Here is a 54,762-nt window from a genome sequence, read left to right as displayed (position 1 = left end):
CACCAGGCCAGAGCCCAGGGAGTAGCCCACGAAGGTCCCGAAGTCGAGCCAGCTGCCCAGGAAGCCGCGGCGCTGGTCGGGGGCGTACTCGGCGATGTAGGTGGTGGCACCGGCGTACTCGCCGCCCGTGGAGAAGCCCTGGACCAGTCGGCACACGAGCAGCAGCAGCGGGGCCGCGAAGCCGATCGAGGCGTATGAGGGCAGCAGGCCGACGGCGAACGTGCTCGCGGCCATCATGATCATTGTGGCTGCGAGCACCTTCTGCCGGCCGATCCGGTCACCCAACGGCCCGAATACGAGACCGCCCAAAGGGCGTACGAGAAAGGCGGCGGCGAAGGTGGCGAAGGTGGCGACGACCTGCGCCCCGGGCGAACTCGACGGAAAGAAGACTTTGCCGATCGTGCCCGCCAAATAGGCGTAGACGCCGAAGTCGAACCACTCCATGGTGTTGCCGAGTGCGGCAGCCGTCACCGCGCGCCGTACTTTCGGGCGATCCGAGACCATGACGTCCTCGGCGCTGAGCGCCTTCTTGCGGCGACGCAGCAGCGTACGCGCCATACGGTCGGTCGCCGACCGCGATGTGCGTGTCGATTCCGTCTCAGGCCCCCGGGGTCCAGGGGGCCTTCTGTGCGGAAGGCCTTTCACCATGGAGCTTTTCTCCTCTTGCCTGAGAAAAAGCTGTGTCGCCGCAAAATTAGGCTGATCAAGAGAGACCGGCAAATTGTCCGCCTGCCGGTTCGGCGGGAATCAGGCCGAGGTGGCGGCCTTGGCCTGGAGGGCCTCGCCCATGTTCTCCTCGCGCCAGCGGCGCAGAAGTTCGTGGAAGGCGACGGCTCCGTGCGGATAGGCCGTCGGACCGTTCGGGCGGCCGCGGCCCTCGCCGTTGTAGTAGCCGGGGGTGCATTCGGCGTGGAACCACGCGTGGTCGGGGGCACCCTGCCCGCAGACATCGACCCAGGCGTCCTCGGCCTCGGGGGTGGGCTCCACGACGGCGCCCTTCTCCTCCGCGGCGGCGACCAGGGCGGCGGCGTGCACGGCCTGCTCGTCCAGGATGTGCGTGTAGTTCACGCTGCTGGCGTTCTGCAGTGAGCCCATCCGGATCAGATTCGGGAATCCGTTGCTGGTGAAGCCGTGCAGGGTGCGCGGACCCCGTTGCCTCAGCGTGTCCAGGAGCTGGATGCCGTCGCGGCCGGTCACGGGCAGCTTCCCGGAGGTGATGCCCGAGAGGCCCACGGAGAATCCGGTGGCGAACACCAGGCAGTCGACCTCGTACTCCACCCCGCCCACGACGACGCCGCGCTCGGTCATGCGCTCGATGCCATGGGTGTCGGCCGTGTCCACCAGGGTGACGTTGTCGCGATTGAACGCGGGCAGGTACTTGTCGGAGAACGTGGGGCGCTTGCACGCGTACCGGTACCAGGGTCTGAGGGCGGCGGCGGTGGCCCGGTCGGTGACTTCGGCGGCCACGCGGGCGCGGATCGTGTTCATCGTCGCGTGGTCGGCGGCCTCGTAGGCGGTCTCGAAGTCCGGCTCGCCGTGGCGGCGGAAGCTGGGCAGGAGCTTCTCAAGGAGGCCGGCCGACTCGGTCCAGCGATCCGCGACCAGATCCTGCTCGGCGTACTCGCCGGAGCAGATCCGCAGGAAGTTCTCGCGGCGCTCGGCGGCCCAGCCCGGCCGGTCCGCCCCGACCTGCTGCGCCGTCATGCGCTGCTGGCCCCGCACGTCCACGGCCGAGGGCGTTCGCTGGAAGACGTACAGATGGCCGGCGTCCTCGGCCAGCATCGGGATGACCTGCACACCGGTGGCGCCGGTGCCGACGACGCCGACCCGCTTGCCCGCCAGGCCCTTCATGCCGCCCTCGGGGCTGCCGCCGGTGTAGTCGTAGTCCCAGCGCGAGGTGTGGAAGGTGTGGCCCCGGTAGTCCTCGATGCCGGGGATGCCGGGCAGTTTGGGCTCGGAGAGCGTGCCGGTGGCGGTGATGACGTAGGTGGCCCGGAACTCGTCGCCCCTGTCAGTGCTGACCAGCCACTGCTCGGCCGTCCGGTCCCAGGTCAGGGAGGTGGCGGCAGTGGAGAACAGGGCGTGCTCGTACAGGCCGAACTGCTCGGCGATGCGCACCGCGTGCCTGCGGATCTCCTCGCCCGGGGCGTACTTCCACTCGGGCACGTATCCGGTCTCGTCGAGCAGCGGCAGATAGACGTGCGACTCGATGTCGCAGTGGATGCCGGGGTAGCGGTTCCAGTACCACGTGCCGCCGAAGTCACCGCCCTTCTCGATGACACGCACCTTCGTGACTCCCTGGCCGCGCAGACGCGCGCCCGCCAGGATCCCGCCGAACCCGCCACCGACGATCGCGACGTCCACCACGTCGTGCAGCGGCTCGCGCTCCGCCGTCCCGCCGGAGTACGGGTCGGCGGCGAAGTAGCCGAACTCCGCCTCGGTGGACCGGTACTGGCCCGCGCCTTCGGGGCGCACACGGCGTTCCCGCTCGATGCGGTAGCGCTCGCGCAGGGCGACGATCTCCTGAGGGGTGGGCTGGGCGGAGTGCTGCGGCAGGGGCATGGTGCGAGGCCTCTCGTGGGGGAGTGGTTCGGGCACGTGGGGGAGGCGCGTCGGGTTCCGAACAGGCTTGGTCAGTGCCCTCGTTGGAGCGTCCCGCGCGGCCACAGGTACCGTAACCCAGGAACCGGACAGTGTTGTCCGGTTGGGGTCGGTCACCCCGCGTCCCGCCCGAGCGCCACGACATGAAAGGCCCTGCGATGCCGAACGTCACCCCCGCCTCCCCACTGCGCGACTGGCTGGCGGAACCCACCGCCGGACAGGTGCTGCGTGGCCTGCTTGCCTCCCAGGGGCAGAGCGAGGAGGCCCTTGCCCCTGCCCTCGGCCTGCCGCTCGAGCAGCTCGTGAAGATGTCCGGCGGGAAGTTCCCGCCGGAGCTCGTCGACGTGCTGGTCACCGCGGCCGAGACCGGGCAGATCCTCGACGGCGTGCCGACCGCGGCACCGGGCCCGTCACCGACCGGTGCCGCTGTCCCTGCCGTGGTGCCTGATCCGGGCGTCGAGATCGGCACCCCCGAGCCGTGGACCGAGCAGGTCACGCCCGGCCGCTTCGATGGCCGCAGCGTCGTCGTCACCGGCGCCGCCTCCGGCATCGGCAGGGCTGTCGCGTCCCGCATCGTGCGCGAGGGCGGACGCGTCATCGCCGTCGACATCTCCGCCGCCGGCCTCGCGGCCCTGGCCGCCGACCTGGGCGAGGAACTCGTGCCCGTCACCGCGGACATCACCGCTCCCGCCTCCGCCGACGCGGTCCTGGCCGCCGCGGGCGGGCGCGTGGACGCCCTGGCCAATGTCGCGGGCGTGATGGACGACCACGCCGCCGTGCACGAAGTCGACGACACGATCTGGGAGCGCGTCATGCGCATCAACGTCGACGGCCCGATGCGTCTGATGCGCGCCGTCGTGCCCGGCATGCTCGCCGCGGGCGGCGGCCGGATCGTCAACGTCGTCTCCGAGGCCGCCCTGCGCGGCTCGGCGGCAGGCGCCGCCTACACGACCTCCAAGCACGCCCTGGTCGGCCTGACACTGTCGTCGGCCTACCAGTACGCGGGAACAGGCGTGCAGATCAACGCCGTTGCCCCCGGCGCGGTCGCCACCGGCATCCCGATGCCGGCCGCCGCTCCCTACGGCTCGGCCCGTACGGCCAAGATGCGCGTGGCGATCCCGAGCCTGGCCATGGCCGAGGAACTGGCCGCCTCGATCACCTTCCTGCTCAGCAGGGACGCGGTGAACATCAACGGCGCGATCCTGCCCTCCGACGGCGGCTGGTCGGCCGCCTGACACCTGTCCGGCCGGGGCCTCGCCCCCCCCACGCATCGGCGCCGCAGCCGGCCGCACGCCTCCTGCACACCACCACGTCCGGCCCGCCCGGACGCGCGGAAGGAGCACCTCCACCACATGACAGCCCACCGCACACCCCACCCCCACATCCACCCCCACATCCACCCCCACATCCATCCCCGCCCCCGTCCCCACCTCCGCGCAGCCCTGGCGGTCCTGGCCGCAGGCGGCCTGCTGGCCCTGACCGGATGCGGCACCCAGACCGCCACCACCGCCGCATCGGCCTCGCGCCCCGAGCCGTCCGGCGAAGGCCGCACGATCCGCGCCACCCAGATCGCGCACGTGACCGACCCTCACGAGGCCACCGGCAGAACTCTGCTGGAGGGCCCGGTCCTGGACGAGGACGGCGACCTGTACGTCGTGGACGTCACCGCACCCGCCGGTGAGCCCAAGGTCCTCTCCGTCGACCTGGCCACCGGAAAGAGCGAGGGCGTCTACACCGACAAGACAGGCGCCTACACCTCCGCGCAGATCAGCCCGCACGACGGCCGCCTCTACCTCACCGACTACACCGGGTCGATCGTCAGCATCGAGCCGGACGGCTCGGACCCGCGTACGTTCTTCTCCGGCGAGGTCGACGGCTCCGCCACGAACCTCGACGACATCGCCTTCGACGACGAGGGCAACCTCTACGTCAGCGACCTGCACGGCATGAAGCCCGGCGAGGCCACGGGCCGCATCGTGCGCATCGACCGCGACGGCGAGAGGGCCACCGTCCTGGCCGACGGCCTCGCCCACCCCAACGGCGTCATGTTCGACCCGAAGCTGCACGGCTTGTGGATCAGCGAACTCGCCGAGAACACCGTCTCCTACCTCCTGCTCGACGCCGACAAAACCGCCGTGACCTCCCAGCACGAGGCCATCCACGTCGATGCCGGGGTGGCCCAGACCGACTCCATCGCGGTGGACGCCGACGGCAACCTCTACCAGGCACTGCACGGCCGGCCTGCCATGGCCGTCTACAGCCCGAACGGAGAACGGCTGGCCACCGTCGAGATCCCGGCCAAGGCCGCCAAGGGCCTGGAGTCGGCCACCAACGTCGCCATCACGCAGGGCGGCAAGAAGGCGTACATGACCGTCAGCGGTCCCGACGGCGGGTACGTCTTCCGGTTCACCGCGCTCGCCGGGGGCATCCGCCAGTCCAACGGCGGCTGACGGTCACTCGTCGACGGCGGTCTCGACGGGCCGCAGCGGTCCCACCTCGACGCCGAGCAGGCCCCAGGCGGCCAGAGCGCGACGTTCCCGTTCCTCCGGGGTGGGGCCGGTGACAGCCCCGGAGACCATCGCGACGGCGAGCATGACGTCGTCGGCGGTCAGCCGATGGCCGGCGGGCAGGCACCGGGACAGGACGCCGTGGACGCGCCCGGCCAGCGCCCGGGCCTGCTCGCCGTCGCCCCGCGCACCCCGTATGCGCAACAGGTCGACGAACGCCGTCGAGCGGGTCAGATGCCAGGTGACCACGCCAAGGACGCTCGCGAGGTCGGCTTCGGGTTCGGCGGCAGCCAGCTCGATCTGCTGGACGTTCTCGTCCAGGACGGCGGAGGCCAGCGCGATCCGGTCGGCGAAGTGCCGGTAGAGGCTGCCCTGCCCCACCCCTGCACGCCGGGCGACGGCCGAGAGGGGCGCGTCCAGCCCCTGCTCGGCGAACACCTCACGGGCGGCCGCGATGAGCGCGGCACGGTTGCGGGCCGCGACCCGCGGCCCTTGATTGGCCGGCCGCGGGCCCTGGCGCTCGGGGGGTTTTGTCACGCTGGAAGGGTAGTACGCCCACTCTGCGCGGTGATCGCCCAGCGCTCGTGGTCCCTCCACTCGCCGTTGATGAACTGGAAGGCGGTGGAGAATCCCTCGCGCTGGAACCCCAGGCGTTCGACGAGGCTGAGCGAGGCGGTGTTGTCCGGCTGGATGTTCGCTTCCAACCGGTGCAGTTCCAGCCGTTCGAAGGCGAACTCGACGACGATCCCAAGGCCTTCCGTCATGTAGCCGCGGCCGGTGGTGGAGGCGTAGGAGGTATACCCGAGGGCTCCGCTCTGGAGGCTGCCCCCGACGATGTTGTTGATGTTGACGCCTCCCACGATCGCGCCGGTGTCGTGACGGCAGATCACGAAGCCCTCGTGCGTGGGCTGCTCGAACCGCTCAAGGGACAGTTCGAATGCCTCGGCCGTCAGCTCGCCGACGCCCAGCCAGCGGTGGAGCATCTCGGCGCTCTCCCGGCGCAGCGCGGAGAGCTCCTCGTAGTCCTGACGGCGGATGCGGCGTATGGCCACGCGCGGGCCCTGCCTGAGGTATCTGGTGGCTGCCATCCGGAGAGGGTAGAGCCGGGTGTCCGGATCAGCCGACACACGGCCGTAGTCCCCCTGTCGTAATCCGCCTGCATGGTTGATCGTTGGGCCGTCGGAATCAGCCGTACGCCGAACAGGGGGACGATCAATGACCATCAGCCGCAGAGGACTGCTCGGGGCGAGCGCGGCGTTGGGGCTGCTGAGCGCATGTGGTTCCAACACGGGGCGGGACGACGGTGGTTCGGGGGGCGGGCCGAAGCTTTCGCAGTGGTACCACCAGTACGGCGAGCAGGGCACCGAGCAGGCCGTGAAGAAGTACGCCGCCGATTACAAGAAGGCGAATGTCACCGTCCAGTGGCGGCCGGGCAACTACGACGAACAGACCGCGGCCGCGCTCCTCACCGAATCCGGCCCCGACGTCTTCGAGGCCAACGGACCCACCCTCGACCAGATCCAGGGCAAGCAGGTCGCCGACCTCACCGAGCTGTTCGACGGCGTCAAGGACGACTTCAATCCGGCCGTCCTCGCCCCGAAGACGTACGACGGCAGGATCTGGGGCATCCCGCAGGTCATCGACATGCAGATGCTCTACTACCGCAAGAGCCTGCTCGCCGACGCCGGTGTCCAGCCGCCCCAGACACTGGACGAGCTCGTGGACGCCGCGAAGAAGCTCACCACGAAGAAGACGAAGGGCCTGTTCCTGGGCAACGACGGCGGCGCCGGCGTCCTGGGCGGCACGCCCCTGCACGCGGCCGGCCTCGAACTCGTCACCGCCGAAGGAAAGGTCGGCTTCGACGACCCGGCGGCCGCCCGCGCCCTCGGCAAGATCCACCAGTTGTACGCCGACAAGTCACTGCTCCTGGGGGCGCCCGCCGACTGGTCGGACCCGTCGGCGTTCGTCCAGGGGCTGACCGCCATGCAGTGGTCGGGCCTGTGGGCGCTGCCCACCGTGCAGAAGGAACTCGGCGACGACTTCGGTGTCCTGCCGTTCCCGAAGGACGGCAGCGCGGGCAAGCCCTCGGTGCCGGTCGGGGCGTATGCCGCCGCGGTCAGCACCCGCAGCAGGCACCAGCAGGCCGGCAAGGACTTCCTCAAGTGGCTGTGGATCGACAGCACCGAACACCAGGAGGACTTCGCCCTCGCGTACGGGTTCCACATCCCTGCCCGCATCTCCCTGGCGAAGAAGGCCGACAAGCTCAGGAAGGGCGCGGCTGCCGACGCCGTCCGCTACACCACGGAGTACGGCCACGCCGAACCCCTCCTGTGGACCCCGGCCAGCAGAAGCGCCTACCAGGACGCCCTGAGCCGCATCATCAAGGACGGCGCGAGCCCCGACGACGAGCTCAAGAAGGTCGTGCGCAAGGTGTCCGCCGAGCTCGGCCGGGTGAAGAAGACGTCGTGACGACAGCAGCCCGTGGCGACCAACAGGCAACCGGGCGAAGGAAGGTGTGGGGGCACCAGAACCGCACCCTCTGGTTCTGGGTGTTCGTCGGTCCCTTCCTGCTCGGCCTGGGCATCTTCACGTACATCCCGCTCGGCTGGAGCGTCTACCTCAGCTTCTTCGACGCCCACAACACCGTCACCCCGAGCGACTTCGTCGGCTTCGGCAATTACACGGCGATGCTGCAGAACGAGGCGTTCACCGACAGCCTGTGGACCTTCCTCGTCTTCTCGCTCTTCATCGTGCCCGCGACCTATGCGCTCTCCCTCGCGCTCGCCCTCATGGTCCACCGCCAGCGCCGCGCCCAGGCGTTCTTCCGCTCGGTCTTCTTCCTGCCCGCGGCCTGCTCCTACGTGGTGGCCGCGCTGATCTGGAAGATGTCCATCTTCAACGGGGTGCGGTTCGGGCTCGCCAACACCGTCCTCGGCTGGTTCGGCGGCGACCAGATCGCCTGGCTTTCGACGACCGACCCGCCCTGGTACTGGGCGGTCATCGTCACCGTGCGGCTCTGGCTCCAGGCGGGCTTCTACATGGTGCTCTTCCTCGCCGGACTCCAGCGCATCAGCCCCACCCTCTACGAGGCTGCGGCCGTGGACGGGGCACGGCCCGGCTGGCAGGTCTTCCGGCACATCACCTTCCCGCAGCTGAGGGCCACATCCGTGGCGGTGGTGCTGCTCCTGGTCATCAACGCGTTCCAGGCGTTCGACGAGTTCTACAACCTGCTCTCGGACTCCCGCGGCTATCCGCCCTACGCCAGGCCCCCGCTCGTCTACCTCTACTACACGGCGCTCGGCCAGGGACAGAACCTCGGCCTCGGCAGCGCGGGCGCCGTCCTGCTCGCCCTGATCATCGCGGTGGTGACGGTGGGACAGGCGAAGTGGTTCGGCCTCGGCAGGAAGGAGGCGGAGTGAGAGACGACTCAAGGGTCAGGGCGGGCCGCGCGCTGCGGCTCTCGCTGCTGATCGCGCTCGCGCTGCTGTTCCTGATCCCCTTCTACCTCCTTGTACGCAACGGGCTCTCGGCCGAGAGCGACATCACCTCGCCCGAGTGGACCTTCTTCCCCTCCTCGCTGCGCTGGGGGAACGTCAAGGAACTCTTCGACGACACCTCCGTGCCGTTCGCGCGCTCCCTGCTCAACTCCTCCCTGATCGCGGTCGCGACGACGCTCGGCACGCTGCTGCTCGCCTCACTCGCGGGCTACGGCCTGGCCCGCATCCCCTACCGCCACGCGAACAAGGTGTTCTACGCGATCCTCGGCACGCTGATGGTCCCCGCCTCGGTCACCTTCGTGCCGTCCTTCGTCCTGGTCTCGTCGCTCGGCTGGGTGTCGACGCTGCGCGGCCTGATCGTCCCGACCCTGTTCTCCGCCTTCGCGTGCTTCGTCTTCCGGCAGTACTTCCTCGGATTTCCAAAGGAGTTGGAGGACGCGGCGCGCGTGGACGGGCTCGGATACTGGCGCACGTACTGGCGGGTGGTGGTGCCCAATTCCCGGCCGGTCTTCGCGGCGGTGGGCACGATCGTCTTCATCGGGGCGTGGAACTCGTTCCTGTGGCCACTGGTCATCGGCCAGGACAGAAACGCGTGGACGGTACAGGTGGCCCTGTCGTCGTTCACCACGTCACAGGTGATCAGACTGCACGAGCTCTTCATCGCGGCCGCCGTGTCGATCGTGCCGCTGCTCGTGGTGTTCCTGTTCTTCCAGCGGTGGATCGTGGCGGGGGTGGAGCGGTCGGGCATCGACGACTGATGGCGCCGCGTGTACGCCGGGCGCGCCGTCGTCCCGCGGGGTCTACGGGGTGGTGTGTTTGCGGGCGCGGTAGGCGGCGGCCTTGACGCGGTTGCCGCAGGCCTGCATGCCGCACCAGGTGCGGCGCGTGCCCCGGGAGCGGTCGAGGTAGAGGCGGGTGCAGGTGGGGCGGCCGCATTCCTTCAGGCAGGTGTGGGGGTCGGCGAGCAGGGTGATCGCGCGGCGGGCGATGTGGGTGAGCGCGGAGCGGAGATCTCCCGTCAGGTGGGTGCCTGCGTCGCTGAGGCGCAGGGCGGGGAGAGGCCCGGCGGCGGCGTCGTTGAGGGTGTCCAGGCTGTCCGGCGTGTAGGGGCGGCTCTGCATGAGGTCGAGGGCGAGCTGGTGGATCGCCTCGCGGAGCTGCAGTGCGCGGGGGAGGGCCGCGGGGTCGGCGGGCACGTGGTCGGGGAGTTCGTCGCAGGCCATGACCCACTGTTCGAGGTCGGCGGGGGTGGCAAGGAGGTCGCGGGGCTGGTCGCGGCGGGATTCCACGGTGGCGACGAGGTCCAGGGCGGGGTTGCCGCTGACGAAGGCGAAGTGCACGTCACCATCTTGACCGGTGACGCGCGATCGGGCAACACTTGTCACCTGTTGAACCGGTGACGCAGTGACAGCAGGGGCAGTAGTGGACGGGACTGGGAGAGCGGATGCCCGAGGCGCGCGATATCGAGGTCGTCGTCTTCGACGTCCTGGGAACGATGGTGGACGAGTCCGGTGGGCTTGGTGCGGCCATCGCCGAGGCGGTCGCCGCGTCTGGCGACGCGTCAGGAGAGACATCGGCCGAGCACTTGCTCACGGTGTGGCACGAGCATGTCGAGCGTGCGCAGCGGCGCATCGGAGAGGGGGACCGGGCCTATGCCAACAGCGAGGTCATCGACCGCGAGGCGGCTCAGCGGGTGGCTCAGTGTGCCGGGCTCACCGACCCGGTGGCCATCGGGCGGCTGGCCGCCGCATCGCAGCGGCTCGGCCCCTGGGAGGACTCCGTCGCCGGGCTCGCACGCCTTTCGCGGCACTTTCCCGTACTGGGACTCTCGAATGCCACTCCCGGCGCTCTGCTCCGTCTGAACGCGCATGCGGGGCTGCGCTGGCATCAGGTGTTGTCCGCCGAGGACGCCCGCGCCTACAAGCCCGCTCCAGAGGTCTACGAGCTCGCGGTCGAGGCGGCGGGCTGCCCGCCCGAGCGCGTGTTGATGGTTGCCGCGCATGCCTGGGATCTGCGTGGAGCCCAGGCACTTGGCATGCGAACCGCCTACGTTCGGCGGCCGGCCGGGGATCCACCCAGGACGACCGACTCCTTCGACTGGCGGGCGCAGAGCCTGGATGAGCTGGTTGCTGCTCTGACCGCGACGTAGCGGCACAACAGAAAGCCCCGGACGCTGAAGAATCGTCCGGGGCTTTCTTCTGTGAGCGCTGGGCAGGCCTTGCACCTGCATTTCCCCGCAGGAAGCGGGGCGTCTTTCCTTGGACGACCAACGCCGGGCCCGCTGCCGGGGTTTCACCGGCTGCGGGCTCAAGATCAACCATAGCGTACGGAGCCGGTTCCTCGCGCCACACCCACGCTGACCGGGTGAGTGGCCTCGCCGTGGCCGTGGGGAGGCCACGGCGAGGTTCGAGGGCGGTGACCCGCAGGCGGCCACCGCCCTTCATCCTGGATGGGCGACTCGTCAGGCGGCGGTCCCGTCGCCCACCACACCGGAGAAGCCGAGCTTGTCGACTGCCTGGTAGTAGGTCCAGGCGGTCCCGTCGCACGTGGTCTTGGTCGCGCCGCTGTATCTCGCGCACACTCTCTTCAGGTCCTCGTAGAAGGCGCTGTCGATGCGGGCTTTGTTGGCGTTGAAGGTGCCCGCTTCCTTGTAGTTGCGGTACCCGAAGTCGTGCCGGGCGCAGGCCGTCTTGAAGGGGAAGCCGAGGGGGTTGTCGGGCGAGCTGGAGCAGTAGTCCGTGGACCAGTTGAACTGGTAGGCGCTCCAGGCCCCTTGGTTCCCGTTGGCCGACACCCAGGCGTTGTAACTGCCCGCGCTGGTCTGGGTCCACTGGCTGAGTACCTGCGCCTTGTCGGCGGGCACGGCGTGCGCGGGGGCGGCGGCTACTCCTAATCCGAGAGTGAGGGAAGCACTGCTCAGGGCGAGAGCGGTCAGTCGACGGCGCATGGGGCCTCCTGTGGGGGATGACACTTACGTCTCAACAAGCGCTTTCATGCCCACAGTTGGGGCTTCAATAAACGAGACGTTCGCGTGAACTCCCGCTGACCGGGCGGGGGTTGAGGCGGTGCCGCCGCCGGGTGCTCGGTTCTGCCGGTGGGTGGAGGGCATGGTCATCCTGTGGCGCTGAGGGAGCGCGCCGCGCCCCGGCCGCGTGTCAACGCCGGGCCCCGGGGCCGGGCGGCCGCCCGGCGACAAATCACCCCCTGTTACACACCTGTGTCGAATCGCCCTACAACGAACCTCGGGGCCACGTCGTCTAGCAGGTGGGATCCGACCCACGGACGAATGACGAACGAGGAGCAGGCAGCAATGGGGGATATACGCAGATCAGGAGCCATGGCCCTGGGGATCACCATGTTGGTGGCCCCGCTCACGGTGGCGCTCGGCACGGGCAGTGCTCAGGCCGCGTCGTGCTCGACACAGACCGGGCCCTACCAGAAGCAGGTCGAGAAGTTCCTCGGCCGCCCGGTGGACGGCAAACAGTCGGCAGCCGACTGCAAGGTCATCAAGGCTTTCCAGACCAAGCACAAGATCAGCCCGAACGCCGGGTACGCGGGCAGCGTCACTTGGGGCGTCATGAACCTCATGAACAAGCAGAAAGCGGTGGGCAACAACCCCAACAAGGCGGGTAAGTGCCCGACCAACAAGGGGCGCATCGCCTGTGTCGACCTGACGCTCCAGCTCAGCTGGATCCAGGACGGCCGAAACCTCAAGTACGGCCCGATCCCGGTGCGCACCGGCCGCAACGGCCACGAGACCCGCACGGGCCTGAAGAAGGTCTACTGGCGCAACATCGACCACGTGTCGAGCATCTACCACGTGCCGATGCCGTACAGCCAGTTCTTCGACGGCGGCCAGGCGTTCCACTCGGTCGGCATCAGCGTCTGGTCCCCGCCGGGCTCCCACGGCTGCGTCAACATGACGAAGAAGGACGCCGTGCAGTACTGGAACATGCTGCGCAAGGGCGACGACGTCTTCGTCTACGGCCGCAAGCCGGGCACCTGATCCGCCGTTCTCGCGGATCCGACGGCGAGAACCTCTATAAGGCTTCAGACGTCAGGGTGGCGAGAGGGCTGGTCCCCTCTCGCCACCCTGACGTCTGAAGTGGTGGGTCTATGCGGCAGAAGTCAGATACGTCCATGTGTCAGCCGAGTCAGCGGTCCGGCCTGGATCTTCGCTGACCGGCGTCCGGCGGTGAAAGAAGCTCCGACCACGCCGACCAGGCCGGCGGCAGCTCCTGCGGCAATGGCCTTGCGGTTCTTCACCAGGGTCCAGCCGGCGACTGCCGTGGAAGCGACCTTGCCGGAGGCCGATACCACTGTCTTGCCGCCGCTCTCGATACCGGCGGCTGCCGCCTGCTTCGCGCGCTGTGTCGCGAGACCGAACGTGTGGGCACCAGAAGCGGCGGCGTCGGCCGCCTCGCCGGCGGAATCCTTCGCCTTTTCGGCAGCCTGAGTCGATTCCTGCTTGGCCTTCTGTGCAGTGGTGTTCACCTTGTGCGCTCCTGTACTTGCGGCCGACCGCCCCTTGGCGGCTGTTGCCTTCGTGCTGTGCCGAGTGTTTCCGGCGCTGTCATCGGAGGTTCTTCTCTCTTCAGCCATGCAGTCCGTGTTGCCAGTCAACGCCCTGTGAAACTCGGTGCGTCTGAAGGTTCCTTGCCGAAAGGCGGCAAGGAACCCAGCGGACCCGGGCTCAGATGCAGGTCACGAGCGCGGACAGCCGCTGACACCGGTCGACCGGGACGGGTTGAATCGGATCTTTGCCAGAGCCTCGTCTGCGCCTCGCGCGGGTCGGTGCTGTTACCAGCGCATCGCGGTGAAGTCGACCGGGCGGGGCCGGAGTTCTTGAGTACGCGTTGTCAGGTGCCGCAGCCGTAGTGCCATGTCGTCGCCGGGGAGACGTCGGCGGTCGCCGTGGCCCGGTAGCAGCCACTCGAAGCGCAGCCGGTGGGCGGTGCGGGCCAGGGAGGCGGCCAGCTCCTCGATGGAGTACCAGGTGACACTGTCGGCCACCTCGATGTCCCCTGTCGTGCGTGACCAGTAGAAGCTGTCGCCGCTGAAGCAGTACCGCTGGTCGGCGAGGTAGAGCACGCTGCCCCGCGTGTGTCCTGGAAGGGGGAAGGCGACGACCCCGCCTGCGATCTCCGTCGGGTCGGTGCCGCGGAGCACACGGTCGGCGTCCGGGGCGGCATCGAGGTCGCCCTCGTGGATCCACAACCGGGCGCCGAAACGATCGGCGTAGCGACGGCCGTGCGCGGCGTGGTCGCGGTGGGTGAGCAGGACGTCGGTGACGGGCCCCAGTGCCTCGTGGCGCGCGGCCAGCGAAGTGCTCCAGCGCGGCGTGTCCACCATCATCACGGTGCCGTCGGCGCGGCGTAACAGGTAGGAGTTGGCCCCTGCGGTGTGCGGGGAGTTGTGTCCGCACAGGTACACGGAGTCGTCCAGTGCCAGCGGGAAGGGGTCCAGCGACGGATCAAGGCGCCCGGTCGGGGGACGAACCGAGCGGGTGGGACAGGCGTGCGCGGCGGCGTGGAACTGCCGTATCTCGTTCTGGCCGTGCGGCTGGTGCAGGACGACCGCGCGGCCGTCGGCCTCACCGATGAGGCCGGGGGCGAGCTGCCGGGCAACGTCGCAATTCATGCAGCGCTCGTCCACGTGCCAGCCGCCCGCTAACCGTTCATCGCCCATGGTCCACTCCCTCGCGTACTGCGCCCGCTGACCGGCCGCTCGTTCTCAGGGGTATCGCGCGTCGTGCGGGGAGAGGAAGAGGGTACGGATCTTGTGCTTGGACCGCTGTCCTGTTCTGGGGGTGGTTTTAAGTGCGTTTATCCATATTTTCCGGCGTCCCTGAGCTCCTCCGTCCGGGCTCAGCCGCCCATCCACCGCAAAAAACCGTTGGGCGGACGAGGGCGACCACTGCTACGTTTCCGGAGGCCGTGCGAGAGATCCAGGAGGTGGTACCCGTGAACGCAGTATCGACATGGGTGCTCCCCTCTGGGGCCACGGTCGGGCGATAGGCAGGTCGTCCGGGAGCGCCGTTCCAGTGCACTCCCGAAAGGCACGACCATGCATTTCACTTCCGAGCAACGCCTCGACGACGGCGTCCTCGAACGCGAGTTCACCCTCGGTGAGATCCCCGGCATCCTGTGGACACCCGCGTCCGCCCCCGCATCCGCACCGGCGCCACTGATCCTGCTCGGCCATCCTCCCCTGGGGCTGCGCAAGATGTACCCCCGGCTGGTGGCCCGAGCCCAGCACGCTGCGGCGGATGGCTTCGCCGCGGCCACCATCGAGCTCCCTGGAAGCGGCGACCGGCCCCGCCTGCCCGCGGCCGAGCAGGCACGGGCCGATCTGCGGCGGGAGATGGAGGCCGGTGAACCGGTCAGCGACGGGATCGTCGACGCCCTCATCCTCCCGCTGGTCGACCAGGCCGTCCCGGAATGGCAGGCCGCCCTGGACGCCCTCCTTGCGCTGCCCGAGATCGGTGGCCCGGTCGGGTACTCGGGGGGAGTGATCTCCATCGGCATCCGTCTTGCGGTGGTCGAGCCGCGTATCTCGGCGGGTGTCCTGTTCGCCGGAAGTTTCGTGCCTCGCGCCATGTTCGAGGAGGCCCGGCAGGTCACCATTCCGCTGCACGTCCTGCTGCAGTGGGACGACGAAGGCAACGACCGGCAGGCGGCCCTGGATCTGTTCGATGCCTTCAGATCCAAGGAGAAGTCCCTGCACGCCCATCTCGGCGGGCACACCGGCGTCCCGCCGTTCGCGGGGGACGCCGCTGCCCAGTTCTTCACCCGACACCTGAAGTGAGGCCGGTCCGTCCGGTCGGCAGCAGCCGGTAGCTGACGTCGACCGGCATGCCGCTCACCGAGGACAGGTACCGGCCCCTCGGCAGCTCTTTCACCGTGGGCCTCTGCTGAACGTTCGGCGGGGGCCCACGGGCAGGCGGCGCCTGGCGCCTGGGCCTGGCTCCAGGAAGGTGGAGGCAGCCGACCGTGCGTGACTGGCTGAGGAACATCTCCCCGCTCCGGGAGGAGCGGGGAGGGCAGGTGGGTTCAGATGACGCCCTGGGCAAGCATCGCGTCCGCCACCCGTTCGAAGCCTGCGATGTTCGCCCCCGTCACGTAGTTTCCGGGCGCACCGTAGCGTTCGGCCCTCTCGTGGCAGGTGGTGTGGATGTCGTTCATGATGTGCGTCAGTTCCTCCTCGACCCGTGCTGCCGACCACGAGGTGCGGGCGTGGTTCTGGGCCATCTCCAGGGCGCTGACCGCCACGCCGCCTGCGTTGGCCGCCTTGCCGGGCCCGAACGCGACACCCGCCTGCTGGAACAGATGCACCGCCTCGGGGGTCGTCGGCATATTGGCGCCCTCCGAAACGGCCTTCACGCCGTTACGGATCAGAGCGGCGGCGTCGTCGCCGTTGAGCTCGTTCTGTGTGGCCGACGGCAACGCGATGTCGGCCGGGACCTCCCAGACCCTTCCGCCCGGCACGAAGTGGGCCGATGCGCCCCGTCGTTGGGCATAAGTGTCGACACGGCCGCGCTCCACTTCCTTGACCTGCCTGAGGAGGTCGAGGTCGATGCCCTTCTCGTCGACCACGTAACCGGACGAATCCGAGCAGGTCACTGCGTTGGCGCCGAGGGCGGCCAGCTTCTGGATGGTGTGGATGGCGACGTTGCCGGAGCCGGAGACTACCGCCGTGCGGCCCTCGAGGTCCTCGCCGCGCTCGCGCAGCATGGCCGCCGCGAAGAGGACGTTGCCGTACCCGGTGGCCTCTGGACGGATCAGTGAGCCACCCCAGCCTGGTCCCTTGCCGGTGAGGACACCGGCCTCCCAGCGGTTGGTGATGCGCCGGTACTGGCCGAACAGGTAGCCGATCTCGCGCCCGCCGACGCCGATGTCACCCGCGGGCACGTCCGTGTGCTCACCGATGTGCCGGAACAGCTCCGTCATGAACGACTGGCAAAAACGCATGACCTCCGCGTCGCTGCGGCCGCGCGGGTCGAAGTCGCTGCCACCCTTGCCGCCGCCGATGCCAAGACCGGTCAGCGCGTTCTTGAAGATCTGCTCGAAGCCCAGGAACTTGATGACGCCGAGGTTCACCGACGGGTGGAAGCGCAGGCCGCCCTTGTACGGGCCAAGAGCGCTGTTGAACTCCACCCGGAACCCGCGATTGACGTGGACGCGACCCCGGTCGTCCTGCCACGGCACTCGGAAGATGACCTGCCGCTCCGGCTCGCACAGCCGCTCGATCAGTCCGGGTTCGGCGTACTCGGGGCGAGCCGCGATGACTGGCGTCAGAGTCTCCAGGACCTCCTTGGCGGCCTGGTGGAACTCCGGCTGGGCCGGGTTGCGCTGCTCGATCGCGGTGAGCAACTGCGCGAGCGTGGTCTTCGTCTCGGAACGCGTGGTCAAAGGAGCCCTTTCTGAAACGGCTGACACCGGGGATCCGGCGCGGCGTGCGGCGGACTCCGGTACAGCCGGTCGGGTCGTACGGCGCCATTGCCGTGCGCGGGATGCTCAAGTCTTATGCGCATGGAAACATGCTGCCCAGTGCCCAGGTCCAGAGCGCGACCACGATGCGAGACTGAACTCGCGCCCTGTCGGCAGGTCGGAGGGCGACCGTCGTTGCGGGCGTGTCCGGCGACGGCGGCAGCGATCGGACCGGCTCTCCCGCGTACGCGGGTCGTACGTCGCATCCCTGCGTTCCGACGCGCCGCGCCGTGGCCCCGGGGCTTCACGGATGTTCTGGTCGACGCGGAGAATGCCTACGAGAATGCCAACGCACCAGTTTTCGGGGCCAGTTGGCGTGGCACACTGCTCAGCGCCAGCCACCCGCCCGCCTCCCTGTGACGATGGAGTCCGCTCATGACGGCACCCGCCCCCCGACCTCGCATCGACACCAGCCAGGCGCACCCCGCACGGGTCTACGACTGGCTGCTCGGGGGCAAGGACAACTACCCCGTCGACGAGGCAGTGGGCGAGAAGCTGCCGCCCGAGGTGCGCATCGGCGCCCTGCAGAACCGCGCGTTCATGAAGCGGGCCGCCGCCCATCTCGCGGGACTGGGAGTCGACCAGTTCCTCGACATCGGCGCCGGTATCCCCACCGCGCCCAATCTGCACCAGATCGTGCAGCGCATCGCGCCGTCCGCGAAGATCGTCTACACGGACAACGACCCCGTCGTGCTGCGCCACGCGGAGGCCCTGCTGGTCAGCAGCCCGGAAGGCGCAACCGACTACATCCAGGCTGATGTGCGAGAGCCGGAGGTGATCCTCGAACACGCCCGTACCGTCCTGGACTTCGGCCGTCCGATCGGTCTTTCACTGATCGCGCTGATGCACTTCGTCGCGGACGAGCAGGACCCGTACGGCATCGTCGGCAGGCTGGTCTCGGCCCTGCCGTCCGGCAGCCACCTGGTGCTCTCCCACGCCTCCAACGACATCTTCCCTGAGGTGGCGGAGCAGGTGACCGAGCAGTACGCGAGGAGCGGCATGACGCTCGCGCTCCGCTCCCGCGAGGAGACAGCCCGCTTCATCGAGGGTCTGGAGCCCGTCGAGCCCGGCCTGGTGACGGCCCCCGAGTGGTTCCGCGAGGAGCCCGCGCCGCAGCCCGCACCGAGCGGGATGTACGCGGTGGTGGCACGGGTGCCTTGACCTTACGTGCCTTGACCTCACTTGGATTCGAGTCGTCCCAGCGGGTGTCCGTTGGTGAGAACGTCCCGGGCTCTCTCCCAGTGGCTGTGGTCGGTCCCGGTGACGTGGCGCAGGTAGGCGAGGGTGACCTGTTGGACGAGTGTGACGCGGCCGGGATCTGCGTCGGTGGTCTCCGCCGCCTGGTAGCCGGAGATGCCGCCGAGAAAGTGCTCGCCGCCGTGGACGGTGAGAAGGCTCTTGCCGCCGCGGCTGAGGGTGTAGGGGTCGGTGGTCCAGGCAGGTCCGCGGGTGGAGAGCGGGAGGTCGTCCGCGTCGCCGGCGACGACGAGTCCGGGGGCGGTGATGTGGGAGAAGTCCTGATCGCGCAGCCAGGGAAGGTTCTCGTGGGCGAAAGGAGTCAGTTCATCTCCGCCCTTGCCGGCGGTGGCCAGCTGGATGCTGGCCATGATCCGGGAGTCCGAAAGGTCCTCGGCGGTGCCGGTGTGCGGGTCCTTGACGCGCAGACCTACCAGGATGCCGGCGGTCTGGCCGCCGAAGGAGTGCCCGGCCGCGACGACACGACTGTGGTCGGCCCGGCCGGCCAGGCCCGGCACGGACGCCTCCAGGGTCCCGAGGTCATCCAGGATGCGCTGCATGTCCTGCACCCGGTGGCGCCACAGCCAAGGCCTGCGGGGATCGTCTGCGGCCATGCCGAGCCGTTCGGAGTCCAGATGGGTGGCCCGAACGACCATGAAGCCGCGGGAAGCCCAGTGGTCGACCAACGGCGCGTAGCCGTCCAGGTCCGAGCCGAACCCGTGGGCGAACAACACGACCGGCAGGTCGGTGCCGGTGACCGGGGCGGAGACGCTTACGTGCAGGTCCTCACCGCGCTGCGGTGCGCGCAGCACGAGAGGCTTGACCGTCACGGTCGAGGTGGGCTCGGGGCCAGTGAGACCGGTGTCCTGGGAAGCGGTCATGTGTGTGCCTTCCACGTGTGCAGCGGGGGCAGGCGCATGGAGCACTCCATTCATCAGAGCCAGGGCATATGTGGTCCAGCCGGGAGGAAGCGCCTGTCGGTGGGTACTTCGGCTACGCTAAAACTTGACGTTGACGTCAGAGGCAAGTGAATGTGCCTCACACCACAGGAATCCGGAGCGGGCCATGCGCATTGGGGAACTCGCCCTCCGCACGGGCGTCAGCACCCGGGCCCTGCGGTACTACGAGGAGCAGAACCTGCTCGCCGCCGAACGCAGCGCCAGCGGCCAGCGCCACTACGCGGAAGCCGCTGTCGAACGGATCCGCCTGATCCGGCAGCTGTACGGCGCGGGGCTGTCCAGCAAGACCATCGCTGAGCTCACGCCCTGTGTCATCGACGGCAAGGCCACGCCCGAGCTTCTCCAGCGCCTGACCGTCGAACGCGACCACCTCGACCGGCACATCACGGATCTCACCCACACCAGGGACCGGCTTGACTCCGTCATCGCCGGAGCCTCCGCCAGCATGCACACCGGGGCCCCGTGCCGGCGGGACACGACCGCCTAGTGTCCTGAGCCAGAGAGCCGTGGCATTTCGTCTGCACTGTTCGCAGTTCGGGCGGTCCTCGCCACGTTCCGGCGGGCGGCGCGGCGAGCGACGTCCGTGCGCCGGTGAGTTCGTGGCGGCTGAGCCGACCGGAGCCGATGCGGTGGCCCGGAACATCGCCGTGACGCCATTTTGGCCGCGGCTCGCTCGGGCGTCGCCTTCAGACGTCAGGCGCCGTCAGCCCTGTCGGACACGGTTGCGCTGACCGGTGTGCCCGCCTCGACGGTGCGGCTGACCGTGCAGAGCCGGTCGTGCGAAGTCTTCACGGCCCGGGGCAGGATGGTGCGGGCGCGCTCCCCTGACGGCCCGTCCGGGAACGCGACGGAGAAGGCGACCTCGAGGTCCGACATCCGGTTGCCGCCCTCGTCCTCGACCTTGCTGCCGGTTACGGTGACGGAGAACGTGGTCGGCTCCTCGTGACGACTCGTGGCGACCTCCACGTCGGCCGCGGTACAGCCGCCGATCGCCGCGAGGAACAACTCGACCGGCGTGAAGTCGGCGCCCTCGCCGGTGCCGAAGCTCAGCGTGCCCCCTCGGGTGTTGGTCACGGTGAACCGGCCCGGTCCGGCTCGCTCGATGGTGACAGTACGCAGCGAGTTGTCAGTCATGGCGACGACATTACTGTCACGTCCCGCGGACCGTCCTGATGCCGCGCCTGCCCGTACACCGAGCACCGACAGCCGGGTACCGGATGCGACGGCGGGCGGATGTCGTGCGCGGCCGTCTCGGCGTGGCACCTGGGCCAGTGACTGCTGAGCGATGGCCGAGTCCTGCACGATGGCCTCTTCAGGACCGCAGGGCGGGCTGGAGCGGCGCTTTTGGCCCTACGTGATCCACGGCGGGTCTCATGGCACGCAGACTCCCGCACCGACCCGGCCGAGCCCCGTCAGCCTTCGGCCGGAGGGCGGGTGGTGTGCGGGGTCCGCAGTTCCGCCAAGTGGCCGACGACGACGGCGTACATGGACTCGGGGGTCTCGATGTCCGGCCGCATTGCCGCGTGCACGGCGAGACCGTCCACCAGGGCGTGCAGCCGGGCGGTCTCCTGATTCAGGTCGCGGCCGGGATCGATGAGGCCCGCCACGAGGCCGCGGCAGCCTGCGCGGAGCGTGTCGTACCCCTCGTCGCGCAGCGTTCGCAGCTCGGGGTCGGTCATGGCGCGAGCCGTGAAGGCCAGCCACACCTCGTTCTCCGCCCGCCGCTGGTCGTCCAGCGGCACAGCATGATGAAGGCCGTGCTCACCCTGCGCACCGGCAATGCCTGGGTGCACGTGTGGGCGTACCACGCCCTGGCCCCGCACACCCTGGCCGATACCCGGCACATCGTGCACATCTTCCGCGCCGCGTCTGAGCTCGAAGGGCAAGTCGAACCAGCCGTCCGGGGGATGTGCCGTGCGCATGTCGCGCCGCCCACGGGAGTCCTGTGGACCAGGTCTTTCAACTCTCCGGTAGCGTCACCCCATGAGCCATCCGCACCCCGAGCTGAAGCCTGCCCCGCCGCTGCCCAAGGGAGGCCTGCGGGTTGTCGCCCTGGGCGGCCTGGGCGAGATCGGCCGCAACATGACCGTCTTCGAGTACGCCGGCAAGCTGCTCATCGTCGACTGCGGCGTGCTGTTCCCCGAGGAGAACCAGCCCGGCGTCGACGTCATTCTTCCCGACTTCACCTCGATCCGGGACCGCCTGGACGACGTCGTGGCCGTGGTCCTCACACACGGCCACGAGGACCACATCGGCGGTGTGCCCTACCTGCTGCGTGAACGGTCCGACATCCCCGTCGTCGGGTCGAAGCTGACACTTGCCTTCCTGGAGGCCAAGCTCAAGGAACACAACATCCGGCCGCGCACGGTGCGGGTGCGGGAGGGGGACCGGCGCGGATTCGGGCCCTTCGACTGCGAATTCGTGGCGGTCAACCACTCCATCCCCGACGGGCTCGCCGTCGCCATCCGCACGGGTGCCGGGATGGTGCTCCACACCGGCGACTTCAAGATGGACCAGTTCCCGCTCGACGACCGCATCACCGACCTGCGCGCCTTCGCGCGGCTCGGCGAGGAGGGCGTCGACCTGTTCCTCACGGACTCCACCAACGCCGAGGTGCCGGGCTTCACCACCTCCGAGCGCGAGCTCAACCCCGCGATCGAGCAGGTCCTGCGCACCGCGCCGCGGCGGGTCATCGTCTCCAGCTTCGCCAGCCATGTGCACCGTATCCAGCAGGTGCTCGACGCCGCCCACCAGCACGGCCGCAAGGTCGCGTTCGTGGGCCGCTCGATGGTCCGCAACATGGGCATCGCCCGCGACCTGGGCTATCTGAACGTTCCCTCGGGCCTGGTCGTGAGCATGAAGGAGCTGGAGAAGCTCCCCGACCACCGGATCACCCTGGTGTGCACCGGATCCCAGGGCGAGCCGATGGCCGCGCTGTCGCGGATGGCCAATCGCGACCACGTGATCCGCATCGGAAAGGGAGACACCGTTCTCCTCGCCAGCTCCCTGATTCCCGGCAATGAGACGGCGATCTACCGAGTGATCAACGGGCTGACCCGTTGGGGCGCGAACGTCGTCCACAAGGGCAACGCCAAGGTGCATGTCTCGGGGCACGCCAGCGCGGGTGAGCTCGTCTACTGCTACAACATCGTCAAGCCCCGCAACGTCATGCCCGTACATGGCGAGTGGAAGCACCTGAAGGCCAACGCCGACCTGGCCATCCGCACCGGCGTCGACCCCGACCGGGTCGTCATCGCCGAGGACGGCGTCGTCGTCGACCTCGTCGACGGCCGCGCGTCCATCACCGGCAAGGTGCCCGCGGGCTACGTCTACGTGGACGGGATGACCGTCGGCGGCGTCAACGAAGCCTCGCTGAAGGACCGGCTCACGCTGGCCGAGGAGGGCGTCGTCACCGTGGTCGCCATCGTCGATGCCGACACGGGCGCGCTCGCCGAGGCCCCCGACTTCCTGGCCCGCGGCTTCGTCCACGACGAGACCACCTTCGAGTCCGTCATCCCGATGATCGAGAAGACGCTGGCCACCGCAGCCGAGGAAGGGGTCGGCGACGCCCACCAGCTCGAGCAGCTCATCGCTCGTGCCGTGGCGAACTGGGCGTACCGCACACACCGCCGCAGGCCCCTGATCATCCCGGTCATCATCGACGCCTGAGCGAGACCTGACCTTGGCCGCCGGCACCGGCCACACGAGCGTCATGAGCGGGGAGTTCAATGAGCGGGGACAAGAGCGGGGGCCTGACGGACCGGGCCGCCGTCGAAGAGAGATTCCGGCACGACTGGGGGCTCGAACTGCCAGAATCCATCTTCCGGTTCTGGGAGTTCCTGGGAGCTCTCGGCCCGGACGGAGAGCGGGCGCTCCGGGACCTGGACGTGAGCCCGGTCGGCATCCTGGACCTGTTCGCAGACCCTGGTCTGCGACCGCGGGACGGCATCGACGTCCGGGTGCACGGTCGCTACTACCGCGATCCGCCGGAGTTCCTGACCTTCCTGCACGGCGGCTCCGACGGTCTGCACCACGGCCTGTGGTTCGACGACGGCCGCACCTGCAGCGGTGTCGCCTCCTACTACAACAACGACGGCGGCGGCATCGACACGCGTTCCAAGACCCCGCTCGAAGCGGTGCGGGTGATCCTCGAACGCTGCTGGCGCGACCTCGACGACGACGTGCAGGACGACGAGGAGGGGTCGGCCCGGCGCTCGCGCCTGGGTCTGCTGCGCGATGCGCTGACCGCCGTCGAGACGGGTGAGCGCACCGAGACGGGCCTCGCCTACTCCAGGGCGTACGACATGGCCGTCCCGCCCGTGGACCCTGACCGGATCACCACGCTTGACGGCGCCGGCGCACTCGCGTCGGGCGATTCCGCGCTGGGCCGCCCTGCCCACAACGGGGCCGACGAGTACAAGTTCGCGACGTACATGTACGGCCTGTTCGACGAGGCCGAGGCCCTGGGGGAGTCCCTGGACGAGGCCCGCCGCCGCTGCTCGGCGGGCGACCCGACGGAGGCCCTTCTGCTGGGCCGCGACCTGCACTGGGCGTCCGCGGGTGACCCGGCGCGCGAGGCTCTGGCGAACGAACTCCTCGTGACGGCCTATCGCGCGCTGGGCCGTCCCAGGCTCGCGGAGATAGCGGACGCCCACCATCGGCACCGTTCCTTGCCGCAGGTGGACGTCCTGGAGACGAGCGGGGAGCAGGTCTAGTACGGACCGTTCACGTTGTCGATCGAGCCGTACCGGTCGGCCGCGTAGTTGCAGGCGGCGGTGATGTTGGCGACCGGGTCGAAGCTGTCCAGCGACGTCCCGGGCACGTGGTACGCGGAGAATGTGGGGGCGATGACCTGCAGGAGCCCCTTGGAGGGAGTTCCGGCGGCGGCGTTGGAGTCCCAGTTGTTCGTGGCCAGCGGGTTGCCGGAGGACTCGCGCATGACGTTGCGGTGGATTCCCTCGTAGGAGCCGGGGATGCCGCGCTCGGCCATGATGTCGAGCGACTCCTTGATCCAGCCGTCGAGGTTGTTGGCGTACGACTTCTTCGCCGGGGCGGCGGCGGGCTCAGCGGCGGGCGCGTTCGTGCGCTTGGAGCGGTCCGCCCGCTCGGTGGAGGCCTTGGAAGCGCCCTCCTTGTCGAGGGTGAGCCGGAGACCGGGGCGGATCAGCTTCGGGTCGTCGCCGAGGGCGCTGCGGTTGTCCTCGTACAGCTTCTTCCAGCTGCCGCTCACGGAGTGCTCTCGGGCGATCTTGGAGAGGGTGTCGCCCGCGACGACGACGTAGGTCTTCGGGGCCGCGGCGGGCTTGGCGGCGGTGTCCGCCTGCGCCGCTCCGGCGGTGGTCGCGCCGAGCACCGGGAGGACGAGCACGGCCCCGCCCGTGCCTGCGGCGGCGATACCTCTGGTGAGCGAGCTGGACTTGGGACGGCGGTGCTTTCCCTTTGCAGGCATGACGAATTCCTCTCCGTCGCCTACGAGGTGAGCTGTCGGGTTCGGACGGGAGATGTCCGGTCGCGCTGCAAAGGCGACTTCACCCCGAGCCGTTCCGGAATCCGGATCGGCGGCTTACCTGGGTCCCCCGCTCCTGCCGGGCGTATGTGAGTGGGTGGGAGTGATTCCGGACAGCGGCAGGATTCGGCGTTCCATCCGGATTGACGGTGACGTTAGGCGAGAAAGCCCGGACAGAACAAGGTCAGAATTCAAATAGAAATGTGCGAGGCCCGGCCGCCGACCACCGGAACCCCGTGTCCTCTTTGATCGAAAAGCCCAACTTTCTTTGCGTGGAACGGAAATGTGCTCAGCGGCTCCCGTGGGCGCGGCCTCCTGTGTGACCCGTTTCACTGAATGGGGAAGGGGGCGGAATGCGGTTCGACGGGGCATCGAGGTATGCCATTTAGTTGGACCTCGCCGCAATGCAGGGGGAAATCTGTATATGACTCTAATGATGCAAAGGAGTATCTTTTTGGCTCAAAAATGGACATACTGCGGATGTTGCTCGTCGTGCTAAAACGGGGCGTATCGCCATCAATGGCGGCTTGATCGCCGCACGTGGTGGGGGCTGACGGCGGTTCGTGGGCGGGTGATGAGGGTGATGATCGGCCGCTGCTCCCGCCGTCCCTTTCCGTTTGGCCGCATGCCGTTGGGGCGGACCCCGAGGAGGAGCCGCCCCAACGGCGCGTAATGGCACGGGTGTTAGTGCTTGCCGGACCGCTCGGCTGCCCGCCAGACATCATCACCGCGATCGGATCCCTTCAACCTGCGTGGGAAACAAGCTTCTTGTGTGTTTGCTCGGCAGGAATGGGAGCACATGGTCGTCTGGAGGTTGATAAAAATGGTTCCCCTGATTGTGGTACTTCTTCTGGCCCTGCTCCTCTTCGGTGCGGGATTCGCACTGAAGGCGTTGTGGTGGGTCGCGGTCATCCTGCTGGTCGTCTGGCTGCTCGGCTTCGTGATCAAGCCCGCTGCGAGCGGCGGCCGAAAGGGCCGCTGGTACCGATGGTGACGCGCACTTGACGCGCACCCGAATGCGCACCTGAATGCGACAACACAGAGCGGCGCGGCGCCACGGGCGGTGGCGTGCGTGCCTGAGGGGTGGGCCTGACCTGGGACGGTCAGGCCCACCCCTTCGTCGTTCTCCGGCCGCACCTCGCGCTACGCCGAAGACCGCGCCCCCGGTCGTCCGTTGGCCCTGGCCGCCACGGTGCGCGGCCTGGGGGTCAGGGCCGCGCGCAGAGCCGGTGCGAGGACGTGGCGGGTCTCGGACGGGGTGAGGGCGGCGGGGGTGGGGAGAGGGTTGAGGTAGCGGGTGTAGATCAGGCCGCCGAGGATCGTCGTCACGGCGGTGGCGCGTGCGGTCGCGTCCTGGCCGCCCAGAAATTCAACAAGCCGGGCCAGCAACTCGCGTTCCAGGTATTCACGGATCACCGCGGCGGCCTCGTCGCCCTGGGCGGTGAGCGCCAGGAAATCGGCGTCCTCCCACAGACCCGTCACCGCATCGATCAGACGCTCGGGAAGGGTGGTCGGGTCACCGCCGAGGACATGATCCACCGTCAGCGCATTGGCGCACTGGAACTGCATCACATCCGCGAACAGGCCCTTCTTCGAGCCGAAATGGTAGGCGATCAGCGCCGGATCGACTCCGGCGGCGCCTGCGACCGCGCGCAGAGTGGTGCGCCGGTAGCCGCGCTCCAAGAACAGCGCACGGGCGGCCAGGACGATCGACTCACGGGTCGGCGGATTGCCGCGGGGACGGCCTCGTGTGCGCGCTGGAGCAGGGGCTTCGTTATTCATCAGCGTTGAGCCTGCGCACACGGATCGGCACAGTCAAGGGCGTTCCGGGAGCCACACGTTCAGGGAACCACACGATCCGGCAACCACACGACGGGATGTCCCGACACCATGCGCATCGCAGTCTTCGGCGCCAACGGACCGACCGGCCGCCACCTCACCGACCAAGCCATCGCCGCCGGCCACGAGGTCGTCGCCGTGACCCGCCGCCCCGGCTCACTCGCCCCGCGAACAGCCCTCACCGTGGCCGTCGCAGATGCCACCGACCCGGCAGCCGTCGACGCCGCGATCGGCGGGACGGATGCCGTCCTTTCCGCGCTGGGCGCACGATTCAGCAAGGAGGCCGTCACCACGTACTCGGCGAGTGCCAGGGTCATCACCGAGGTCATGGCGGGTCACGGCATCAAGCGGCTGCTCGCCGTCAGCTCCAGCATCGCCGACCCGCACTGGCGCCCCACCGGCGCGCACTTCTTCAACCATGTGCTCGACCCGCTGGTGAACCGACGGCTCGGCCGCACCCTCCACGAGGACATGCGCCGTATGGAGGCCGTGATCCGGGAGACGGACCTCGACTGGACCCTCGTCCGGCCATCGGGCCTCTTCGAGCACTCCGTCGTCACGGACTACCACACAGCCGAGACCAGCGCCGACGGCGTCTTCACCGCCCGTGCCGACCTCGCCGCGAGCATGCTGCGCGAGCTGGCGGAGCGGGAGTACGTCCACCGGGCCATGGGCGTGATCACCACGGCCGTGAAGCCGAACATCGCCAAGCTGATCTGGAACGAAGGCGTGAAGAAGAAGTGAGCCGGGCCGCCGAACTCCCGGACACCGCAAGGGCGTTCCTCGCTCGCCCCCACACGGCCACCCTCACCACCCTGCGCCCCGACGGCACGCCGCACGTGACCCCTGTCCGCTTCACCTTCGACGCTGCCGCCGGCCTGGCTCGGGTGACCACGCGGGCAGGGGCCCGCAAAGCCCGCAACGTGACGGCGGGCGGCCCGATGTCACGTGTCGCGCTCTGCCAGGCGGACGGTTTCCGGTGGATCACCCTCGAAGGCCGGGCCGTAGTGACCGACGATCCCGTGCGCCTGGCCGAAGCGGTCCGCCGCTACACCGTCCGCTACCACGCGGCCCCGCCCGCCCCGCCGGACCTGGCCGTCATCGAGATCACCCTCGAACGCGCCCTGAGCCTCAACCTCTGACCCCCCACGTCTGACGCCCAGCCTCAGGCTCCCTGCGGCTGACTCCCTACCTCTGACTCCCCACCTCAGACTCCCCGCCTGAATGTGAAGTGACCCCGCGATGCCCACCCTCTCCGTCCTCGGATCCACCCTCCACTACCGGGAGTCCGGCGACCCCGACGGGCTGCCGTTCGTCTTCCTCCACGGCAACCCCACCTCCTCCCACCTCTGGCGGAACGTCCTGCCAGGTGTGGCCGCGCCCGGCCGCCGCCTCCTGGCTCCCGATCTCATCGGCATGGGCGAATCCGGCAAGCCCGACCTCGCCTACTCCTTCGACGATCACGCCCGCCATCTCGACGCCTGGTTCGACGCCCTCGGGCTTGCCGAGGCCGTTCTCGTCGGCCACGACTGGGGCGGAGCGCTCGCCTTCGACCGCGCCGCCCGCCTTCCGGATCGCGTCCGTGGCATCGCCTTCACCGAGGCGATCATCAAACCGCTGGTCGGCGATGAATTCCCCGCGGCCGGAAGGGAGTTGTTCACGCTTCTTCGCACTCCCGGCGTGGGCGAGGAGATGATCCTGGAGAATTCGCTGTTCATCGAGGGGCTGCCGGACACCTTCGCCACCCCGATCGACCCCGCGGACCTGGCGGTCTACCGCCGCCCCTTCCCGACCCCGCACAGCCGCCGCCCGGTACTGGCATGGACCCGCATGATGCCGCTGGACTCAGAACCCGCCGACGTCGTGGCCCGCATCGAACGCTACGACGCCTGGCTTGCCGCCAGCCCCGAAGTCCCCAAGCTGCTGGCCGCATTCGAACCGGGACCGGGCGCGATGACCGACCAGGGAGCCGTCGCCTGGTGCGAGGAAAACATTGCGGGCCTGGAGGTCTCCCGCCACGGCCTCGCGGGTCACCACTCCCCGGAGGACCGCCCCGAAGAGCTGGCCGCCGCGATCAGCGGCTGGGCCGCCCGCCACGGACTGGAGCGCGCATAGCCGGGCGGCCTGCCTCGAACACCGGGACGGATCCCGCCGGAGGGCAGAGCCGCCCAGTCGGCCGGTGAGCAGGGCACGCCGGTACGCCACCCCAGCTCAACCGCCTGATCACCTCCATCGGCTTCCCTGTCAAGTTCTAGTGTTCAGAGATCTTCCTTGAGTGGCTGTTGCCCGGTTGAGTGTGATCCAGCTACCCGACCTCATTGAGCTGGCGTCGGGCGCCCGAGCAGCCTCCGCCCGACGGTGTTCGCGCCAAACGGTCGGGTGCTGCTTTGTTCGTCCCATGGAAAGACCAGCGAGTTTCTTAATAGATGCCATGGTGAAGTTGTACTTACGGCAGGGTGGACCGCATGTTAAGACGAAAGCGGCCAGTCCAGAGCCGTGCGATCTCAAACCGCATGCGAACTGTCTTTCGAGGAATCGACGGACAGCAGCTGACAAGTAGGGATGTGGCGCTGCACTATTCAGCTAGCCTCATCGAGGATGTGCCACAGAGGGCGGGGGTGAAGCTGGTTTCCGCGAGGAGGATTTCGCGCTCACGATTCCACGTAGGACTTTCCACTGACGGAATTGGACTCACGGATATCACCAAGCGTGCGGCGCTGGTGTCCGACACGTTACTACTCACTCACCAGGAGGGCGAAATTCGCCACACTCTGGGAGAGCGAAACTTTCCTGGCACCAACAATTCACGCATGGGCGGTGCCCCGGTCGGCGCAGAGGTAATTGAATATGGAATCTACTGCCCCAACCTTGAACGGCTTGGCGAATGGATCATTGGCGCTGAGGAAATGCTCAAGATGGGCCTCGTTTGGTACCTTCCAAATTACTGGGTGAAGTCACGCACGTATCAGGGATCTTCCATGCCGATTGAGGCCGTCGACTATCTGATCCGTGATGGGCGGGCTGTGGACGCTTCCGGGGCTGAGCCGATCAAGAGCCAAGTGGTTCGCCCCATCATGCAGATGGACCTTCCCTTCATCGAGGGTGTAGATCTGACCACCTTCAGCAAAATCACAGCGGAAGAGTTCGACTCATATATTGCTTTCCGTGGCTTCCTTCAAAGCAGCCTACTGGCGATGGACGATTCACTGAATGCCGTCCAGTCGGAGCGTGAACTCCTGCGGCTCGGTATGGAGATCAAAGACCAGGTGCGTTCGATGCGATTCGAAATGCAGAAGGCGCGAAGGAAGGGGGCTGTCGCCTCAAGTGGCGCCTTGATCGGATCCGTTAGCACGATTCTCGTGGCCGTCTACGGGCCTGCTTTGCAGGCAGCCATCGCCGCTATTGGCGCATCGGGCGGGATGTGGTCCATCATCCACTCTGCCGCAGAAAATAACACCCGCCATCTCCGTGAGGACAAGTGGTACTACGTGTGGGCGCTGGCCAAGAAGAGCGACGCTGGCACCCTTTGATCTGGCCCTGATCGGACCCCTGGTTTCTACCTGCTCCTTTCGAGAGCACAACCCCGGCCGGAATGGCGCGCTGAGAAACGAGAGCCTGAATACACGGATCGAACGTGCGGCTCTTCTTCGCCCGGGTCAGCGCGCTTGCCACCTGACCGTGCAGGTAGCGGCCATGACGAAGACGCTGAGCAGGCAGCTCGAAGACAAGCAGTGATCCGCCCTCCTGCCGCCGCAGGCCCGAACTCAACAGCAACTGCACGAAGCTGGTGTTGCGCAGCTCAACCCTCGACTTCCATCCAGAAACCGGCACCCCGCCACGAGTGTGCCCGCGCAGGCCGACGTCCGACCACAAACCCCAGGTCCGCGGCGCCAGCCAAGAGACCCGTGCGCTGACCGAGTCGACGGCCCGGTCCTCGCGCCGTGCCGCATCGATCGGCAACGGGAAGACCTTCGCCCACCTGAACAGCTTGGTGTACGCCGCCACTTCCCGATTCCATTTGGTACCGCTGATGCGGCACGAATTTTCCGGAGCCCTGCATCTCCAGTGCCGAAAGTCCCGCAGATCCTGCCGCGACGCATCCCGCCAGGCCACCCCGCGCGAGGACAGAAACGTCAGCAGTATCCGCATGTCCGCCGCGTAATTTCGCCTCGTCTCCCTTTCCAATAGCTGGAACTCGGCTGACCGAACAAAATCCAGCAGTTCCCGGTCCACGACGCACTCCGGGGTTAAGAAGACGGGATCCCCCGGCCGCAGTCCGATCCCGGCCACCGCCTCCGGCAAGTCTCGTACCCCTAGGACGCCCTCCGTCGGCAGGGCCCCCACCGCCCTCGATCCGGCACCCACACCACACGCCACTCACGCAACGGACACCCTCCCTGATGCTTGAACACGCCCAGTCATCAGGGAAAGCGCCAAGATCACCACTACCTGGGATGAGGGCAAGGCCCCGCTGTACGCTGCGACCATGCAGCCGTCCGCGTCCTCCTCGTCACCAGGTTCCACCCAGCCGGGCCGTCTCCCCGAAACGGCTGAGCGCGGCCTGCTGACCGAGCGGATCGCGCGTCAGCTGGAACACGAGATCCGCTCCGGTGAGATCGAGGTCGGGGCCAAGCTGCCCTCCGAGCGTGACCTGGCGGCCCAGTTCGGCTCCAGCCGCAACGTCGTGCGGGAGGTGCTGCGGCGCCTTGAGGCGCAGCACCTCATCGAGGTCGCTCCGGGGCGCGGATCCTTCGTACGTGAGCAGACTTCGGGCCAGGCCCGGGGGTATGACGCGCTGTACCGTGCGGGCCGGCCCACGGTCCGTCAGCTCATCGAGGCACGGCTTCCGTTGGAGGTCGAGATGGTCCGGCTGGCCACCCGGCTGGCCACGGACGAGGACATCGCGGTGATGCGGGGCGCGTGCGATGCCCTGGAGTCGGCCACGGACGTCGTCGTCAAGGCGCAGGCGGACATGGAGTTCCATGACGCGATCGCGGTGGCGAGCAAGAATCCCGTACTGCGGATCATGCTGTCGTCGATCAGCGGAATGATGTTCGAGATGATGCTCCGCTCGAACTCGGATCCCTCGATCGGGGAGCCCGGTGTGCCGCATCACCCGGAGATCTTCGAGGCGATCGAGGCACGTGACGAGGAGCTGGCGGCCGCGCGCATGCGGGAGCACCTCATGCTCGGACTGCGTACCTACGGCGCTGATCTCGATGTGCAGGTGGACATCATGGCGCGCAACCACATCGAGACGCTGCTTGGCCAGGCGGAGGTCCGACGGGCGGGCGGCAGGGCGGGGGAGTAGCCGCCGGACGCCATCGGTCAGCCTCTGACCTGCAGTTGAGGGCTGTGTGCGGCACGGCTCGTGGCGGTGGGCGTGACCGCTTCGTTGTGTGGATCTTTCTTGCGGGGGCTGTTGGGGAGCCTCCGCATGCTGCTACGGTCCTGCCAGATTCCAACTGGTCCTACCAGTTGGACCACTCTTGAACCGCGGTGGCAACCACTGCTGGAACTGCTGGCACCGCGGGTTCAGGAACATCCCAAGCACAGAGACGAGGACAACGATGTCCACGAGCAGCCAGCCCTTGAGTCGGCGCTCTTTCGGCAGGTTGGCCGCAGGCGCGGCGGGAGCCATCGGCGTGGGCGCATCGGCCGCCTGCTCGCCGCAGGGCACAAGGCCTTCGGCCCGCAGCCCGTTGCGGATCATGGCGATCAACCATGTGTGGTCGCAGGCGATCAAACGCCGGACCAAGGAGTTCGAGGAGCGGATCGGGCGCCGGGTCTCGATGACCCTGCTCACCTCGGATCAGCTGTCGAGCAGCTACAACGTCAAGCTCAACGCATCGGGCACCGACGTGGACGTCATGATGGTGCGCGCGCTGCAGGAGCAACTGGTCTTCGCGCACAACGACTGGCTCGCCGACCTGACCGACCGGGTCGAGAGCGACAAAGAGTTCGCCTGGGCGGACTTCCAGAAGGCACCGCGCGATGCGTCCCTGGCGGAGGGGAAGATACTGAGCGTCCCCGTGGTGACCGAACGTCCCACGCTGTACTACCGCAAGGATCTCGTCGAAGGGCTCGGCGGCCCGCCCCGCACCCTGGACGCGCTGATGTCGGCCGCGCTCGAACTCACCGCGAAGAAGAAGGGGTTCTACGGATACGTCGGCCGCGGGCAGCGCAGCGGTGCCGTGTCCCAGTGGTCGAGTTTCCTGTACTCGTACGGCGGCGACTTCCTCGTCGACGGCAAGTCCGCCATCGGGAGCCGCCAGGCGCTGGCCGCCTACGAGTACTACGGCAGGCTCCTGGGCACGGCGGGACCGCCGGGCGCGACCAACATGAGCCTCGAACAGGCCATGCCGATCTTCGCGCAGGGCAAGGCCGCGTTCTACATAGACGCCGACGCCATCTACAGCAACTTCCTCGACCCGAAGATCGCGACCCCCGCCGTACGGGAGTCCGTCGGGTTCGCGCCTTTCCCCGCGGGCCCGGCCGGCGCCAAGCCGCACAACATCCCGTCCTGGAGCCTTGGCATCAACAAGTTCTCCCTCCTGCGCGACGACGCCTGGGAGTTCATCAGGTGGGCCGCGGGGCCGAAGATGTCCGCCGCCCTCCAGTCGGACGGCATCCCCGGCGCCCGCAGTTCGGTGTGGGCCGACCGCCGGACTCTCGCCGCCTTCCCGCCGGATCTCGCCGAGGCGATGCGGGTCAACGCCGAACGCGGTCTGGGCTACGACCGGCCGCGGGTCCTCCAGGTCGGCCGGGCCAGGGACATCGTCGGCAGGCCGCTGGTCGCAGCCATCCTCGGCGAGTCCGTACGGCCCGTCGTACGTGACGCCGACGCGGAGTTCGCCGAGTTCCTCGTCCGCGACAACCGCCACAAGGAGTCCTGATGGCCGCCACCGAGGTCTCCCCGCCCCACGCCGACACGCGCTCGTCGACGCCCCGTCCGGGCACGCGCCGCACCCGCACTCCCCGCACCTTCGAACAGGCCAACCGGCGGCTGAAGTGGGCGATGCTCGCCCCGGCGCTGCTCTTCGTCGGCCTGATGATCGTCTTCCCGCTGGCCTTCACGCTCGACCTCAGCCTGACCGACGCGTTCGGCGCGGTGAACGCCGACAAACGCCACATCGGCCTGCAGAACTTCACCGACGCACTGGGCGACACGCGGCGGTTCTGGCCGGCCGCACGCCGCACCCTGGTCTTCACGGTCGGCGCCGTGATCCTGGAGACGGTTCTGGGACTCGCGCTCGCGATGCTCATGCGCAAGCCGTTCCGCGGCATGCGCCTGGTCCGCACCGTCCTGATCATTCCGCTGCTCGCCACCCCCGTCGCGATCGGCATCCTGTGGCTGCTGATCCTCGACCCCACCAACGGCATCGCCAACCACCTCCTCGAAGGCCTCGGACTGCCCCGCCAGGAGTTTCTCGGCTCGGTGAGCCAGTCACTGCCGATGCTGATGCTCATCGACGTATGGCAGTGGACGCCGATGATGACGCTGCTTCTGCTCGCAGGCCTGAGCACGCTCCCCGAGGAGCCCGAGGAAGCGGCACTCGTCGACGGCGCCAAGGCCTGGCAGCGCTTCCGCCACGTCGTCCTGCCGATGCTGGGCCCCACGCTCGCCACAGCCCTCGTCCTGCGTGCCGTCGACGCGCTCAAGACCTTCGACATCCTCTACGCGACCAAGGGCGCGGGCGGCGGCTCCGACTTCGAGGTGGAGACGCTCAACGTCTACGCCTACGGCCTCACCTTCGACTACCAGGAGTACGGCCTTGCCGCAGCCGTCCTGGTCCTGTTCACGCTGTTCATCATCGGTGTCGTGGTCGTGCTGCGCCGCCGCGGAGGAGGGAAGAACGCATGAGTGCCACCGCCACCCCCGCGACCCGGCCACCGGTCACCACACAGCCCCGTGGCCGCAAGACACAGCCCCGCGGGCGCCGGAAGTGGACGTGGCTGCGCGGGACGGCCATCACGCTCGTCACGCTGGTCTTCGCGCTGCCGCTCGTGTGGATGTTCGCCGCCGCGTTCAAGACCAACGTGCAGGTGACCGACCCCAGTGTGGGCCTGTGGTTCAAACCCACCCTCGACAACTTCCGCAGCATCGTGGAGGCCGGACAGATCGTCCGCTCCATGGGCAACTCCCTGCTGGTGGGCGTGATTTCCACGGTGCTCTCCGCCGTCATCGCCGTGCCCGCGGCGTGGGCCGTGGGCCGGTTCGCCATGCACCGCACCGGCTCCGTCATCCTGGTCGCACGCATCGTTCCCGCGATCTCGCTGCTCGTGCCCTGGTACTACCTGTTCGCGCAGATGGGGCTCGTCGGCTCCTACACCGTCCTCGTGCTCAGCCACATGTTCGTCTCCGTACCGCTGATCATGTGGATCATGATCAGCTTCTTCGCCGGGCTGCCGGTCGAACTCGAAGAGGCCGCGCGCACCGACGGCCTGAGCGCGTTCGGCGCCTTCTGGCGCATCTCGCTGCCGCTCGCCGCCCCCGGCACCGCGACCGCCTCGCTCCTGGCGTTCGTCTTCAGCTGGAACAACTTCATGTTCGCGCTGGTCTTCGCCGACGACCGCACCCAGACGGTGCCGGTGACCCTCTTCAACTTCATCTCGTACGCGAGCACCGACTGGGGCGGCCTCATGGCCGCCGCCACGCTCATCACCGTCCCCGTCGTCATCGCCGCCGTTGTCGGACAGAAGTATCTGGTGGCAGGCCTGACGTCGGGCGCCACCAAGGGCTGAACAAGCCCCCCACCGCCGCCCCCACCACCCCCATCGCATCGCACCGCACCGGAAAGAGCACCCGCATGAAGATCGTCGACGCGAAGGTCGTCGTCACCAGCCCCGGCCGCAACTTCGTCACCCTGAAGCTGACGACTGACGACGGCCTCACCGGCCTTGGCGACGCCACCCTCAACGGCCGGGAACTCGCCGTCGTCAGCTACCTCACCGACCACGTCGTACCCCTGCTCACCGGCCGTGACCCGCACCGCATCGAGGACACCTGGCAGTACCTGTACCGAGGCGCCTACTGGCGGCGCGGCCCCGTCACCATGGCGGCGATCGCCGCCGTCGACGTCGCCCTGTGGGACATCAAGGCCAAGGCGGCGGGCCTCCCGCTCTACCAACTCCTCGGCGGCGCCAGCCGTGAACGCATCCGTACCTACGGGCACGCGAACGGCCGTGACATCCCCGAACTCCTGGACTCGGTACGGGCCCGGCTCGCCGAGGGCTACCCCGCGGTGCGCATCCAGTCGGGCATCCCCGGCTTGAAGGCCGTGTACGGCGTGCACAGCACCGAGGACGACGGCTCGCCCGTCCTGCACCAGCAGGCCCGCCCTCTCGTGGAGGACTGGGACACCGACGCCTACCTGCGCCACACACCCACGGTCTTCGAGGCGGTCCGCGCGGAGTTCGGCGCCCAGCTCCCGCTCCTCCACGACGCGCACCACCGCCTCACCCCGATCCAGGCCGCCCGGCTCGGCAAGGACCTGGAACCGTACCGGCCGTTCTGGCTTGAGGACTGCACCCCGGCCGAGAACCAGGAGGCACTGCGTCTGGTCCGGAGCCGCACCTCGACACCGCTGGCCATCGGTGAGGTCTTCAACACCGTGCACGACTACCAGGCCCTGATCACCGAGCAGTTGATCGACTACGTACGCTCCGCGGTGACCCACTTCGGAGGCGTGACCCCGCTGCGCAAGCTCTTCGATTTCGCCGCGCAGTACCAGATCAAGAGTGCGGTGCACGGCCCCGAGGACATCTCCCCGGTGGGCATGGCCGCGGCCCTGCACCTGGACCTCGCGGTGCACAACTTCGGAATCCAGGAGTACTCGGGCCACACGCCGCTCACCAACGAGGTGTTCCGGCACGCCTACACGTTCACGGACGGCCACCTGCACCCGGGGGAGGCCCCGGGCATCGGCGTGGAACTGGACGAGGACCTGGCGGCGGCCCACCCCTACGAAGCGGCGTATCTGCCGGTCAACCGCTTGCAGGACGGAACCGTCCACGACTGGTGAGCCGAACTCGCGGGCGGCCACGCGGAGGGATGGCGTGGCTAGGCGGGCACGGGGGGAGTGGTGGTGGCCTGGGTGACATCACCCACCAGCTCGACGACCTCCGGCCCGTAGGCCTGCGAGTCGACGACCCGGAGGAGTTGGCAGAAGGACGCACCCTTGTAGGTGCTCGCCAGCCGCGCGTGGTGGCGCGAGAGATAGCGTGCGGCGGCGTGGTTGGCGTTGGAGTGCTGGCCGCAGATGAGAAAGATCGGCCGGGATTCCTGCCCCTCGGTGCGATCCACCAACCGTGCCAGGAGCACGTGTTCGGTCCTGCCCCGGTCCATGCGGTAGACATCACCGCCGATGTCGAAGGCTCCGCAGTCCGGCCCCGACGAGGCAACCGTGTTCATCGTGAAGCCCGGCAACAGGTTCCGCAGGTGTGCCGCCATCCGGCTGTTCGACACGGGGCCACCTATACAGAACTCGGTCGTCTCGCCCAAGCCCCGCCGCGCCATGTCATGCGCGACGATCTGCACATTCGCCTTGCACTCCTTGATGAGCATGGACAGTTCGAGGAGCGCGAACACGTCATGCCGGGCGACGGCCCAACGGGCGTCCCCGGCCTTTCCGTTGACGACCAGCAGGCACTCGGAGTCGGGAGCGAGTCCGAAGAAACGCTGCTTGCGCACGAGGGCCCGGCGCCACAGGTAGGTGCGGGTGAACCAACCGAGGCCGGCGCTGATCCCTGAAGCCGCAATGCCCAGAAGGATGTTGCGCACGTCGTCGTTCATGTTCAGCAGTCTCCCGTGCGACTCGTGCGACTGCTCACCGCGAACTTGTAGCTCGGAACGGTCACCGTCCCCTGGCCGCCTGCCACACCGGGGGGTTCGTAGTCGTCGCCTTTCGACCTGGTGCGCTCAACGTGCACGCACACGGTCGCCTTCGCCCCGGAAGCAGTGACGGTATAGAGGGCGTCGGACGCCTCATTGGCGGCTGCCGGGGCGGCATCCACCCCGTGCTGCGGGGCGTCACCGCCGCCGTGCTCGACGACCTCGTCCTCGATCATCGTCGCGTACTCGTCGTCGAATCCGCTGTCGTCACCGAAGATGTCACCGAAGCGGGAACTGCCGTCCAAGGCCGTCACGGCCTGGCCTGCCGCGGAGGTCAGTTCGTCATCGCTCCACTCGACGCGGTCCGAGGTGCCCATCAACTGGACGGTGGTGAACACTCCCACCCCCGCCATGCTGAGGAGCACGACGCGGCCGACGGCGAAAGCGGCATCGGGGAGTTCGGGCGCCGACGGATTCAGGGCATGCCGCACCGCGCGCACGCGGGCCTTCGTGATGCACGCCATGCCTACCAGTACGGCAGCCAGCGCGAAGCCGAACACAATCATCCCCGTCACCCACGAACTCCCGCCCCCGTGCGCGCCTGTCGACGCGGATCCAAGCAGCCGCGGTATCCGGCCGCGCAGCACACTACCCCGGCAACTTCACCGTCCTGCTTGCATGGCGGGAGGCAGCCGATTTCGGGCAACTCCCCGAGGTCCGGGACCGATGCCGGGGCGCCCGGAGTCCGCTGACAGCGCTCGGCGCCGCCAGCGGACCCATGGGAAGACTTGTTCCCGCAGGGGCAACTACACGTAGACGACGCAGACGTTGGGAACGTAGCCCACGGTGCCCTTGTAGTTGATCTTGCGCCAGCCGTTGTACTTGTCGATCCCGCACGCGTTCGTGTACGAGCCGCCGGTGGTGCCCGAGATGTCGCAGCCCTTGGCGCCCTTGGGCCACGTGCCGAGGATGGTCGACTTGGTGGTCGCCGACTTGCGTATGTTCAGGGTGCTGAGCGACTTGAGGCTCTTGCACTTCGCCGCGGCCGTGGTGGCCGCGGTGCCGCTCTGCGCGGTCGTGGCGGCGGAGGCCGCCGGTACGAACCCGGCCAGCGACAGAGCCGCGACGACCGCAGGAACGATGAGACGCTTGTTCAAAGGGTTGCTCCAGTTCTGGTGTGCCTGTGCTCGCGCCCGAAGGCGCGGGACGATCTTATGTGTACCTGTCAGCCGCACCGGCACCCCGGTGGGGGCGCCAGAGCCACCGGACCTGCCGCCCGGCAGCGGTAGCCGACGCGTCAACTGGACTCATGTCGCAGCGAGTTGCCCTCAACGTCCTGACACGGGTGTGTCGTAGGCCGGGATGCGCCGAGTACTGAGGGTGGGGGAGCGGCGCGAGCACATCGCCCCGATACTCTGCATGCCGTGATCAACTCCATTGCGAGTCTTGACGATGCCGATGTGGCGATAGCTGCGGCGCGTGCCGGCGCGGAGGCCGTGCACGCCAGGTACGGGCAGCGGCTCACCCGTATCGACAAGGGCGAAGGGGACTTCGCCACCGATGCCGACGTGGCAGCTGAAGAGGCGATCCTCGGCGTCATCCGTGCTGCGCGGCCCGACGATGCGGTGCACGGCGAGGAGGGAGGACGGCAGGGTGCGGCCGACGCGGAGCGCCAGTGGTTCGTCGACCCTCTGTGCGGCACGCTCAACTACGCCGTCGGCAACATGCTGGTCGCCGTGAACGTGGCCCTGCGCAACGGTCCGGCCGCAGTGGCCGATCCGTTCAGCGGCGAGGTCTTCTTCACCGACGGCACGACCGCCTGGGTTCGGCGCGACGGGAGCGACACGCGGCTGGCGCCGACGGCTGCCACGCAGTTGGTGGACGTGAACCTGGACCCGCCCTTTCCGAGCGCGCCCGGGTTCCGGGCTGTGGACCTGCTCGCTCACCCCGGGTTCGTCGCACGGTTCCGGCCGCGGGTCGTGTCCACGACGCTGGCCCTGGCGTGGGTCGCGGCAGGCAAGCGCGCCGCATACGTCACCGACGGCGGTGACCTGGCCGAGAGCGTGCACTTCGCCGCAGGCATCGCCCTGTGCCAGGCCGCCGGCTGTGTCGTCACCGGAGTCGACGGCGCGCCGGTCGGGCGGGCGGGCCGTGGGATCGTGGTGGCCGCGGACGCCGAGACTCATGGGCTGCTGTTGTCGATGATCCGTGGTCGAGGCTGACAGAAGCGGATGAGCGCGAACGAGATCAAGGGTGTGGCGTCGCCGAACGCGTAGGGCTTTCCAGCCGGGCCCTCGTCCGGCGGTTGACCGAACGGTTCGGCATCAGTCCGGGACAGGCGGACGAGGCGGCGGGAGCATGCGCGTATCGGGTAGGCTGCGAGAGATCTTTTGCTGAGGTGGCGGCTTCCGTGAGGATTCTGCGTCGTACATACCTTCGGCTAACACATCCCTCATGTGTTGGCTTGAAGTGAGGTGCGTGACTTCGTAGATGTCGCCGCAATGGGGCGGCCACTCCACGACAAATCGAGACCCAGAGGGGCCCTCTTTCCCATGCGTATGACTCTCCGCGTTCTGCGCACCAGCATCATCCCCTAGCCGAAGCCGAGCAAGTGCGTCCTGGTGTCCACCTACGCCCTGGCCGACGGGAAGGGCTCGGCGAAGGTCTACAAGCTGTCGACGAACCCCTTCCAGGCCGACATCTTCGGCCGGGGCGCCAACCTGGGCACCCTCGACGCGAACGGCCGCTCGGCCGCCGGTGAAGACAGCGGCGTGCACATCACCTTGTCGCCCGACGGCCGGTTCAGCTCCTGGGTCGACCAGGTCAAGGAAGACCCCACCCCCGCGCCGGACCCGACGCCCACCCCGGACCCTGACCCGGAGCCCACCCAGGACCCGGTGCCGGACAACGACCAGACGCCTGCCCCGGACACCACTCCGGACGCCGCGCCCAAGCCTGCCGACGAGATCAAGCCCGCCGACGATGCCAAGCCCGGCTCGCACCGGGTGCGGTGGGACTCACTCGGTGCGGGCCTCGTCGGCCGGGTTCGCGCACGCGCGCCCGATGGCGTCGACGTGGCGCTCGGCGAGGCCGGTCACGTGCGCGGGAAGCTCGTGCTGCTGGTTGGCTGATGCGGCTCGCCGCATCTGGTGATCTCGGGATTGCCGGCCAGGATGGCCTCGCTGGTCTGCCAGAGCCTGGGCAGGAAACGGGTGACTTCTTCGGCCCGGTGGAGGAGGTCACGGCTGGAGCTGATGCCCAGGTCGGCGACGGCTCCCCGGAAGGCCGGAGTGCGGGACTCGTGCAGTTCGGGAGCGTCAACCGCCAGGATGGTGTGGCAGCGGGCGAAGGTCGCGATGATCCAGAAGACCGCCTCGCGGCAGTCACCGGCATCGATGAGGGCCTGGCTTCCGTCGATGGCGACCGGCCGTGCGGTGGGGGTGATGTCGCTGCTGAAGAAGAACGGGGTCCTCGCCACCTGAGCGGTGGCGTCGAACGTCACGGCGAGTTCCCACAGATGGTGCTGGACGTGCCGCGCGGACAGGTGCGAGCAGCCGAGGAGCCGCAGGAGTTCGGGGTACAGGCTGCGGTGGCCGTACTCGGCGAGAACCGTGCGCGCGGCCGGGTAGCGCAGGCGGACGGTGGGGTTGCGCAGAGCTGCGGCGAGCAGCACGTGGCAGGTCACGCCCGTGGAGAACAGCCAGGCGGTCACCTGCTCGTGGAACGGTGCCGAGGTGTCGATCGCCGCGAGACGGGTCTCGATCCGACGGCGGGCATCGTGGCATCGGCGCCGGACCCAGGGCTTGGCGGCGAAACGGGGCGAGACGTGTGTGTGGAGCCTGTGCAGATGGCCGGTGGGGTCATCGATGACCGTGTCGGTACGGAAGCTGCCTGCCAGGTGGTACGACGCGAGAACGTCATCGGCGGAGGCGAGCTCGGCCCAGGGGAGGTGACTGACCTCCAGGAGAGCGCCCTCGTAGCGGAGTTTCCCCAACTTGGCCGGCGGCTTGTCGGCGGCCGTGACGACGACGATGTCCACGTCGGAGGAGGACGGTAACTCGGCGTCGTCCGGCAGCCCGACGGTCGAACCGCTGAAGTACGCGCCCCGATAGCCGGCATCGGCTGCGGCGTGCCGGGCGACCCACTGGACTGCTGCGGAACGTGCCGGGCCGACCTTCACGGACGAATTCCCCCTCGTGACGAGTGCAGGTGCGGGTACAGGTGCAAGACCTTCAATGTTCCAGTGTGCTGCGGCTCGTGAGATCCGACGGGGCTCCTTCGGTCCGCACGACTCAGGTCTTTTGTCCCGTATCGCGGTTACCTTCGCAATCGCGACGACCCACCTGCGTGATCTAGGTTTGTCGTCATGGTGCAGCTCAGCGAATTCCTTCCCGTAGAGGCGATCCGGCTCGACGTCTCGGCTCCCGACTGGCAGGGGGCGATACGGGCGGCCGGTGACCTGTTGATCGCGAACGGCGTCAGTACCGATGCGTACACCCAGGAGATGCTTCGTACGGTCGAGGAGAACGGACCGTACATCGTCGTCGCGCCGGGTTTCGCGTTCGCACATGCCCGCCCGTCACCTGCCGTGCAGCGCACCGGCATGTCGTGGGTGCGCCTTGCCGGGCCGGTGCCCTTCCACCACGAGAGCAACGACCCCGTCGGCCTGGTGGTCGCGCTCGCCGCCACTGACGCGACGGCGCACACCGAGGCGATGGGCGCCCTCGCACGGCTGTTGGCCGACCCGGAGACGGTCCAGGCCCTCGACCAGGCGGCTTCCCCCGAGTCGGTGCGGCAGATCCTCTTGAAGGCCGAGGGGCAGGAACAGCCGGCCCCGAGTGGAGTCCGGGGGGCCGCGGGAGCGCAGAAGATCCTCACCGTGTGCGGCAACGGCGTGGGCACCAGCCTGTTCCTGAAGTCCACTCTCGACAACGTGCTCGATCGGTGGAAGTGGTCGCGTCACGTGACGACGGAGGCCACCGACACCATCTCCGCCAAGGGCAAGGCCTCCGAGGCCGTTGCCATCCTCACCTCGCGGGAGATAGCCAGGACGCTCGGCGACCTGGGCGTCCCGGTGCGCGTCGTCGAGGACTTCACGAGTGCGAGAGAGGTCGACGCGATACTGCGCGATCTCTACGACATCTGACCGACGCCCGCCGACTGTCCCTGGAAGCACTCATGAACGTACTCGTCGACATAGCCAAGTTTGTCGTCAATGAAATCCTCAGTGTCCCTGCCTACCTCATCGGCATCATCACGGCCGTGGGCCTCATCGCCCTCAAGAAGTCGGTCGGACAGATCGTCGGCGGTGCCATCAAGGCGACGCTCGGCTTCCTGCTGATCGGAGCGGGTGCGTCGCTGGTGAGCGCGGCGCTCGCCCCCTTGGGCAAAATGATCACCGGCGCGACCGGATCACACGGCGTCATCCCCACCAATGAGGCCATCGTCGGCATCGCGCAGGCCGAGTACGGTTCGCGCGTCGCGTGGCTGATGATCCTCGGCTTCTTCGTGAGCCTACTGCTGGCCCGCTTCACGCCGTTGTCGTACGTGTTCCTGACGGGGCACCACATGCTGTTCATGGCGACCATGCTGACCATGGTGCTCGCCACGGCGGGAGTCACTTCGTGGGTCGTGGTGGTCGTCGGCGGTGTTCTGCTCGGCATCCTGCTGGTGGCCATGCCGGCCTTCGCCCACCCCTGGACGAAGCGCGTCACCGGCAACAACACCGTCGCCGTAGGTCACTTCGGCACGGCCGGCTACATCGTCGCCGCGGTGACCGGCCAGGCCGTCGGCAAGAAGAGCCGCTCCACGGAGGAGATGAGACTCCCCGAGGGGCTGCGGTTCCTGCGTGACTCCATGGTGGCCACCGCCCTGTCCATGGGCCTGATCTATGTGGTGATGGCTCTCGTCTTCCTGGCCAAGGTGGGCAAGGAAGAGGCGTTCAAGGCCTTCGGCGGTACGGGGGCGACCGGGGTCGGCAACTATCTGATGTCCTCCCTCAGTCAGGGCCTGCAGTTCGGTATCGCGGTCGCGGTGATCCTGTTCGGCGTCCGGACGATCCTGGGCGAACTCGTCCCCGCGTTCCAGGGCATCGCCAAGAAGGTCGTCCCCGGCGCCATTCCGGCCCTGGACGCGCCGATCGTCTTCCCGTACGCGCAGAACGCGGTCCTTGTCGGCTTCATCTGCTCGTTCGCAGGCGGCCTGGTCAGCCTCGGCCTGCTCGCCGGGGTGTTCAACCCGGCGTTCGGCACCGCCCTGGTCCTGCCCGGTCTGGTCCCGCACTTCTTCACCGGAGGCGCCGCGGGAGTCTTCGGCAACGCCACCGGTGGGCGTCGCGGAGCCGCGCTCGGATCCTTCCTCAACGGCGTGCTCATCACGTTCCTGCCCGCGCTCCTGCTCGGCGTCCTCGGGTCCTTCGGCTCGGCCAACACCACGTTCGGCGACTCGGACTTCGGCTGGTTCGGCCTGCTGATGGGCAACGCGGCGAAGGCAGGATCGGTGGGCGGAATCATCCTCATCCTGCTGCTCGGCGCGTTCATCCTGATCGCGGCCGTCACCTGGCAGAAGAAGGTGGTGGACGCGGGCTGGGACCCGGGCGCGGCCCGCGACGTGTTCCTGCCGGCACAGGCCCGCACCGGCGGAGACGATGACGGGACGTCATCTCCCGCGGCTGGGCGCACCTATGCCAAGATCCCGGTCCCGTCCGGCGCACCGACGCCGCCGCCCCCGCCCACCGACTGAGAACCCGCCATGTGAACCCTGATCAGGGCAGTGCGCCTGCCTGCTCAGGGCCGTGCGCCTGTGACAGAACGAAGACGTGGCAGAAGACTGGCTGTAACTCGGTGCGCGATACAAATACTTCAGACCGCACGCACCGCGCTACCTCTGGGGAACACCGTGAAGCACACCCGCACCCGCATCGCCGCTCTCGCCGCCGTCGGCGTCGCCGCCACCCTTTCGCTCACCGCCTGCGGCGGCGACGACTCGGGGAAGGACTCGTCCTCCAAGGGCTCCTCGTCCTCGTCTTCTTCCTCCTCGGACGGTGGATCGAAGGCCTCGGACGGCGGCTCGGAGTCGGAGGCCGGCTCGGAGGCCGGTGACGCGAAGTCCGGCTCCGGTGAGGACACCAAGGCCGGCGCCGCGAGCGACGCGACGAAGACCGGCGGCAAGGTCACGTTCTGCAAGACGGAGGACCTGGCCATCGACGCCAGGGACGCCGCGCCCGACGAGACCTCCGGCAGGATCGACATCACCATGATCAACCGGGGTTCGGCCACCTGCTCGGCGACGGGCTTCGCGGGCGTCGACATCAAGGACGCCGACAACACCTCGAACCCCATCGAGCGCGGCCAGGCCCAGCCGCGCATCACCACCCTGAAGCCCGGCGACGCCGCCGTCTTCAACCTCGCCTACGACATCGACAACAGCGGCGAAAGCCTCGCGTCCCCGACCCACATCCAGGTCACGCCCCCGAACGAGACCCACACCGTGGACCTGGAGTGGCCGGCGAGCGCGGGCGACATCAAGGGCGCCTACACCGACGTCGAGGTCTACCCCACGCACACCACCAAGTAGGCACCAAGCGGTCACTGCTCACGCCGGCGCCCCAGATCAGTGACCGCCATCAGCCGGCCGTGCTGGTCGTGCACCAGGGTGCGCTGCCACGACCAGTCGCCGTCCTGGTCCGGAACCTCGGCACGGGACTCCTGTGCCGAGGGCCGGACGGCTGTAGGGCGGGCGGGACGCACCTGGGCGTCGAGCAGCCAGGCGTGGACGTCGCGCAGCGTGGTCGGCTCCGGTGGGCGGCCGGGCCGCGCGCGGTCCCTCAGCTGCGGCACGGAGGTCAACAGCGCCGACGAGAAGTACGACGTCGAGGTGCGGACCAGCGCGGACGTGCCGCGGTAGGCGCGATGGCGCAGTACCAAGGTCTGCAGGCCTTCGCCGAGTGAGAGCACCTTGGCGACGTCCGGCGGGACCCGCTCGTAGGTGAGCCGGGCCGTCGTGGCCACATCGGGCTTCTGCCCGGCGCCGCTTTCGGGGGCGGCGCGCAGAGAGTAGGCGAACGTGCCGCGCTTTCCCGTGTAGATGCGCCGCTGCTCCCGCAGCCTGCGCAGGGCGCGCCGCACGGTGTCGCGATGGACGCCGTACATCTCGCTGAGTTCCCGTTCTGAGGGGAGCCTGATGTCGGCGGGTCCCTGCGCCTCGGTGATCAGGTTCGTGATTCGGGCGGCTATTTCGAGGTACCGCGGCGTGGTGCGGGACTTCCGTTCGTCCATATTTCGAGCTTCGCTGTTTTCCCGGGCCCGAAAGCATGCCGAAAGTCATGGGGATACCCGCCGAAAGTCAGGAATTTCGATCCGAGGGCGTTTTGCGTCGGCGCTGCAGGTGCGTCCGCTTTATGCGGACCACACCTCAGTGACCTGCGTCATTCGTGGCCGTCGCCCTGATGTCCAGGGGCAGGTCCGGGGCCGGTCCGTGCTTCCGTGCGCCGGGCGGAGGTCCGCGCCGCGCGCCCGTCCCGGAAAAGCGCTGTTCCTCAGGCGTCCAGGGGGTCCGGCGCCGATCGGCCGCCCTTCGGTCACGCCGCTGCCGTGATGGGCTGGATGACCCGACGCGCGGGTAACCCCACTTTCCGTGAAGATGCATCGGACAGCCATGAATTCGTCCGGGATTTCAATGCAGTTGATCGTGCTAGCGTCCGTCGCTGCGCATTGAAGATCACGAAGGGAATTCCTGTGGCTCATCTGCAGCATTTCGGCGGAGGGTGGGTATCTCCCCTCCTCGCCTTTGCGATGGCCAGCATCGGCGCGGCCCTCGGACTGCGTTGCACCGTACGGGCGTTGGACCTGGAAGGCCGTGCGCGGCGCAACTGGCTCCTGACTGCGTCCGTCGCGATCGCCTCGGGCATCTGGACGATGCACTTCGTCGCCATGCTCGGCTTCCGCGTCGCGGGAACCCCGATCCGCTACGACATTCCGCTCACCCTGCTGAGTCTGCTGGTCGCGGTCGTCGTGGTCAGCGCCGGCATGCTCACCGTCGGGCACTACGCGCACGCCCGCTTCCGGGCGCTGACGCTCGGCGGTCTCGGCACCGGGTTCGGCGTCGCGGCGATGCACTATCTGGGCATGGCGGCCCTGCGCCTGGACGGCACCATCGGATACGACGCCACCCGCGTCGCGTTCTCGGTGCTGATCGCCGTCGCGGCGGCCACCGCCGCCCTCTGGGCCGCGCTGAGCGTGCGCGGCATCACCGGAGCCGTGGTCGCGTCCCTGGTGATGGGCCTGGCCGTCAGCAGCATGCACTACACGGGGATGAGCGCCGTGCGGGTCGCGGTGAGCGGCGATGGAGCCGTACTCCCCGGTGCGACAGCGATGGAGTTCATCTTCCCGCTCACGGTGGTGCTCGGTTCCTTCCTCTTCCTCACTTCCGCCTTCGTGGCGCTTTCGCCGACGGCACGCGAACGGGCCGACGCCGCCATGGCACGACCCGTCGAGGAGATCGAACTGCCCACCCGGTGAGGGCTGAGGGCACGTGCCTGCCCCTTCCCGGTTCCCCCTCCACGCTCACCCGCTGACTGAACGAGGCAACTATGCGCGCACGCAGCGCACTTGGCCGACTGCGCCCAAAATCCGTACGGGCGAAGATCGTGTCCCTGCTCATGGTCCCGGTGGTCTCCCTGATGGCGCTCTGGGCCTTCGCCGCCGTAGGAACCGCCCGAAGCGTCTCGGAACTGGCCCTCCTCAAGGACGTCAACACGACCTTGCTCACTCCGGTCGACGACGTGGTGAGCGCCGTGCAGGCCGAGCGATCCGCCGCCGCACGTGTTCCCGCCCAGGGCCGCTCCACGCGCGCCACCGCACTGCGCGAAGCGGCACGGGACACGGATGCGGCATCGAAGCGGCTGCGGCACGAAGTCGCCTCCGCGTCCTCGGAGATGGTCACGCTCCACCCGGAGCTCCCCTCCAGGATCCAGCGGTTGCTGACCGCGGCCGAGAACCTGCCGACCCTGCGGGAGCGCTCGCCCGTGGGCGGCGCCGCCCAGTCCGCGTACGCCACCGTCGTCGATCGCGGGCTCGCCGTCCAGAGCGCGGTCGCCGGATCCGGCCCCGCCGAAGTCGTCTCGCAGGCGCGGCTTCTGCTCGACACCGCTCGCGCCCGTGAACTGCTCACCCGTGAGGACGCCCTCCTGGGGGCGGCCCACACCGTCGGCGGCATGACCCGGGCGCAGCACGCCGAGTTCACCGGCGCCGCTCACACCCGCCGCGCGCTGCTGACGGCGGGGGCGAGCGAGTTGCGCCAACCCGACGAAGCCACCCTGCGATCGGTCCTGTCGAGCGGCGCAGAACGCGCCCTGCGGGCCGACGAGGACGCGGTCATCGGCTCGACCGCCGGGTCCTCGGCGGCCGACGCGGTCTCCGCCACCCGCTGGGACGAACACAGCCGCGCCGCGCTCGGAGCCCTGCAGCGTGCGGGCGGCACGGATCCCACGAGCGGGGCCGACCTCGATCCGTACTCCTTCGACAACCTTGGCGCGGCAGGAATCGCCGTCCTCCTCGGCTTCGCCGGAGTACTGCTCTCCCTGGTGATCTCCGTCGGCATCGGACGGGCGCTGGTGGTCGAACTCGTCGACCTGAGGACCGACGCCCTGCGCCTCGCCGGAACCGAACTCCCCGCCGCCATCCGCAAGTTGCACCACGGGGAGCAGGTCGACATCGAGGCGCCGGTGTCCGTCCGCAGGCACGGCGCCGACGAGGTCGGCCAGGTGGGCGCCGCCCTGGTCGCCGTGCACCGCGCGGCCCTGCGGTCGGCCGCACTGCGCGCGGAGGCCCTGCGGCGTGTCTCGGACGTCTACGTGAGCCTGGCCCGCCGCAGTCAGGTGCTGCTGCACCGCCAGCTCGCCCTGCTCGACACCATGGAGCGGCGCACGCAGGATCCCGCCGAGCTGGAGGACCTGTTCCGCATCGACCACCTCACCACCAGGATGAGGCGTCACGCCGAGAGCCTGATCATCCTGTCGGGGGCCTCACCGGGGCGGGCATGGCGCCATCCGGTGCCGCTGATGGATGTCGTACGGGCGGCCGTCGCCGAGGTCGAGGACTTCGGGCGGGTGGCGGTCCGGGAGATGCCGGGGCACCGGATCCCCGGTGGCGCGGTCACCGACCTCACCCACCTCCTGGCCGAACTCGTCGAGAACGCCGCCGTGTTCTCGCCCCCGCACACCACGGTCGAGGTGCGTGGAGAACAGGTCGGCACCGGCTTCGTCATCGAGATCGAGGACCGTGGCCTGGGCATGGGCGCACAGACCCTGGACGATGCCAACGCCCGCGTCAGGGACTCGGCGCGCATCGACCTCCTGGACACCGAGCAGCTCGGTCTGTACGTGGTCAACCGACTGGCACGCCGTCTCGGCGCCGCCGTGTCCCTGCGGCCCTCGGTGTTCGGCGGCATCACGGCGGTGGTCCTGCTGCCGCAGGAGCTGGTGACGGCGGAGCCCCTTGAGCAGGCGGGCAACGCGGAGGGCACGCTGCCCCGCCGAACCACCCGGCGGACCCATGCGGTCACCACGGCCTCGGCAACGGGCGCGCCCGAACCGCGGCCGGCCACCGCTCCCGGGCAACCCGCACCGGTGCCTGCCGTTCCCGGGCAGGGCGCACCCGGTCAGAGCGACCTGCCGACAGGAGCAGCGGCAGACGGGCCGCCCCCGGCCGCCCACGCGCTGCCGCGCCGCGTACGCCAGACGCACCTCACCCCCGAGCTTCAGCAGCCATCGGCCCAGCAGGCCGACCCCGCGCCCACGACGGAAAGGTCACCGGAGGACGCCCGCGCCACCATGGCCGCACTCCGCTCCGGGTGGGCCAGGGGCAGGCACTCGGCCGAGTCGCCCCCGTCGCCGACGGGCCGTACGCCACAGACGTATGACCTGGAACGTCCACAAGACGTGCCACGGCCACATGACCCGCAACAGCGCCGCCCCGAACCGTGGACGCCGTCCGTACCGACGCAGGAGCAGCAGATCCGTAACGAGGAGACGAACAACCATGACCGGTGACGTCCAGCGCAGCAGCAGCGAACTCAGCTGGCTCCTTGACGAGCTGCCCGGGCGGGTGCCGGAGGTCCGCCATGCCGTCGTGCTCTCCGCCGACGGCCTGGCGATCGGGGCCTCCTCCGGACTCAGCCGGGAGGACGGCGAGCGTTTCGCCGCCATCGCATCCGGCTTCCACAGCCTGGCCAAGGGAACCGGTCGGCACTTCGAGGCGGGCCCCGTGGTCCAGACGATGGTCGAGCTCCAGGGCGGATTCCTCTTCGTGGTCGCCGCGGGAGACGGCTCGTGCCTGGCCGTGTTCTGCACGTCCGACGCCGATCTGGGCCTGGTCGCCTACGAGATGGCCCGCTTGGTCAAGCGGGTCGGCGAACACCTGTCGGCACCTGCCCGCCACCCTGAAGAGGCGCCGTCCCAGACATGACCGGCGACACCCCGCAGTGGTACGACGACGACGCGGGACCCCTGGTCCGGCTCTATGCGATGACGCAGGGCAGGGCCCGCCCCAGCAGTGCCGCCTTCGACCTGATGGCAGTGGTGCACACGGTCCCTGACCTCGCGCCGCCGCCTCTCTCACCGGAACAGCGCGCCCTGCACCTGCTGTGCGAGCAACGGCCCCGGCCGGTGGCGGACGTGGCCTCCGAGTCCGGGCTCCCGCTGGGGGTCGTGCGCGTCCTGCTCGCAGATCTCCTCGCGGCAGGCCTGATCCGTGTCACGCCGCCCGTTCCGCCCGCCCGGATACCCGAACCCGACCTCCTCAGGAAAGTGATCGATGGACTCCGCGAGCTCTGACCACCTGCAGGCACTGAAGATTCTTGTGGCCGGTGGGTTCGGAGTCGGCAAGACGACGCTGATCGGCGCGGTCAGCGAGATCCGGCCGCTCAGCACCGAGGAGGTCCTCACGGAGGCCGGCCGTCCGGTGGACCGGCTGGACGGCGTCGGGCAGAAGACCACGACCACCGTCGCCCTCGACTTCGGCCGCATCACCATCGACTCGAACCTCGCCCTGTACCTCTTCGGCGCACCGGGACAGGACCGCTTCTGGTTCCTGTGGGACGAACTGGCGCAGGGCGCGCTGGGCGCCGTGATCCTGGCGGACACCCGACGCCTGGAACAGTGCTTCCCCGCGGTGGACTTCTTCGAGCGCCGAGGGCTGCCCTTCGTCGTCGCCGTCAACTGCTTCGACGGCGCCCGCGACCACAGCACCGAGGCGGTCGCCCAAGCGTTGGACCTCGATCCCGGAATCCCCGTGGTGCTGTGCGACGCCCGGACCCGGGTGTCCGGCAAGGAGGTCCTCATCGCGCTGGTGCGGCAGGCGGGCGGGGCGGAGGGGCTCTAGTCGGGGGAGTCCGTAGCCCGCAGTCCGTAGTTCGCAGTCCGGAGTCGCAGTCCGAACTTCGCATGGTCTGTTCGCCGACTTGGTACGCGGCCAAGGACGTGGGCCGGTCGCGGACGTGGGGTGCGGGACGGGCAGGATCACCGGCCACCTGCGGAAGCTGGACCTGGACGCGTTCGGCATCGATCTGTCGCCGGGAATGCTCGATGTGGCCCGGCGTGATCACCCTGGTGTGCGGTTCGATCTCGGATCCATGACGGAGCTCGCCTTGGCCGACGCCTCGGTCTCCGGACTGGTCGCCTGGTACTCACTGATCCACGTTCCTGACGACGAGATCAGCTCGGTTCTCGCGCACTTCCGCCGAGTGCTTCGGCCCGGTGGGCCGCTGCTGCTCGGCTTCCACGTCGGCGACGAGTCGCACTTGAAGACCGAGGGGTATGGCGGCCACCCGATGAAGGTCCATGTCCATCGACGGCAGCACGACCAGACGATCGAGTGGCTCGACGAAGCCGACTTCGCCGTCGAGACGCACACGACTCTCACCTCGGCCGAGAGCAAGCTCGGAGGGATCATCCTCGCGCGTCGACGGCCCTGACCCTCGCGCTGTCCTGAGGTGTCCCGGCGCCACCACTCCCATCGCGGGGGTTGTTCACCCCCAACCCGCCTTCCCATTCACTTGCCCCACCAGGTATCTTGCATCGCATGGAACCAGGTGATTCGACCAAGCAGGCCAGGGCAGCCGCCCAGCTGCGCAAGGGCGTCCTGGAGTACTGCGTACTCGCCCTGATGCGGGACCGCCCCCGCTACGGCGTGGAACTCCTCCAGGCCCTCGAGGAATCGGGCGCCCTGGCCACCAGTCAGGGCACGGTCTATCCGCTGCTCTCCCGGCTCCGCCGCGACGACCTGGTCACCACCACCTGGCAGGAGTCCGCCTCCGGCCCACCCCGTCGCTATTACGCGCTCACCGGCAGCGGCCGAGCCGCACTCGACGAGTTCACCCGCGTCTGGCCCGGCTTCCGCAACGCCGTCGACGCCTTCCTGACCACCGCCCCGCAACCCCCCACCGGAGACCCCGCATGAAGACCTCTGCCGATCCCGTTCGCGACTATCTCTCCGCCGTCGACCGCGAGGCCTCCGCACTCCCCGCCGACCGTCGCCAGGAACTCCTCGCCGACCTCGCCGAACACATAGAGGTGACGCGCGCCGAACGCCCCGATGCCCCGATCGGCGAGGTCCTGGCGGCGCTCGGGGATCCCCGTACGATCGCGGCGACGGCGCTGACCGAGGCGGGGAACGGGTTCGCCGCCGGGACCCGGACCCGGGGCGATGCCGCCGCACCCGCCCGGCAGGGCAAGGTGCACCCCCTGGTCCCGCTCCTGATGCTCACCCTCTCGATGGCCTTCCTGATGGTCTTCCCCGACAACCTCGGGCCGCTGATCGGCGTTCTGTTCCGCATCATCGGCGCGGTTCTCCTCTGCACCTCGGTGCACTGGGCCGCAGTCCAGAAGACCAGCGGCGTACTGCTTGCCGCCGTTCTGCCGACTGCCATCATCGCCACCTGGAACCTGTCCAGCGGCGGCCCGGATGCCGGCACCCCGGCCCTCCTGGCCAATCTGGCGATGCTCGCCCTGATGGTCGGCACGGCAGCATGGCTCTGGCGGGTCCGCCGCGCCTGAGAAGAGGTTTCGCTGAGCGGCACACGCCCATACGGTGGCCTGATGATGTCGATCAAGAAGTTCCAAGTCACCTTCGACTGCGCGGAACCCGAGCGCCTCGCTCGTTTCTGGTGCGAGGTGTTGGGGTACGTCGTCCCGCCGCCACCGGAGGGATTCAGCACGTGGGACGATTTCAAGAGCTCGCAGCTACTTGAACAGCAGGACGCGTGGTTTGCCTGTATCGACCCTTCGGGCGTGGGCCCGCGGCTGTACTTTCAGCGCGTCCCCGAAGGGAAGGCAGCCAAGAATCGGCTGCATCTTGACGTGCGGGTCGGCACCGGCCTCGTGGGCGAAGAGCGCCTCGCCGCACTTGAGGCCGAGTGCGCACGGCTGGTCCCGCTCGGGGCGGTACACGTGCAGACGCTGTATGACGGCAACGATTCGTGCATCCCCATGCAGGACATCGAGGGGAACGAGTTCTGCATCGACTGAACGGACGCGAACGCGCCTCGTTCGATCATGTCCCGCAGAGCGGTGTAGTGGCGCGGCAGCGTCTGACGCCCTCCCGGCGCTGGCAGGCCGATATGACGGATCCCCGTGGTCTATCTGGGCTGCTGGGTGATGTTGACCATCCAGGTGATCCCGAACTGGTCGACAAGCGAACCGGCTTCGTCACCCCATGACTGCTTCTCCAGGGGCAGCGCCACGGTGCCGCCGGTGGACAACCTCTCGCAATAGTCGCGGAGTTTGAGGTCGCTGCCGTCCAGGAAGACCGCGACGTTGTTCCCTGGAGTGTGGGGCATCTCTTCCCGGACGTCCCATGCCATCAGCGTGTAGCCGTCGGGGGTTCGGAGCGTGGCGTGCATGATCTTGTCGGGGTGAGGCACGTCCGGCGAGCCGTATTCGGCGTAGGTGCCCATGTCCAGCTGGCCGCCGAGGATGTCCTGATAGAACTCGATCGCGTGCCGTGCGTTCCCGTCGAAGGCGAGGCACGGGTTGAGTTGAGATCCCATCTATCTGATGCTCCTTTGCTGCTGTGCTCCCTGGCGTGAGTAATTCGACCGGATCGAACGTAGCAACGGGCACTGACAACCGTCCGAGCCCTCACGTCCGTCCGAGCCGTCACGTCGTGACGGGTGGTGAGTTGACGGTTCTCGGACCCGACTGGCCTGCCTGGTACGGGTGTTGTGGGTGTCGCGGGTTTCGGTGCACCGGCTTGGCGGTGCGGGTGCGGGCCGGTCTTCGAGGACTACAGCCAGAGGGGGCAGCGGATAGCGTCAGAGAGGTGGAAACAACGCAACGGCCCGCCGCCCGTGTCATCTGTCTGGACGCTGCCCATCGCCTGCTTCTTCTGCGCTGGCGTGATCCGTTCGACGGGACCTGCCTCTGGGAGCCACCCGGTGGCGGGATCGAGCCGGGCGAGACGCCGCTCGTGGCGGCACGGCGCGAACTGGTCGAGGAAACCGGACTCGACCCGGGTGCGGTGCTTGATCGGTCTGTGGCAGTCGACCGTGATGTGTGGTGGAACGGCCGGCGGTACACCGGGACGGAGCGCTTCTTCGTCGCGCGGTTCGCCGACGAGCAACCGTCGCTCGTGCGGACCGGCCTGCTCCCCGATGAGCAGGCCAGCCTCGACACCCATGTCTGGACCGCGTGGTCGGATCTGGGCTCACTGTCAGACCCGGTTGAGCCGCCACAATTGCTCGCCGTGCTCGGCTCCCTGGTGCCGGACGGCCCGTGGCGCGATCGTGATCGTGCATGACGGGCGGTCACTGAGCCTGTCGGATCGGGCATGAGCCATCATGATCCGAATGGACTCTCATTTCCTTGGCATCACTGAGCTGGCCGAAGTCCCGTCCGTGGCGGTCGTGGTCGACGTCATGCGTGCTTTCACCACGGCTGCCTGGGCCTTTGCCCAGGGAGCGGAGAGGATCGTCCTCGCTGAGTCGTTGGACGAAGCCCTCGCGCACAAGGACCGCCACCCGGATTGGGTGGCGCTCAAGGACGGTCCGTCCGCGCCCGGGTTCGATGCCGTCAACTCGCCGGGCCTGCTGAGGTCTGTCGACCTTGCCGGACGGACAGTTGTGCAGAAGACCACGGCAGGCACGGTCGGCGCCCTCGCGGTCAAGGACGCGGCGTTGGTGCTGTGCGCCAGCTTCGTGGTGGCGGAGGCGACGGCTCGGCTCCTGCGGAAGCGCCGGACTGACCGTGTCACGTTCGTGGTCACCGGCGAAGACGGGCAGGCCGACGAGGATCTGGCGTG

At 68.6% G+C, this 54,762-nt stretch carries 60 protein-coding genes and 1 riboswitch (2 of these 61 running past the window's edge); of the genes, 38 read left to right on the top strand and 22 right to left on the bottom strand.

All coding sequences use genetic code 11. From position 1 onward, the window contains the following. Both proP and AC07AG_RS26590 read right to left on the bottom strand, forming a co-directional pair. Positions 1-558, bottom strand: the beginning of a protein-coding gene (gene proP / locus AC07AG_RS26595) for a glycine betaine/L-proline transporter ProP (RefSeq protein ID WP_478758284.1). 987 nt of this gene lie to the left of the window's left edge; only the first 558 of its 1,545 coding nucleotides appear in the window; its start codon is at positions 556-558; its stop codon lies beyond the left edge, outside the window. 189 nt (positions 559-747) lie between these two features. Next, positions 748-2,562 (bottom strand): flavin-containing monooxygenase, encoded by a 1,815-nt coding sequence (locus tag AC07AG_RS26590; RefSeq protein ID WP_478758282.1) that lies wholly within the window; start codon positions 2,560-2,562, stop codon positions 748-750. A 197-nt stretch (positions 2,563-2,759) separates the two neighbouring features. On the opposite strand from AC07AG_RS26590, the gene AC07AG_RS26585 reads away from it, so the two are divergent. Both AC07AG_RS26585 and AC07AG_RS26580 read left to right on the top strand, forming a co-directional pair. Beyond that, a complete protein-coding gene (locus AC07AG_RS26585; RefSeq protein ID WP_478758280.1) occupies positions 2,760-3,836 on the top strand; it encodes an SDR family NAD(P)-dependent oxidoreductase in 1,077 nt (358 codons plus the stop codon). 117 nt (positions 3,837-3,953) lie between these two features. Further along, positions 3,954-5,051 (top strand): SMP-30/gluconolactonase/LRE family protein, encoded by a 1,098-nt coding sequence (locus AC07AG_RS26580; protein WP_478758278.1) that lies wholly within the window; start codon positions 3,954-3,956, stop codon positions 5,049-5,051. A gap of 3 nt (positions 5,052-5,054) precedes the next feature. Here the strand turns inward: AC07AG_RS26580 and AC07AG_RS26575 are convergent, their stop codons facing one another. Together AC07AG_RS26575 and AC07AG_RS26570 are read right to left on the bottom strand one after the other, a co-directional pair. Next, on the bottom strand, positions 5,055-5,645 hold the full coding sequence (locus AC07AG_RS26575; RefSeq protein ID WP_478758277.1) for a TetR/AcrR family transcriptional regulator: 591 nt from the start codon (positions 5,643-5,645) through the stop codon (positions 5,055-5,057). Continuing rightward, positions 5,642-6,196, bottom strand: a complete 555-nt coding sequence (locus AC07AG_RS26570; RefSeq protein ID WP_478758275.1) for a GNAT family N-acetyltransferase — start codon at positions 6,194-6,196, stop codon at positions 5,642-5,644. The genes AC07AG_RS26575 and AC07AG_RS26570 overlap by 4 nt, the downstream gene beginning before the upstream one ends. 127 nt (positions 6,197-6,323) lie before the next feature. Here AC07AG_RS26570 and AC07AG_RS26565 point away from each other — a divergent pair, with 127 nt between their 5' ends. Genes AC07AG_RS26565 through AC07AG_RS26555 form a run of 3 tightly spaced genes read left to right on the top strand, consistent with a single transcriptional unit; the run spans position 6,324 to position 9,363 of the window. Continuing rightward, positions 6,324-7,577, top strand: coding sequence for an ABC transporter substrate-binding protein (locus AC07AG_RS26565; protein WP_478758273.1), 1,254 nt, complete (start codon positions 6,324-6,326; stop codon positions 7,575-7,577). Continuing rightward, a complete protein-coding gene (locus AC07AG_RS26560; protein WP_478758271.1) occupies positions 7,574-8,527 on the top strand; it encodes a carbohydrate ABC transporter permease in 954 nt (317 codons plus the stop codon). Before AC07AG_RS26565 ends, AC07AG_RS26560 begins: the two co-directional genes overlap by 4 nt. After that, a complete protein-coding gene (locus AC07AG_RS26555; RefSeq protein WP_478758269.1) occupies positions 8,524-9,363 on the top strand; it encodes a carbohydrate ABC transporter permease in 840 nt (279 codons plus the stop codon). Before AC07AG_RS26560 ends, AC07AG_RS26555 begins: the two co-directional genes overlap by 4 nt. 42 nt (positions 9,364-9,405) lie before the next feature. On the opposite strand, the gene AC07AG_RS26550 is transcribed toward AC07AG_RS26555, so the two are convergent. Further along, positions 9,406-9,945 (bottom strand): CGNR zinc finger domain-containing protein, encoded by a 540-nt coding sequence (locus tag AC07AG_RS26550; protein ID WP_478758267.1) that lies wholly within the window; start codon positions 9,943-9,945, stop codon positions 9,406-9,408. A gap of 104 nt (positions 9,946-10,049) precedes the next feature. Here AC07AG_RS26550 and AC07AG_RS26545 point away from each other — a divergent pair, with 104 nt between their 5' ends. Further along, positions 10,050-10,754, top strand: coding sequence for a haloacid dehalogenase type II (locus AC07AG_RS26545; protein WP_478758266.1), 705 nt, complete (start codon positions 10,050-10,052; stop codon positions 10,752-10,754). A gap of 312 nt (positions 10,755-11,066) precedes the next feature. On the opposite strand, the gene AC07AG_RS26540 is transcribed toward AC07AG_RS26545, so the two are convergent. Beyond that, positions 11,067-11,552, bottom strand: coding sequence for a phospholipase (locus AC07AG_RS26540; RefSeq protein ID WP_478758265.1), 486 nt, complete (start codon positions 11,550-11,552; stop codon positions 11,067-11,069). Positions 11,553-11,915: 363 nt separating this feature from the next. Between AC07AG_RS26540 and AC07AG_RS26535 the strand changes: the two genes are divergently transcribed. Then, positions 11,916-12,611 carry a L,D-transpeptidase gene (locus tag AC07AG_RS26535; RefSeq protein WP_478758263.1) on the top strand — a complete coding sequence of 232 codons (696 nt, stop codon included), beginning with the start codon at positions 11,916-11,918 and terminating at the stop codon, positions 12,609-12,611. Between the two features lie 122 nt (positions 12,612-12,733). Here the strand turns inward: AC07AG_RS26535 and AC07AG_RS26530 are convergent, their stop codons facing one another. Then, positions 12,734-13,099 carry a hypothetical protein gene (locus AC07AG_RS26530; RefSeq protein WP_478758261.1) on the bottom strand — a complete coding sequence of 122 codons (366 nt, stop codon included), beginning with the start codon at positions 13,097-13,099 and terminating at the stop codon, positions 12,734-12,736. A gap of 306 nt (positions 13,100-13,405) precedes the next feature. Then, positions 13,406-14,293 carry a 4Fe-4S domain-containing protein gene (locus AC07AG_RS26525; RefSeq protein ID WP_478758260.1) on the bottom strand — a complete coding sequence of 296 codons (888 nt, stop codon included), beginning with the start codon at positions 14,291-14,293 and terminating at the stop codon, positions 13,406-13,408. A 378-nt stretch (positions 14,294-14,671) separates the two neighbouring features. Here AC07AG_RS26525 and AC07AG_RS26520 point away from each other — a divergent pair, with 378 nt between their 5' ends. Next, positions 14,672-15,412 (top strand): alpha/beta hydrolase, encoded by a 741-nt coding sequence (locus AC07AG_RS26520; protein ID WP_478758258.1) that lies wholly within the window; start codon positions 14,672-14,674, stop codon positions 15,410-15,412. 245 nt (positions 15,413-15,657) lie between these two features. Here AC07AG_RS26520 and gdhA read toward each other — a convergent pair whose 3' ends face one another. Further along, a complete protein-coding gene (gdhA, locus tag AC07AG_RS26515; protein ID WP_478758256.1) occupies positions 15,658-17,016 on the bottom strand; it encodes an NADP-specific glutamate dehydrogenase in 1,359 nt (452 codons plus the stop codon). A gap of 453 nt (positions 17,017-17,469) precedes the next feature. Between gdhA and AC07AG_RS26510 the strand changes: the two genes are divergently transcribed. After that, complete coding sequence (locus AC07AG_RS26510) at positions 17,470-18,255, top strand: SAM-dependent methyltransferase (RefSeq protein WP_478758254.1); 786 nt, start codon at positions 17,470-17,472, stop codon at positions 18,253-18,255. A gap of 17 nt (positions 18,256-18,272) precedes the next feature. Here the strand turns inward: AC07AG_RS26510 and AC07AG_RS26505 are convergent, their stop codons facing one another. Continuing rightward, positions 18,273-19,211: an alpha/beta hydrolase family protein gene (locus AC07AG_RS26505; protein WP_478758252.1), complete on the bottom strand. Its 939-nt coding sequence runs from the start codon at positions 19,209-19,211 to the stop codon at positions 18,273-18,275. Positions 19,212-19,395: 184 nt separating this feature from the next. Between AC07AG_RS26505 and AC07AG_RS26500 the strand changes: the two genes are divergently transcribed. Then, positions 19,396-19,776: a MerR family transcriptional regulator gene (locus AC07AG_RS26500; RefSeq protein ID WP_478758250.1), complete on the top strand. Its 381-nt coding sequence runs from the start codon at positions 19,396-19,398 to the stop codon at positions 19,774-19,776. 206 nt (positions 19,777-19,982) lie between these two features. Here AC07AG_RS26500 and AC07AG_RS26495 read toward each other — a convergent pair whose 3' ends face one another. Together AC07AG_RS26495 and AC07AG_RS26490 are read right to left on the bottom strand one after the other, a co-directional pair. Continuing rightward, a complete protein-coding gene (locus AC07AG_RS26495) occupies positions 19,983-20,423 on the bottom strand; it encodes an OsmC family protein (protein ID WP_478758248.1) in 441 nt (146 codons plus the stop codon). A 278-nt stretch (positions 20,424-20,701) separates the two neighbouring features. Then, positions 20,702-21,031, bottom strand: coding sequence for a TetR family transcriptional regulator C-terminal domain-containing protein (locus AC07AG_RS26490; protein ID WP_478758247.1), 330 nt, complete (start codon positions 21,029-21,031; stop codon positions 20,702-20,704). A gap of 241 nt (positions 21,032-21,272) precedes the next feature. On the opposite strand from AC07AG_RS26490, the gene AC07AG_RS26485 reads away from it, so the two are divergent. Together AC07AG_RS26485 and AC07AG_RS26480 are read left to right on the top strand one after the other, a co-directional pair. Then, the gene (locus tag AC07AG_RS26485; protein WP_478758245.1) at positions 21,273-22,958 is read left to right on the top strand and encodes a ribonuclease J; all 1,686 of its coding nucleotides are present in this window, start codon (positions 21,273-21,275) and stop codon (positions 22,956-22,958) included. A 59-nt stretch (positions 22,959-23,017) separates the two neighbouring features. After that, entirely contained in the window at positions 23,018-24,004 is a 987-nt protein-coding gene (locus tag AC07AG_RS26480; protein ID WP_478758243.1) for an ADP-ribosylation family protein, read from the top strand. Here AC07AG_RS26480 and AC07AG_RS26475 read toward each other — a convergent pair. Then, on the bottom strand, positions 24,001-24,738 hold the full coding sequence (locus AC07AG_RS26475; RefSeq protein WP_478758242.1) for a LysM peptidoglycan-binding domain-containing protein: 738 nt from the start codon (positions 24,736-24,738) through the stop codon (positions 24,001-24,003). The two genes, AC07AG_RS26480 and AC07AG_RS26475, sit on opposite strands and share 4 nt — an antisense overlap. A gap of 2 nt (positions 24,739-24,740) precedes the next feature. Next, positions 24,741-24,905: riboswitch (cyclic di-AMP (ydaO/yuaA leader) on the bottom strand. A gap of 713 nt (positions 24,906-25,618) precedes the next feature. Here AC07AG_RS26475 and AC07AG_RS26470 point away from each other — a divergent pair. Next, a complete protein-coding gene (locus AC07AG_RS26470; RefSeq protein WP_478758240.1) occupies positions 25,619-25,789 on the top strand; it encodes a DUF5670 family protein in 171 nt (56 codons plus the stop codon). Positions 25,790-25,938: 149 nt separating this feature from the next. Here the strand turns inward: AC07AG_RS26470 and AC07AG_RS26465 are convergent, their stop codons facing one another. After that, positions 25,939-26,577, bottom strand: coding sequence for a TetR/AcrR family transcriptional regulator (locus AC07AG_RS26465; RefSeq protein WP_478758238.1), 639 nt, complete (start codon positions 26,575-26,577; stop codon positions 25,939-25,941). 108 nt (positions 26,578-26,685) lie between these two features. Between AC07AG_RS26465 and AC07AG_RS26460 the strand changes: the two genes are divergently transcribed. The 4 genes from AC07AG_RS26460 (at position 26,686) to AC07AG_RS26445 (ending at position 30,164) form a co-directional block, all read left to right on the top strand. Beyond that, positions 26,686-27,378, top strand: coding sequence for an NAD(P)H-binding protein (locus tag AC07AG_RS26460; RefSeq protein WP_478758237.1), 693 nt, complete (start codon positions 26,686-26,688; stop codon positions 27,376-27,378). After that, the gene (locus AC07AG_RS26455) at positions 27,375-27,776 is read left to right on the top strand and encodes a pyridoxamine 5'-phosphate oxidase family protein (protein ID WP_478758235.1); all 402 of its coding nucleotides are present in this window, start codon (positions 27,375-27,377) and stop codon (positions 27,774-27,776) included. Before AC07AG_RS26460 ends, AC07AG_RS26455 begins: the two co-directional genes overlap by 4 nt. A 100-nt stretch (positions 27,777-27,876) precedes the next feature. Then, positions 27,877-28,749, top strand: a complete 873-nt coding sequence (locus tag AC07AG_RS26450; protein WP_478758233.1) for a haloalkane dehalogenase — start codon at positions 27,877-27,879, stop codon at positions 28,747-28,749. Between the two features lie 449 nt (positions 28,750-29,198). Continuing rightward, the gene (locus AC07AG_RS26445; RefSeq protein ID WP_478758232.1) at positions 29,199-30,164 is read left to right on the top strand and encodes a hypothetical protein; all 966 of its coding nucleotides are present in this window, start codon (positions 29,199-29,201) and stop codon (positions 30,162-30,164) included. Here AC07AG_RS26445 and AC07AG_RS26440 read toward each other — a convergent pair. Continuing rightward, positions 30,064-30,783, bottom strand: coding sequence for a hypothetical protein (locus AC07AG_RS26440; protein WP_478758771.1), 720 nt, complete (start codon positions 30,781-30,783; stop codon positions 30,064-30,066). The two genes, AC07AG_RS26445 and AC07AG_RS26440, sit on opposite strands and share 101 nt — an antisense overlap. A gap of 337 nt (positions 30,784-31,120) precedes the next feature. Between AC07AG_RS26440 and AC07AG_RS26435 the strand changes: the two genes are divergently transcribed. Next, on the top strand, positions 31,121-31,945 hold the full coding sequence (locus AC07AG_RS26435) for a FadR/GntR family transcriptional regulator (protein WP_478758230.1): 825 nt from the start codon (positions 31,121-31,123) through the stop codon (positions 31,943-31,945). A gap of 132 nt (positions 31,946-32,077) precedes the next feature. Here the strand turns inward: AC07AG_RS26435 and AC07AG_RS26430 are convergent, their stop codons facing one another. Further along, a complete protein-coding gene (locus AC07AG_RS26430) occupies positions 32,078-32,347 on the bottom strand; it encodes a hypothetical protein (protein ID WP_478758228.1) in 270 nt (89 codons plus the stop codon). Here AC07AG_RS26430 and AC07AG_RS26425 point away from each other — a divergent pair. The 4 genes from AC07AG_RS26425 (at position 32,346) to manD (ending at position 36,659) form a co-directional block, all read left to right on the top strand. Then, positions 32,346-33,530 (top strand): ABC transporter substrate-binding protein, encoded by a 1,185-nt coding sequence (locus AC07AG_RS26425; RefSeq protein WP_478758226.1) that lies wholly within the window; start codon positions 32,346-32,348, stop codon positions 33,528-33,530. The two genes, AC07AG_RS26430 and AC07AG_RS26425, sit on opposite strands and share 2 nt — an antisense overlap. Beyond that, positions 33,530-34,498, top strand: a complete 969-nt coding sequence (locus AC07AG_RS26420) for a carbohydrate ABC transporter permease (RefSeq protein ID WP_478758224.1) — start codon at positions 33,530-33,532, stop codon at positions 34,496-34,498. Before AC07AG_RS26425 ends, AC07AG_RS26420 begins: the two co-directional genes overlap by 1 nt. Beyond that, entirely contained in the window at positions 34,495-35,379 is an 885-nt protein-coding gene (locus AC07AG_RS26415; RefSeq protein WP_478758222.1) for a carbohydrate ABC transporter permease, read from the top strand. The genes AC07AG_RS26420 and AC07AG_RS26415 overlap by 4 nt, the downstream gene beginning before the upstream one ends. A 65-nt stretch (positions 35,380-35,444) precedes the next feature. Continuing rightward, positions 35,445-36,659 (top strand): D-mannonate dehydratase ManD, encoded by a 1,215-nt coding sequence (gene manD, locus AC07AG_RS26410; protein ID WP_478758220.1) that lies wholly within the window; start codon positions 35,445-35,447, stop codon positions 36,657-36,659. A 38-nt stretch (positions 36,660-36,697) separates the two neighbouring features. On the opposite strand, the gene AC07AG_RS26405 is transcribed toward manD, so the two are convergent. From AC07AG_RS26405 to AC07AG_RS26395, 3 genes are all read right to left on the bottom strand, one after another. Beyond that, complete coding sequence (locus tag AC07AG_RS26405; protein WP_478758218.1) at positions 36,698-37,429, bottom strand: hypothetical protein; 732 nt, start codon at positions 37,427-37,429, stop codon at positions 36,698-36,700. A gap of 2 nt (positions 37,430-37,431) precedes the next feature. Then, on the bottom strand, positions 37,432-38,034 hold the full coding sequence (locus AC07AG_RS26400; RefSeq protein WP_478758770.1) for a hypothetical protein: 603 nt from the start codon (positions 38,032-38,034) through the stop codon (positions 37,432-37,434). Positions 38,035-38,274: 240 nt separating this feature from the next. Then, entirely contained in the window at positions 38,275-38,625 is a 351-nt protein-coding gene (locus AC07AG_RS26395; protein WP_478758216.1) for an SH3 domain-containing protein, read from the bottom strand. A gap of 267 nt (positions 38,626-38,892) precedes the next feature. On the opposite strand from AC07AG_RS26395, the gene AC07AG_RS26390 reads away from it, so the two are divergent. Then, the gene (locus AC07AG_RS26390; RefSeq protein WP_478758214.1) at positions 38,893-39,690 is read left to right on the top strand and encodes an inositol monophosphatase family protein; all 798 of its coding nucleotides are present in this window, start codon (positions 38,893-38,895) and stop codon (positions 39,688-39,690) included. A gap of 399 nt (positions 39,691-40,089) precedes the next feature. Then, on the top strand, positions 40,090-40,599 hold the full coding sequence (locus AC07AG_RS26385) for a hypothetical protein (RefSeq protein WP_478758212.1): 510 nt from the start codon (positions 40,090-40,092) through the stop codon (positions 40,597-40,599). On the opposite strand, the gene AC07AG_RS26380 is transcribed toward AC07AG_RS26385, so the two are convergent. After that, positions 40,563-41,648, bottom strand: a complete 1,086-nt coding sequence (locus AC07AG_RS26380; protein WP_478758210.1) for a hypothetical protein — start codon at positions 41,646-41,648, stop codon at positions 40,563-40,565. The genes AC07AG_RS26385 and AC07AG_RS26380 overlap by 37 nt on opposite strands. Positions 41,649-41,834: 186 nt before the next feature. Between AC07AG_RS26380 and AC07AG_RS26375 the strand changes: the two genes are divergently transcribed. The 3 genes from AC07AG_RS26375 to AC07AG_RS26365 all read left to right on the top strand — a co-directional run bounded on the left by AC07AG_RS26375 (position 41,835) and on the right by AC07AG_RS26365 (position 45,043). Beyond that, positions 41,835-42,614: a PTS sugar transporter subunit IIAB gene (locus AC07AG_RS26375; protein WP_478758208.1), complete on the top strand. Its 780-nt coding sequence runs from the start codon at positions 41,835-41,837 to the stop codon at positions 42,612-42,614. 32 nt (positions 42,615-42,646) lie between these two features. After that, positions 42,647-44,209: a PTS ascorbate transporter subunit IIC gene (locus AC07AG_RS26370; protein ID WP_478758206.1), complete on the top strand. Its 1,563-nt coding sequence runs from the start codon at positions 42,647-42,649 to the stop codon at positions 44,207-44,209. A gap of 156 nt (positions 44,210-44,365) precedes the next feature. Continuing rightward, complete coding sequence (locus AC07AG_RS26365) at positions 44,366-45,043, top strand: DUF4232 domain-containing protein (RefSeq protein WP_478758204.1); 678 nt, start codon at positions 44,366-44,368, stop codon at positions 45,041-45,043. An 11-nt stretch (positions 45,044-45,054) separates the two neighbouring features. Here AC07AG_RS26365 and AC07AG_RS26360 read toward each other — a convergent pair whose 3' ends face one another. Beyond that, positions 45,055-45,744, bottom strand: coding sequence for a GntR family transcriptional regulator (locus AC07AG_RS26360; protein ID WP_478758202.1), 690 nt, complete (start codon positions 45,742-45,744; stop codon positions 45,055-45,057). A gap of 459 nt (positions 45,745-46,203) precedes the next feature. Here AC07AG_RS26360 and AC07AG_RS26355 point away from each other — a divergent pair, with 459 nt between their 5' ends. The 9 genes from AC07AG_RS26355 to AC07AG_RS26315 all read left to right on the top strand — a co-directional run bounded on the left by AC07AG_RS26355 (position 46,204) and on the right by AC07AG_RS26315 (position 52,991). Then, on the top strand, positions 46,204-46,986 hold the full coding sequence (locus AC07AG_RS26355; protein ID WP_478758200.1) for an MHYT domain-containing protein: 783 nt from the start codon (positions 46,204-46,206) through the stop codon (positions 46,984-46,986). Between the two features lie 71 nt (positions 46,987-47,057). After that, positions 47,058-49,517 carry a sensor histidine kinase gene (locus AC07AG_RS26350; protein WP_478758198.1) on the top strand — a complete coding sequence of 820 codons (2,460 nt, stop codon included), beginning with the start codon at positions 47,058-47,060 and terminating at the stop codon, positions 49,515-49,517. Further along, positions 49,507-49,932, top strand: coding sequence for a roadblock/LC7 domain-containing protein (locus tag AC07AG_RS26345; protein WP_478758196.1), 426 nt, complete (start codon positions 49,507-49,509; stop codon positions 49,930-49,932). The genes AC07AG_RS26350 and AC07AG_RS26345 overlap by 11 nt, the downstream gene beginning before the upstream one ends. Then, entirely contained in the window at positions 49,929-50,300 is a 372-nt protein-coding gene (locus AC07AG_RS26340) for a DUF742 domain-containing protein (RefSeq protein ID WP_478758194.1), read from the top strand. Before AC07AG_RS26345 ends, AC07AG_RS26340 begins: the two co-directional genes overlap by 4 nt. After that, the gene (locus tag AC07AG_RS26335; RefSeq protein WP_478758192.1) at positions 50,281-50,847 is read left to right on the top strand and encodes a GTP-binding protein; all 567 of its coding nucleotides are present in this window, start codon (positions 50,281-50,283) and stop codon (positions 50,845-50,847) included. The genes AC07AG_RS26340 and AC07AG_RS26335 overlap by 20 nt, the downstream gene beginning before the upstream one ends. 79 nt (positions 50,848-50,926) lie before the next feature. Beyond that, a complete protein-coding gene (locus AC07AG_RS26330; RefSeq protein WP_478758190.1) occupies positions 50,927-51,439 on the top strand; it encodes a class I SAM-dependent methyltransferase in 513 nt (170 codons plus the stop codon). Positions 51,440-51,546: 107 nt separating this feature from the next. Further along, positions 51,547-51,924, top strand: coding sequence for a PadR family transcriptional regulator (locus AC07AG_RS26325; protein WP_478758188.1), 378 nt, complete (start codon positions 51,547-51,549; stop codon positions 51,922-51,924). After that, positions 51,921-52,520: an HAAS signaling domain-containing protein gene (locus AC07AG_RS26320; RefSeq protein ID WP_478758186.1), complete on the top strand. Its 600-nt coding sequence runs from the start codon at positions 51,921-51,923 to the stop codon at positions 52,518-52,520. Before AC07AG_RS26325 ends, AC07AG_RS26320 begins: the two co-directional genes overlap by 4 nt. Before the next feature lie 42 nt (positions 52,521-52,562). After that, a complete protein-coding gene (locus tag AC07AG_RS26315) occupies positions 52,563-52,991 on the top strand; it encodes a VOC family protein (RefSeq protein WP_478758184.1) in 429 nt (142 codons plus the stop codon). 110 nt (positions 52,992-53,101) lie between these two features. On the opposite strand, the gene AC07AG_RS26310 is transcribed toward AC07AG_RS26315, so the two are convergent. After that, positions 53,102-53,512, bottom strand: a complete 411-nt coding sequence (locus AC07AG_RS26310; RefSeq protein ID WP_478758182.1) for a VOC family protein — start codon at positions 53,510-53,512, stop codon at positions 53,102-53,104. Between the two features lie 272 nt (positions 53,513-53,784). Here AC07AG_RS26310 and AC07AG_RS26305 point away from each other — a divergent pair, with 272 nt between their 5' ends. Together AC07AG_RS26305 and AC07AG_RS26300 are read left to right on the top strand one after the other, a co-directional pair. Continuing rightward, positions 53,785-54,261: an NUDIX hydrolase gene (locus tag AC07AG_RS26305; protein WP_478758181.1), complete on the top strand. Its 477-nt coding sequence runs from the start codon at positions 53,785-53,787 to the stop codon at positions 54,259-54,261. Positions 54,262-54,310: 49 nt separating this feature from the next. Next, on the top strand, positions 54,311-54,762 hold the 5' portion of the coding sequence (locus AC07AG_RS26300) for a 2-phosphosulfolactate phosphatase (RefSeq protein WP_478758769.1). It continues 250 nt past the right edge of the window; the window shows 452 of its 702 coding nt (coding positions 1-452); its start codon is at positions 54,311-54,313; its stop codon lies beyond the right edge, outside the window.

The organism is Streptomyces sp. NPDC044044 (assembly GCF_056434405.1).
Note: the sequence above shows the minus strand (reverse complement) of the source record. Positions and strands in the feature narration are given on the sequence as shown.

Bases quoted from the DNA above. Each gene is read 5' to 3' on its own strand.
- AC07AG_RS26590 (WP_478758282.1), bottom strand. From the start codon at position 2,562: ATGCCCCTGCCGCAGCACTCCGCCCAGCCCACCCCTCAGGAGATCGTC.
- AC07AG_RS26585 (WP_478758280.1), top strand. From the start codon at position 2,760: ATGCCGAACGTCACCCCCGCCTCCCCACTGCGCGACTGGCTGGCGGAA.
- AC07AG_RS26580 (WP_478758278.1), top strand. From the start codon at position 3,954: ATGACAGCCCACCGCACACCCCACCCCCACATCCACCCCCACATCCAC.
- AC07AG_RS26570 (WP_478758275.1), bottom strand. From the start codon at position 6,196: ATGGCAGCCACCAGATACCTCAGGCAGGGCCCGCGCGTGGCCATACGC.
- AC07AG_RS26565 (WP_478758273.1), top strand. From the start codon at position 6,324: ATGACCATCAGCCGCAGAGGACTGCTCGGGGCGAGCGCGGCGTTGGGG.
- AC07AG_RS26545 (WP_478758266.1), top strand. From the start codon at position 10,050: ATGCCCGAGGCGCGCGATATCGAGGTCGTCGTCTTCGACGTCCTGGGA.
- AC07AG_RS26540 (WP_478758265.1), bottom strand. From the start codon at position 11,552: ATGCGCCGTCGACTGACCGCTCTCGCCCTGAGCAGTGCTTCCCTCACT.
- AC07AG_RS26535 (WP_478758263.1), top strand. From the start codon at position 11,916: ATGGGGGATATACGCAGATCAGGAGCCATGGCCCTGGGGATCACCATG.
- AC07AG_RS26525 (WP_478758260.1), bottom strand. From the start codon at position 14,293: ATGGGCGATGAACGGTTAGCGGGCGGCTGGCACGTGGACGAGCGCTGC.
- AC07AG_RS26520 (WP_478758258.1), top strand. From the start codon at position 14,672: ATGCATTTCACTTCCGAGCAACGCCTCGACGACGGCGTCCTCGAACGC.
- AC07AG_RS26510 (WP_478758254.1), top strand. From the start codon at position 17,470: ATGACGGCACCCGCCCCCCGACCTCGCATCGACACCAGCCAGGCGCAC.
- AC07AG_RS26505 (WP_478758252.1), bottom strand. From the start codon at position 19,211: ATGACCGCTTCCCAGGACACCGGTCTCACTGGCCCCGAGCCCACCTCG.
- AC07AG_RS26500 (WP_478758250.1), top strand. From the start codon at position 19,396: ATGCGCATTGGGGAACTCGCCCTCCGCACGGGCGTCAGCACCCGGGCC.
- AC07AG_RS26495 (WP_478758248.1), bottom strand. From the start codon at position 20,423: ATGACTGACAACTCGCTGCGTACTGTCACCATCGAGCGAGCCGGACCG.
- AC07AG_RS26485 (WP_478758245.1), top strand. From the start codon at position 21,273: ATGAGCCATCCGCACCCCGAGCTGAAGCCTGCCCCGCCGCTGCCCAAG.
- AC07AG_RS26480 (WP_478758243.1), top strand. From the start codon at position 23,018: ATGAGCGGGGACAAGAGCGGGGGCCTGACGGACCGGGCCGCCGTCGAA.
- AC07AG_RS26475 (WP_478758242.1), bottom strand. From the start codon at position 24,738: ATGCCTGCAAAGGGAAAGCACCGCCGTCCCAAGTCCAGCTCGCTCACC.
- AC07AG_RS26470 (WP_478758240.1), top strand. From the start codon at position 25,619: ATGGTTCCCCTGATTGTGGTACTTCTTCTGGCCCTGCTCCTCTTCGGT.
- AC07AG_RS26465 (WP_478758238.1), bottom strand. From the start codon at position 26,577: ATGAATAACGAAGCCCCTGCTCCAGCGCGCACACGAGGCCGTCCCCGC.
- AC07AG_RS26460 (WP_478758237.1), top strand. From the start codon at position 26,686: ATGCGCATCGCAGTCTTCGGCGCCAACGGACCGACCGGCCGCCACCTC.
- AC07AG_RS26450 (WP_478758233.1), top strand. From the start codon at position 27,877: ATGCCCACCCTCTCCGTCCTCGGATCCACCCTCCACTACCGGGAGTCC.
- AC07AG_RS26440 (WP_478758771.1), bottom strand. From the start codon at position 30,783: ATGCGGATACTGCTGACGTTTCTGTCCTCGCGCGGGGTGGCCTGGCGG.
- AC07AG_RS26435 (WP_478758230.1), top strand. From the start codon at position 31,121: ATGCAGCCGTCCGCGTCCTCCTCGTCACCAGGTTCCACCCAGCCGGGC.
- AC07AG_RS26425 (WP_478758226.1), top strand. From the start codon at position 32,346: ATGGCGATCAACCATGTGTGGTCGCAGGCGATCAAACGCCGGACCAAG.
- AC07AG_RS26430 (WP_478758228.1), bottom strand. From the start codon at position 32,347: ATGATCCGCAACGGGCTGCGGGCCGAAGGCCTTGTGCCCTGCGGCGAG.
- AC07AG_RS26420 (WP_478758224.1), top strand. From the start codon at position 33,530: ATGGCCGCCACCGAGGTCTCCCCGCCCCACGCCGACACGCGCTCGTCG.
- AC07AG_RS26415 (WP_478758222.1), top strand. From the start codon at position 34,495: ATGAGTGCCACCGCCACCCCCGCGACCCGGCCACCGGTCACCACACAG.
- manD (WP_478758220.1), top strand. From the start codon at position 35,445: ATGAAGATCGTCGACGCGAAGGTCGTCGTCACCAGCCCCGGCCGCAAC.
- AC07AG_RS26405 (WP_478758218.1), bottom strand. From the start codon at position 37,429: ATGAACGACGACGTGCGCAACATCCTTCTGGGCATTGCGGCTTCAGGG.
- AC07AG_RS26400 (WP_478758770.1), bottom strand. From the start codon at position 38,034: ATGATTGTGTTCGGCTTCGCGCTGGCTGCCGTACTGGTAGGCATGGCG.
- AC07AG_RS26375 (WP_478758208.1), top strand. From the start codon at position 41,835: ATGGTGCAGCTCAGCGAATTCCTTCCCGTAGAGGCGATCCGGCTCGAC.
- AC07AG_RS26370 (WP_478758206.1), top strand. From the start codon at position 42,647: ATGAACGTACTCGTCGACATAGCCAAGTTTGTCGTCAATGAAATCCTC.
- AC07AG_RS26360 (WP_478758202.1), bottom strand. From the start codon at position 45,744: ATGGACGAACGGAAGTCCCGCACCACGCCGCGGTACCTCGAAATAGCC.
- AC07AG_RS26350 (WP_478758198.1), top strand. From the start codon at position 47,058: ATGCGCGCACGCAGCGCACTTGGCCGACTGCGCCCAAAATCCGTACGG.
- AC07AG_RS26345 (WP_478758196.1), top strand. From the start codon at position 49,507: ATGACCGGTGACGTCCAGCGCAGCAGCAGCGAACTCAGCTGGCTCCTT.
- AC07AG_RS26340 (WP_478758194.1), top strand. From the start codon at position 49,929: ATGACCGGCGACACCCCGCAGTGGTACGACGACGACGCGGGACCCCTG.
- AC07AG_RS26335 (WP_478758192.1), top strand. From the start codon at position 50,281: ATGGACTCCGCGAGCTCTGACCACCTGCAGGCACTGAAGATTCTTGTG.
- AC07AG_RS26325 (WP_478758188.1), top strand. From the start codon at position 51,547: ATGGAACCAGGTGATTCGACCAAGCAGGCCAGGGCAGCCGCCCAGCTG.
- AC07AG_RS26320 (WP_478758186.1), top strand. From the start codon at position 51,921: ATGAAGACCTCTGCCGATCCCGTTCGCGACTATCTCTCCGCCGTCGAC.
- AC07AG_RS26315 (WP_478758184.1), top strand. From the start codon at position 52,563: ATGATGTCGATCAAGAAGTTCCAAGTCACCTTCGACTGCGCGGAACCC.
- AC07AG_RS26310 (WP_478758182.1), bottom strand. From the start codon at position 53,512: ATGGGATCTCAACTCAACCCGTGCCTCGCCTTCGACGGGAACGCACGG.